Genomic DNA, 56,340 nt, shown 5'->3' with positions numbered 1-56,340 from the left:
ATGTCATGCGCGCGCGGCTCGACCGGGCGCAGCAGATGCTGGAACAGTCCGATACGTCGATGGCGACCATTGCCGACGCGCTGGGCTTTACCAGCCAGAGCCATTTCACCCGCGCCTTCCGCCAATTTGCCGGCGAAACGCCGAGCGATTTTCGCAGGCGCCGTCAGGAGACGCTTCAGTGAGTGCTATTCAGGGTTTTGAAGGACTGGTCCTGCCGGATCTGGCGTTGCGGGCGGGCGGCGATCGGCTGGCCACCGGGGCGACGATCGCCGATATCGATCCCTGCACGGCGCAGGCCTTTGCGCAGGTGCCGGTGGCCGATGGGAGCCAGGTCGATGCGATCGTGCAGGCGGCGCACCGGGCATTCCATGATCCGGCCTGGCGCGACCTGACGCCGCTGGCGCGCGAGCGGTTGCTGCATCGCTTTGCCGATGCGATCGAGGCGGACCTGCCCCGGCTGGCGGCGCTGGAAGCGCTGGACGCAGGCAAGCCGATCGGCGTGACGGAGACGGTCGATATCCCGGCCGCGATCGGCTGGCTGCGCACCTATGCCGGCTGGCCGACCAAGCTGGCGGGCCGGGCGGGCACATTGTCCGCAACGCCGGGCCGGTGGCATGTCTATTCGCGGCGCGAGCCGATCGGCGTGGTGGCGGCCATCACGCCGTGGAATTTCCCGCTGGTGCTGGCCATGTGGAAGATCGCGCCGGCGCTGGCGGCGGGATGCACCGTCGTTCTGAAGCCCGCGCCGGAAACGCCGCTGTCGGCGCTGCGGCTGGTGGAACTGGCGCGGCAGGCGGGGTTGCCCGATGGCGTGCTGAGCGTCGTGACCGGCGACGGGGCTACGGGCGCGGCGTTGGTGGAGCATCGGCTGATCGCCAAGGTCGCCTTCACCGGATCGACCGCGACGGGGCAGGGCATATTGCGGGCATCGGTGCCTGACCTCAAGCGGGTGACGCTGGAACTGGGCGGCAAGTCGCCGTCCATCATCTGCGCCGACGCCGACCTGTCGGTTGCTATTCCGCAGGCGGCGATGGGCTGCTTCTTCAATAGCGGGCAAGTCTGCTATGCCGGCACGCGCCTTTATGTGCATCGGTCGGTTTATGATGAGGTGGTCGAGGGGATTGCCGCCTTTGCCGCCGGATTGACGATTGGGCGCAGTGCCGATCGTAGCACGGCGCTCGGCCCGCTGATCAGCGCGCGCCAGCATGAGCGGGTGACCGGCTATGTCGATCGCGCGCGGGCGGCGGGGATGGAGGCGATGGCGGCCAATGTCGTGCTGCCCGGCGAAGGCTATTATTTCGCGCCGACCCTGTTGCGTAACGTGCCCCGCGATGCGGAGGCGGCGCGGGAGGAGATATTCGGCCCGGTGCTGGCCACGGCCGCGTTCGACGATCTGGACGAGGCGATCGACCTGGCCAATGACAGCCCCTATGGCCTCGCCGCCCATGTCTTCACCCGCGATCTGGCGACCGCGCACCGGACGGCGGCGCGGCTGGAGGCCGGCACGGCGTTCGTCAATTGCGTGATGCTGGCCGACCCGGCCTTCCCCTTCGGCGGCATGAAAATGTCCGGCATTGGCCGCGAAAATGGCAGCGAAGTGCTGGACGCCTATCTGGAACCCAAGACGGTGGTGGTGGCATTATGAGTGATGCAAATGTGCATGAAGGCGGGTGCCTGTGCGGACAGGTGCGATATAGCTTTACCGGCGATCCGCTGCTGGTGGCGCTGTGCCATTGCACCCATTGCCGCAAGCAGGGCGGCGCACCCTTCTCGCTGGTCTGCGCGGTGGCGGACGAGGCCTATAGCGAACAGGGCGAAACCCGCATCTATGAAGATCGCGGCGAAAGCGGCGCGGCGGTCTATCGCCATTTCTGCGCCACATGCGGATCGCCGATCCGGTCGATGGCGGCAGCGCTGCCGGGGTTGACGATCGTCAAGGCGGGCACGCTCGACACACCAGACCAATGGCCCCCGGTGCTGGAGGCCTATTGCGACAGTGCCTTGAACTGGATGCCCACCATCACCGACCAGCGTTTCGCGCGGTCCAACATCGGAGAATGAGATGAGCAATCTGGATGGCAAGACCGCTTGGGTGACGGGCGCGGGATCAGGCATTGGCCGGGCGACCGCGATCGCGCTTGCGCAGGCGGGGGCGAGCGTGGTGCTGGGCGATATCAATCCGGCGGGGCTGGCGGAAACAGCCGGGCTGTGCGGCGGTGCAAGCACGCTGTCGCTGACGCAAGACGTCACCAGCGAAGCGGCATGGGCGGATGGCGCGGCGGCGATCGACGCCCGCTTCGGCCGGCTCGATATATTGGTCAACAATGCCGGGATCATGATGGCCCAGCCGTTCGAGGACGCGCCGGTCGAGATATTGCGCCGGCAAAATCGCATCAATGTGGAGAGTGTCTATATCGGCATGCAGACCGCATTGCCGCTGATGCGCCGCACGATTGCCGATGGGGCGAAGGGCGCGTCGATCATCAATATCGCGTCGGTCTATGGCATGGTCGCGGGTGCGCAGTTCGCCGCCTACAGCGCCACCAAGGGCGCAGTGCGATCGCTGAGTCGTGCGGTCGCCTATGAACTGGCGAAGACCGGCATCCGCGTCAATTGCGTGTTGCCCGGACCAGTGCAGACCAATTTGGGCGCCGATTGGGAGCCGCCCCGCGACGAGACGGGCGCGCCGATCCCGCCGGAGGTCGCACTGGCCGCCTGGGCGCAGCTGATCCCGATGGGGCGGCTGGGCGTGGCGCAGGATATCGCCCCGCTCGTCGCCTTCCTGGCCGGCGACGATGCCGCTTTCATCACCGGCGCGGAGTTCGTTGCCGATGGTGGCTATACCGCAGCCTGAAGGAACCGATATGGACAGTATCGCCGCCATCGCTCGCGCGCCGCATCATCCCTTCACGGTCGAACCGATCGTCATCGACCCGCCCCGGCCGGGCGAGGTTTTGGTGCGGATCGCCGGGGTCGGGCTGTGCCACACCGATCTGGTCGCGCGGGACCAGTTCATCCCGATCCCGCTGCCCGCCGTGCTGGGCCATGAAGGGGCCGGCATCGTCGAGGCGGTGGGCGAAGGCGTGACCAAGGTGGTGCCGGGCGATCGGGTCGTGATCGGCTTTGCCAGTTGCGGCCATTGTGCGCGGTGCGACGAGCATCTACCCTCCTATTGCCGTGAATTTCCCATGCTCAACTATGCGGGCGCGCGGACGGACGGCAGTTCGGGGCTGCGGCAGGGCGACGCGGCGCTGTCCGGCCACTTCTTCGGCCAATCCTCCTTCGCCGGGCATGCGCTGGCGCAGGAGCGCAACGTCGTGAAGATCGAGGCGACGGACGTGCCGTTGGAACTGCTGGGGCCGCTGGCCTGCGGATTCCAGACGGGGGCGGGCGGGGTGATGCGATCGCTCGCCTGTCCGGCCGGATCGACCATCGCCATTTTCGGCGCGGGTCCGGTGGGTCTGGCGGCGGTGATGGGCGCGGTCATTCAGGGGTGCGCGACGATCATCGTGGTCGAACCGGTGGCCAGCCGTCGCGACCTGGCGCTGTCGCTAGGCGCGACCCATGTGATCGACCCGGCGGCAGAGGCGGTGCTGCCGGATGCGATCCGCGCGATCGTGGCGGACGGCGTGGAGTTCGCGTTCGAGACGAGCGGGCGGGAAGCGGTGGTGGAGGCGGCGCTGGCGTCTCTTGGCAGCCATGGCCTGCTGGGGCTGGTCGGCGTACCGCCCAAGCCGGAGAGCAGCCTGACCATCAATCTGGCCGCGCTCATCACCTACGGCCATCGCATCCATGGCATCATCGAAGGCGACAGCGACTTGGACAGCTTCATCCCGGAACTGGTGGAACTGTATCGGGCAGGGCGTTTCCCGTTCGACCGGCTGATCCGGACTTTTCCGCTGGCGCAGATCAACGAGGCGGTGGAGGCGCAGGCGCGGGGCGATTGTGTGAAGGCGGTGCTGATCCCCTGAAGCCCCTTTACCTCTGTCGAGGGCTTTACCGGCGAACGAAGGAAGCCGCGTGCGTCAGATGGCCTTCGCCACCCAGCAGGCGGGTGAAGTTGGGCAGGCCGGTATGGGCCGCGCCACCGCCGTCTACGACCAGATCATGACCGTTCACATAGCTGGCATCGTCCGACGCGAGGAAGGCGATGGCGGCGGCGATCTCGCACGGTTCGGCGGGGCGGCCGAGGGGGAGGGCGTCGCGCCATGCGGCCATGACCTGCGCATTGCCGGTGAGGCCGGTGGCGAGCGGCGTGCGCGTCAGGCCGGGGCTGACGCTGTTCACCCGCACATGGGGTGCATGGTCCAGCGCCATCGCCCGGCTGAGGTTGATGACCGCCGCCTTCGCCGCATTATAGGCGGCAAAGCCATAGTCGCCGCCCGATCCCGATACCGACGCGACATTGACGATGCAGCCGCGCGCCTGCGCCAGATGCGGCAGGGCGTGGCGGCAGGCCCACATGACGGCGTCGAGGTCGATCGTCATCACTTCGCGCCAATGATCGAAGCTGATGTCCGTGATCGATCCGAATGAGCCGATGCCGGCATTATTGACCAAAATGTCGAGGCCGCCCAGCCTTTCCGCAGCGGTCGAGATCAGCGCTTCGACTGCGTTCAGGTCCATCATGTCAACCTGCGCGGTCATCAGCGCGGTGGATGGCTGCGACGCGGCCAACTGGTTCAGCGCGTCGGCCCGGATATCGGCGGCCAGCACGGTTGCGCCCTCGTCCAGAAAGCGGCGTACGGTTGCTTCGCCAATGCCCGATGCCCCACCGGTCACGATCGCGCGTTTGCCGGTCAACTTAGCGTTGCTCATCCCGCTATCCTTCCAAAATAGAAACGGGCCGCTTCCTTTTCAGAAAGCGGCCCGTCCGATGCGCCCGGTCAGAAATTATAGCGGGCGGTGATGCCATAGGCGCGCGGCGGGGCGTGCAGCATATAGTCATAGCCGAAGGCGTCGCGCAGGTTGAGGCCGTACATGAACATCTTCTTGTTGAAGAGGTTCGTGGTCCACAGGCGGATCGCCAGCTGCTCGCTTTCCCAGCCCAGCGTCGCATTGACCCGGACATTGCCCGGCGCATGCAGGTTGACGTTCCCGGCTTCGTTGTTGAAGGGCGAGAAATATTGCTTGCTGGTGTAGATGAGGTTCGGCGAGAAGATGATGTTCCCGCTGCCCAACTGCCCCAGCGTCCAGTCCGCGCCGGCATTGATCGTGATCTTCGGCGCGTTGGGCAGGCTATTGCCGTCCAGCACCGTGCCCGATAGGGTCAGCCGGTCATAGGTCGCATCCAGCCAGGTGAAGGAGAAATTGGTCTTCAGGCTGGAGATGAAGCGGGTGTTGAATTCCAGTTCGAACCCCTTGATCGTGGAACCGGGGGCCGATCGGATGAAGCCCGTTGTGCCGATCACCTCGTTCAGCTGCTGGTTCTTATATTTGGTGAGGAAGGCGGCGGCGGTCAGGTTGGCGCGATTGTCGAACAGGCGCGCCTTGGTGCCGACTTCATAGGCTTCCACCTTTTCAGGCGGCACGAAATCGATCGGGTTGCCGGCGTAAAATTGACTGGAGAAGGAACCGGCGCGATAACCGCGGCTGTAATTGGCATAGACCATGGTGCCGCTGTCGAACGTATAGTCCACGCCGATCTTGCCGGTCAGACGGCTGCTGGAACGGCTCTTGCTTGCCTCTGGCGTAATGACGCCGGCGGGCGAGATCGAGCCGTGGGTGAAGGTGATGGATGCCGCATCCGGGTCGGCCGGATCGAAATCATAGCCGCCGAAGGAGGGTGAGGTCGCCGGGTCGGCAAACTGCGTCAGGAAGCTATAGGAGTCGTAGTGGCGGCTCCTGTCCTTGGTGTAACGCAGGCCGAGCGTGAAGCCCAGATTGTCGCCCAGCTTCTGGTTCAACTGCGCAAAGGCGGCGTAGCTTTTGCGGGTCTGCTGATAATGCTGGTAGAAATAGAGCACCTGCACCAGCCGGTATTTGTCGACATTGTCGATATGGTCCCAGCCATAATAGACGCCGGCCTGCAAATTGGTGCCGGCATTGTTGTAGGCCAGCTTCACTTCCTGATTAAACTGCTTGTAGGTGTCGCCATAATTGGTCTGAAGATGGCCGATGACGGGTGTGCCCGATCCTTCCTGCGTGAATTCCTGCTTCGACCAGTCATAGGCGGTCAAAGTCTGGAGCGAGAGGGCGTCGCTCAGCTCATAATTGAGATTGAATTGCACGCCGGCATTCTTGACGTCGTTGAAGCCAAGGTCGGGCTGGTTCGTCTCGAAGAAGCTGAGATTATCCTGCGCGCGATTATAGCCCGATGTGCCGTTGGTCAGGTGATAAGCAGCGGCCTGTGTCGGCTTGCCCTTCGATCCGGTGAATTTCAGCATCATGTCCAGCCGCTCGGTCGGGCGGGCGCGGATGATGAGGCGGCCGGCTAGGCTGTCGCGGCTGTTGGCGTCGGGTTGGCCGGGGAAGATATTCTTCACGAACCCGTCCGCCTCGACATAATTGACCGAGGCGCGGAAGCCGAGAACATCGTCGACCAGCGTGCCTTCGATCGCGGCCTGGCCCTTCACCTCGTTGAAACGGCCATAGCCCCCCTCGACATAGCCGCGCGTGCCCGATTGCAGGCTGGGCTTGACCGAGATGAAGTTGATCGCGCCGCCGGTGGTGTTGCGGCCATAAAGCGTACCCTGCGGCCCGCGAACGGCCTCGACCCGCTCCAGATCATAAAGTTGCAGGCCGTGCATGGTACGGGCGGAGAGATAATTGTCGTCGGTATAGACGCCGACCGGCGACACCTGATTGGCGCCATATTCATTGCCGACGCCGATGCCGCGCATGGTGAAATTGGGCTGCGCCTCGCCAAAGGCCGAGGTGACTTGCAGCGAAGGGACGGCGGCGCTGAGCGCGAAGGTCGAGTTGGCGCCCTGTCGCTGGAGATCGGTGGGAGTGAGCGCAGTCACGGCGACTGGCACCTTCATCAAAGATTCCGACTGGCGCTGGGCGGTGACGACGATGTCCTCCAGCCCGACATTCTGCTGCGCCTGCGCTTCCTGTGGTTCCTGCGCGAAGGCAGGCGCACTGGCCATGGTCAGCGCCAGCAGCGCGCACGATGTATGGAACATATGGTTCTTCATCATTCCCCTCCTATATTGTCTTTGTTGGGTTGACCGCCTGGGGCGGTTCTCTTGTGTTCGAAGCTTCCTCTTCCCTTATATTCCCGTCCAATTGGCTTTGGCGGCCCATTCATCGGCGCGGACGATGGACCGCGCAAAGATCACCCGATCGGCACCTGCGTCGGCTGGCCGGTCGCCGCCGTCACGCCCCCATCGGCCACCACGATCGACCCGTGCATGTAGCTGGCATCGTCCGACGCCAGGAAGGCGACGATTGACGCCATCTCCTCCGGCTGGGCCGGGCGCTGCGCCGGGATGGATTTGAACCAGTCCTCCAGCAATTGCGGAAACGCCTTGAACGCGTCGGTTGCGGGCGTTTCGACAAAGCCGGGGCAGAGCGCGTTGATGCGGATATTTTCTCGCGCATGATAGGTCGCCATGGCGCGGGTCAGGTTGATGACCGCGCCCTTTTGCGCGCAATAGCTGGGATAGGCGCCATCGCCCGCCAGGCCGGATATGGACGCGACATTGACGATGACACCGCCGCCCTGCTTGCGGAATTGCCGCACCGCGCCACGCGACAGGAAGAAGACGGAGTCGAGATTGACCGCCGTGCTGCGTCGCCATTCTTCCGTACTATGATCGGGGATCAGCGCGACGGCGGCCTTGGCGGCATTGTTGACGAGGATGTCGAGCCGCCCGAACAGGGTGATCGCCCGCGCCAGCAGCGCTTCGCAATCCGCTTCCTCGCTCACATCGGCGCGCAGGAAATGGGCGTTGGGCGTATCGAGCGCCGCAAGTGCCTCCGCCCCGCGTCCTTCATCCTGCCCGCAGAACAGGACATGCGCACCTTCATCCAGCAACCGGCGGACGATGGCGAGGCCGATGCCCGCCGATCCGCCGGTGACGATGCACGCCTTGTTATCCAGCCGCGCCATCGTCCTATTCCTTGTCCCAGCGGCTGATATCCATGCCGCTCGTGACGCCAAGCGGCGCATAGGCGCCCAATATCGCCTGTTCGAACACGCCGACTGATTTTTCCTGGCTGCCGTCCGGGTTGGTCAGGGTCAGGTGCGACAGGCGCTGCACATGGAAATTCTGCATCGCCATCGGATCGAGGTCATCGACGCTGAAATCCTCGCGCTCCACCTTCAGTGGCACGCCATGATAGCGGCCATGGAACCATTCGGGATGGAAATAGCCGATGCCCTTCATCTGCATCCGGTGGAAGGGCGTGAACTCGACCGTATAGGGACCGGTGCCATAATCGACCGTCAGCGTGCCGCTTTCCGGCCAGAGCGTGCCGGGTTGCAGCACTGTGTCCAGCGTCCCTTCCTCCGTTTCCAGAAAGGCTTCCGGCCCGGCGCCATCGGGGCAGAGAACCGAGCGCCGGTTCCAGACATGGCCGTCCGGTTCGGCGGCGATGTGGAAGAACAGGCTCTTGCTCGCGAAATTGAGCGGGGTCCATTGCCAGAAATAGCCCTGCGGCGCTTCGGGCACATTGGGCTGCGGATCGGACAGGCCGATCGGGCGGATGCCCCAGCTGCGGTCGCGCGTGCCCATGGCGTGGGGCGACAGGTCTATGCGGCGGCCGTCGATGCTGACCCAGCCGGACCAGTGACCGTTCTGGGTCAGGCGGGTATAGTCCAGGAAGCCGCGCTTGCCCACGCGCCGGGTGAAACGCGGTTCCTCGATCGGGAAGGCGCGGCCGGTGATGGTGAGGTCGGCGGCGATGCCGTCCTGCTCCTCGACCACGAAGCGCAGCGTCCAGAGCGGCTTGGGCACTTCCAGCCGCATCGGGCCGATGCTCATGTCCATCCGGTCGGTCAGGATGCGCGATCCGCGCAGATTATATTGCTTCCCCTCGACCTGGATGGAGATGCCGCAATCGGTGACGTTGAGGTGCGGATAGACCCCCATGCCGATCAGGAAGAAGAGCGACCCGTCCGGTTCGAAGCCGTTGAACCAGTAGCGGTCGTAGAAATTCCGGTCGCTGCCCGAATAGCAGATGGGTTCGGGCGTCTGGTGGATCGGGAAATCATCGGCGGCTGTGAGCATCTATTCTCTCCGTCTATTCTGTCAGAAATTGGCGAGCGCGACCCGGCGTCGCTCGGTCGAGGTGCGCAGTTCGTCCCAGATGGCGCTATTCAGCGCCTGTGCGCCCTCGTCCGTTTCGATCCGCGCTTGCAGGGCGATGAGGGCGCGGCGGCGCTGGTCGTTGATCCGTTCCAGCGTGGATATCTTCAGGTTTTCGGGTTCCTCTTCGGCGGCGTTGCGAAAGGCCGCGTCGCCGGTCAGGTCGCTGCCCTGCGCCAGCAGCGCGGCGAGCGCGGTATTTTCCTGCACCAGCCGGTCGGCCGCGCCGTCCCAGGCCTCCGCCGTCATGTCCAGCATCGCGGCGGTCATGCCGACCATATTCGCCTGAAAGCCCTTGAGGTCGGGCAGGATCGTCTCGCGCAATTTGCGCGCGACATCTTCAAGCACGGCGGGGATATCGGGCTTCATAGCTTGTCCATGAGTTCGAGGATGGCCCGGTCCTGCGCGTTGCGCAGCCACCAGGCGGCATAGGCCTGGATCACGTCGCGATTCTGGCCGGACTGCCAGACATGGGCGCAGCTGTTCCAGATCGCCTGGCCCTTGATGCAGTTGAACAATTCCCACCAATGGAGCGCGCGCGGATCGGCGGTGAGGCCGCTGGCTTCTTCCCAGATGGCCACGGCTCGATCGCGGGTGGCAAGGCCGCAATAGCGGTCATCCTTGGCGAAGCAGAAGACGCGCGCCAGGCTCCAGCCCAGATCCTCCAGAGGATCGCCCAGATGGGCCATTTCCCAATCCAGCACGGCGATCAGATTGCCGTCATCATCGTACAGGAAATTGCCGGCACGAAAGTCGCCATGCACCATCGCCAGCTTCTGCGCGGTCGGCTGCCACCGTTCCAGCGCGCGGATCGCGGCGCGGGTGATCGGTTCGGCGCCGACATCATGGCGGTCCAGCACATCGACCCAGCTGGCCAATTCCTGCGCGGCCGTATTTTCCACCGTCGCGGGGCGGGTGAAACCCATGTCCAGCCGTTCCACCGGCACGGCGGCGAGCCGGCCCATGGTCGACCACATTTGCCGCGCAATATGGGGCAGGCGGTCGGCCCAGGCAGCGTCCTGAAACTGATATTCGCTGTTATGATAGCCGCGCAGATCCTCCGCCAGGCTGATCGCGCCGTCGAAATGGGATGCGTCCGGCTCCAGCAGGATCATCTTCGGGACGGGGATGCCATGGCCATAGATCGCCTGATAGGCGGCAAATTCATGGGCGCGATCGCTCTCGACATTGCTGGCGGGCGGGTCGCGACGCAGGATCATGCCGATGCGCTGGCTCTCCCCCTGTTCGTCCACATAGGACAGGTCGAAGCGGAAGGTTTCCCGCGATGCGCCGAGTGGCAAACGGAAAAGATTCTCGACCGCAAGCTGCGTCCATTGGGGCAGCTTGTGGCCGAGATAGGTTTGGAGAAGGTCTGCACTGATCGGTTTCATGCGTCTCTCAAAAGGTCTGGAGAGAAGGTCAGGCTAGGCCGATCCTCCCATGGAGGGGATGGACGGAAATCCACCTATGCGGAGGCGACGAGCAATTTGACCTGGCTGCCATCGCCACCGGTCAGCGCGGCAAAGGCGCTGTCCAGTTCGGTGAGGCCGACCGTGCCCGTGACCATGGGGGCGAGCCGATCGGGATTGGCCGCGATCATGGCGAAGGCCTCGCCAAATTCCGCCGGCGAGTAAGCGAAGACGAAGCGCAGGGTCAGGCTCTTTTGCAGCAGGAAGGCCGGTTCGATCGGGTCGGTTTCCATGCAGTTACCGACCACGACCAGCGTAGCACCGGTGGGGCATGTCTTCGCCAGCGTCATCAGCATGCCGGGCTTACCGACACATTCGAAGACGACCGCGCGGCCGCGGCGTTTCTGATCGGCGGTGACGGCCATGGCGTCCGACATGCCGATGGGCAGGCCAAGGTCGGTCCACCATGCCGGGCCAGCGGCATCACCCGGCGACAGGATGATGTCCGCGCCCATCCGCTCCGCCATGGCGCGGCGCGCGGCATTGGGTTCGATCGCGAGAATGGGGCCAAGGCCCAGTGCCTTCAGTCGCGCGATAATGAACAGTCCCACCGGCCCGCAGCCGACCACGGCAAAGGCGCAATCGGCGTCGGCCCCACTTTCCGCGACGGCATGGACGGCGACCGACAGTGGTTCGGCCAGCGCGGCGATATCGGTCGGAACATGGTCGGGCACGGGCAGGCAGAGCGCCGCGTCCAGCAGCATCGCTTCGGCGAAGGCGCCATTATAGCGATTGGAATAGCCGATCAGCTCGATCCCCTGCGGCCCGGTGAGGAAGGGCAGGCCGACGATCCGCTGGCCCGTGGCAAAGGCACCGGCCGGCTCGATCAGTTCGCAGCAAAATTCATGGCCCATCACCACCGGCCGGGCCGGGTCCATGAAGCCGCGAAAGCCAGCGCGCTGCAACAGGTCGCACAGATGGTCGGCATGGTCGCGGGCATGGAGATCACTCCCGCACACGCCGCACACCAGCGGACGGGCGAGCAATTGCCCGGCGGCCGGCGCGGGGTCGGGCAGCGTCTCCAGCGTGAAGCGCCCGTCATTCAGCACCATGGCCTTCATATATCCTCTCCTTCTTATGTTCGGCCCCTGGACTTCGTCAGGGTGCCATGCTTGCCGGCGCGCCACTCATCGCCTGTTCCGAACAAAGTCGGGCGATTTTCCATATATGGCGGACAGGCACGGATTGTCTGGATGAACCCCGCGCCTTCGGCGCGAGTGGCGTTGTGATGGCGATCAATATCGTCTAACGAAAATATCGGTCAATATTGAGTCGTCAAGAGGCTCGTGACGAAGGAGAACGATGTGCGCGACGCCGATCCGGAGGGCGTGGTTCGAGCCTTGATCGATGCCTTCAACCAGCGTGACGGCGCGGCTGTCGCGGCGTTGCTGCATGAGGATATCGTCTGCGTCGGCGTGCCCATGCCACCGGCGCAGGGCAAGGCGGCAGCGCTGGATTTGCTGGCGCCCTTCCTCGCGGCGGAGGCGATCGACTGGCATGTGCATGCGATCGCCATCAATGGCCGGACCGTCCATACCGAACGGACCGACCGGTTCCGCTTCACGGGCGCGGACTGGACGCAGGTGCGGGCAGCCGGCATCTTTGAAGTGGCAGAGGATGGGCGCATCCGCGCCTGGCGCGATTATTTCGACATGGCCGAGTTATTGGCAGCGATTCCGGCTTCGGGGGCGGCTTCGGGGCCGCAGGATATTTGACGTTGGCGATCCGACCCTTTATGGTCGGATGAAATTGTCCGATAATATGGCGTGAGAGCCGAAGGACGATTCCACCGGAGAGCCGCACGAAGCGGCCATGCACGGGAGGCGAGAGGATGAGGCTGAGCCAGGACATTTCCGGCTTTACCGACCAGATGGTGACGGATTGCGCGCTGGGCAGCGCGTCGATCTTCTTTTACGACGACAATGTCGGCCAAGGGGCAGCGCAAGGGCAGCTGTCCTACCTCTATCATGTCGGCGTCAGCGAAGAGGCGCAGCATCGCTATCATGACGGGCGGGTGTTCAAATCGGACCCCTTCACCCGGCAATTGCTGGCGAAGAGCGACATATCCGGCGCGCATTTCATCCATTGGGGCGACGCTGCGCTCGATCGGTTCGTGGCGCGGCCCTATACCAGCTTCCTCGATCATTATGCCGTCGATGTGGTCGGCGCCTCGACCCGTCGGCTGGCGCCGGGCCTCTGCCTCATCATCGGGGCGCATCGCAAGGGGCGGCGAACCGGATCGCCCGATGTGCCCGAACCGTTGCTGGAGCAGCGGCTTCACAGCCTGTCCAACATGGTGGTCGATCGTTTTCTGTCGGACCTGATCGACTCGTCGGACGGCCGCGTGGCGCTGCGCACGACGATGGGTGGCACAGCGCCCTGCGTTAGCGGGCTGTCACCGCGAGAGGAGCAACTGGCGGCGTTGCTGTGCCGTGGCTTGCAGAACAAGGCGATCGCCTTCGAGATGGACCTGTCGGAAAACACGGTCGAAAATTACCTTCGCCGGCTTTATCGCAAGCTGGGGGTGCGCAATCGGGCAGGCCTCGTCTTCCGCATGACGCAGCGCCTCCACTGAGCGCAAGAAAGGGAGAGCAGGCCATGTTCCATGTCGATCTCAAACTGCTGCGCAGCTTCGCCGCCGTCGCCTGCGAATTGTCGGTCACGCGCGCGGCCGAGCGGCTGCACCTGACCCAGCCGACCGTGTCGGGCCAGATCAAGGAGCTGGAGCAGGCGCTCGGCTTTTCGCTGTTCCACCGCACCACCCGCCACATCGCCCTGACGCCGGAGGGAGAGCGGCTGCTACCATTGGTCCAGTCGCTGCACCAATGCGCGCAGGCCGTGCGGGAGGAAGCGGAGGGCATGCAGCATGCAATGAAGACTCGCTTCCGCCTGGGCGCAGCGATGTACAGCATGGATTTTCTCGACCGGGTCGAACTGATCGACGCTTTCGTCGCGGCGCGCTCGGACATAAGGTTGACCATCGACAATCGCCTGCAATCCGATCAGGTGCGCGACCTGCTGACCGGCAAGCTGGATGCTTCGCTCTTGCTGGGCGTACCGCTCGACAAGCCGGTGCCGGAATTTCTGGCCGACATGAACCCTGGCGAGATCGCCAATGAAGTCCAGTTTCCCGCGTCGCTGGAGCATGTCGTGCTGCGGCGGCGCCAAATCGGCCTGCTGGTGCCGGAAGAGAGCGATCTGGCCCGCTATGAGGTCATTCCCGTGAGCCAGTTGATCGGGCGCCGGATCGCGATGATCAGCGCCGAACATGGCGAGGCTTTCGTCAATCCGATCGCCAATTTCCTGCTGCAATGCGGCGCGGTGCCATCCGTATCGGCGGAGGGCAATGCCATGGCGGTGGAGCGTCATGCGCAGCGGCACGGCATTTGCGCGATAGGCATCGGCTGGTTCGCGACCCTGCCGGGCATGGTGCGCCGCCCGGTCGAGGGGATGGATTTCCACATGGACCTGTCGCTGGTTCTGGGGACGTCGCCCAACCCTGCTGCACGGCGCTTCTTCGACTTCGCCGTCCGCTGGCAGGCGGCACGCGATGCGCTGGGCACCGGGGGCGTGGCGGGTGATCATTTCGCCGACCCGCCGATCGCCAGCACAAGAATGGCGTTCGCCTGAAACGGGTCAGCCGAGCGCGAACACCGCCTTCACATGGGCGGAATCGCTATATTCCTTGACCAGTGCGATCTGCTCCCCGGCAAAGCGGAACAGGAAGACATAGCGATTGTCGTAGAGCGTCCCGTTTTTGAGCAGGCTGTGCGACGTCGCCTCCACGAACAGATGCTCGTCCTGCTCCATGACGAGGCCGGGCGTGACATGGATGCCGTCCGCCATCTGGGCGTGCAGCGTGCCGAGCAACGCATCGAATTCCGCCACGCTGATGTCGATGCCGCCATTCCACCACCAGCGCGCATCGGCGGTGAACCGGTCGAGCGGGATGCTGCCGGTCGCGATGGCGGACAATAGCGTGCGGGCAGTCTCTTCACGGCTGGATGGCATGCGGCTCTCCTTTTTTCTGCTTCGTTCAGCATGTCGGCGGTGGCCGGGTGGGGCCAATCATATCGGCGGGCACATTCATCGCGTGGCCCGATGACTGGTCCGCAAAGCCCGATTGGACCCGGTCCGGCAGGGGCTTCACCTTGCATGGCAGAGAAGAAAAACAGCAGCTTGAGGAGAGCCCATGTCGATCGCCCCGGCCGACCTGATCCGTCCCGATCCCTTGCCCCGGCCCGAACAGGTCGATGCCGACTGGCTCAACGCCCTGCTGACTGGCGATGCGAGGGTGGGGCAGGTTAAGTCCGTAACGGTCACGCCGGTCGGTGCCGGCCAGATCGGCGAGACGGCGCGCTTCACCCTGACCTATGCGCCGGGCGCGACCGGGCCGGCGACCCTGATCGGCAAATTCGCCTCGACCGATCCTGCAAGCCGGGATGTGGCGCGCGGCTGGTCGCTTTATGAGCGGGAATTGCGCTTCTATCATGAACTCGCACCGCGCGCGGGCATCGCCACGCCCCGCTATCATGGCGCGCGCATGGACGGGGAGGGCAGCTTCATCCTGCTGCTGGAGGATCTGGCCCCGGCCGCGCCCGGCGATCAGTTCAAGGGGCTGGCGCGCGAGCAGATGGGGCAGGCGATAACGGAGGCGGCGCGGCTGCATGCCGCCTTCTGGGACGCGGATGCCGATCCGGCGCTTGCCTGGCTGGATGCGGGTCATATCGCCCAGCCTTTCTATCAGCCGGAGATTTTTCGCGCGACCTGGCCCGCATTTCGCGACCGCTATGGCGCGCAACTCGAGCCCCGGCACTTGCGCGTCTGCGATGCGCTGGCGGAACGCTATGAAAGCTATGCCGCGCCGCTCTCCAGCCCCCGCTGCGTCACCCATAACGACTATCGGCCGGACAATATGTTGCTTTCGCCGGATCGGCTGACGGTGGTGGACTGGCAGTCGGTGGCGCTTGGCTGGAATGCGGTCGACATCGCCTATCTGATCGGCGGCGCCTATGGCGCGGCGGAGCGGCAGGGGGTCGAGGATGACCTGCTGCGCCATTATCATGCCGAACTCACCCGCTGCGGCATCACCGATTACAGCCTGTCCCAACTGCACGCGGATTATCGCCACTTCACCTTCGCCGGTATCAATGTCGCGGTCGGCGCCGCCATGCTGGTCAAGCGCACCGAGCGCGGCGACCGGCTCTTCCTCACCATGCTCGATCGCTTCGTATCGCATGTGATCGACCAGGATGCGCTCGGCATCCTTCGTCAGCCCGCAGGAGTATGATGATGGCCAGTCTTGCCGAACCGACCTTCGCCATGTTGATAAATGGCAGCGCTGTCGACGCTTTGCAGACAATCGCGGTCGTCAATCCCGCGACCGAGGCGGTGATCGCCCATGTGCCCGATTGCGACGAGGCCGGGCTGGATGCCGCCGTGCGCGCGGCGCGCGCGGCTTTCCCCGGCTGGCGCGACACGCCCTATCCACAGCGGCAGGCCGCGCTGCGCACGATCGGCGCGACGCTGGCGGCCCATGCCGAAGCACTGGCCGCGATCCTGACCGCCGAACAGGGCAAGCCGCTGGCGGCTTCGGTGGGGGAGATACAGGCCGCCGCCTGGTGGATCGGCGTGGTGGCGGAGCAGGAACTGCCCGTCCATGTCAGCGAAGCGCTGCCCGGCCAGCGCAGCGTCACGCGGCATGTGCCGCTGGGCGTGGTGGGAGCAATCGTGCCGTGGAATTTCCCATTACTGCTGGCGATCTGGAAGATTGGGCCGGCACTGCTGACGGGCAACACGCTGGTGCTGAAACCCTCGCCCTTCACGCCGCTGGCGACGTTGCGGCTGGGGGCGTTGCTGCGCGACCTGCTGCCGCCCGGCGTGCTCAATATCGTGACCGGCGGCGATGCGCTGGGACCGTGGATGACGCGCCATCCGGGCATCGACAAGATCAGCTTCACCGGCTCCACCGCCACGGGGCGCCGGGTGATGGAAAGCGCGTCGGCCAATCTCAAGCGGCTGACGCTGGAACTGGGCGGCAATGATGCGGCGATCATATTGGACGATGCCGATGTGGACGCGATCGCCGAGCCGCTCTTCTGGGCCTGTTTCGCCAATAGCGGGCAAGTGTGCGTCGCGGCCAAGCGCGTCTATGTCCATGATGCCGTCTATGACCGGCTGGCGGCGGCATTGGCCGACATTGCCGCGCGGATGACAATGGGGGACGGCGCGGCGAACGGCACGCAATTGGGACCGGTGCAGAACCGCGCCCAATATGATCGGGTGCGCGCGCTGATCACGGACTCGGTGGCGGCCGGCCATCGCTTTCTGGCGGGTGGCGCTGTGCCCGACGGGCGGGGCTATTTCGTGCCGGTCACGATCGTCGACAATCCGCCGGAGGAATCGCGCGTCGTGCAGGAGGAAGCATTCGGCCCCGTTGTCCCGCTGATCCGCTACACCGATCTGGACGATGCGATCGCGCGCGCCAATGATTGCGACTATGGGCTGGGCGGGTCGGTCTGGTCGAGCGACATGGACCGCGCGCAGGCGGTCGCGGTGCGGATGGAAACCGGGACGGTGTGGATCAATTCGGCGCAGGGCCTGTCGCCCTTCGCCGCCTTTGCCGGGCACAAGCAATCGGGGCTGGGCGTCGAGAACGGCCCGGATGGCCTGCTGGAATTCACGACGCCACAAAGCGTCTATCAGCCGGTAGGGGGTGCCTGATGCTGCTGCGGGACAAGGTCGCGTTCGTGACGGGCGCGGGGTCAGGCATTGGCCGCGCGGCGGCGATCCTCTTCGCGCAGGAAGGCGCGCGCGTCGGCGTGCTGGACCGCGATGCGGACAGCGCCGCCGCTACGGTAGAGGCGATTGCACAGGTGGGCGGAGCTGCGATGGCGCTGGTCGCGGATGTGACCGACGATGCTGCGATCGAGGGCGCCATCGGCGCGCTGGTCGATCGCTATGGCGCGCTCCACGGTGCGTTCAACAATGCCGGCATCGAAATGGCGAACCGCCTGCTGCCCGATCTGACAGCGGAGGAATGGGGACGGATGATGGCCATCAACCTGACCGGCGTCTTTTCCTGCATGAAATATGCGACCAAGGCGATGGCGCCGGGCGGCGGGGCGATCGTCAACAATTCGTCGGGCGACGGCATCATCGGCGCACCCTATGCGGCGGACTATGTCGCAGCCAAACATGGCGTCATCGGCCTGACCCGCGCCGCCGCCTGCGAAGCGCGCCATAACGGCGTGCGGGTCAATGCGCTGCTGCCCGGCCTGATTCTGACGCCGATGGTGGAGGAAAGGCTGATCGGCAATCCGGCGTTTGAGAAACAGATGGCGCCGATGGTCGAGCGTCATTCGATCGGCCGGTTCGGCAAGCCGGAAGATGTGGCGGAGGCGGCATGCTGGCTGCTGTCCGACCGATCCGCCTTCATCAACGGCGCGCTGCTGACGGTGGATGGCGGTTATACGGCGCGGTGATGGAGCAAGATCAATGACAGACATGCGGATCATCCGTCTGGCGGCGCAACCGACGCTCGACACGCTGGCCGTCACCCGCGCGCCGATCCCGCTACCCGGCCCTGGCGAGGTACTGTTGCGCCTGCGGGCCTCGTCGCTCAACTTCCACGATTATCTGGTGGTCGCAGGCTATATTCCGGTGGCGGAAGGGCGCGTGCCCTTATCCGACGGTGCCGGCGAAATCGCCGCGCTGGGACCGGGCGTATCCGGCTGGGCAGTCGGCGACCGGGTGATGGGTGCCTTCTTCCCGCGCTGGATCGACGGGCCGCCCGACCGCACGAACAACCGCGCGATCAGCGGCGAGACGGCGGATGGCTTTGCCGCCGACCATGTCGTCATGCCCGCCGCATCGCTGACCGCTATCCCCTCCGACTGGTCCTTTGCCGAAGCGGCGACCTTGCCCTGCGCCGGCCTCACCGCCTGGCGCTTTCTGGTGGCGGAGGGGCAAGTGCAGGCCGGGGACGGCGTGCTGCTGCCCGGATCGGGCGGCCTCTGCCTGTTCGCGCTGCAAATCGCCAAAGCGCTGGGCCTCACCATCTGGTCGACGACCTCCTCCGACGCGAAGGCGGAGCGATTGCGGGCGATGGGCGCGGACCATATCGTCAATTACCGCACCGATGCCGGCTGGGGCGACACGATCCGCACGGCTACCGGCGGGGAAGGGGTGAACCTTGTGCTGGAGATTGGCGGCCAGTCCAGCTTCGTCCAGTCCGTTCGCGCCTGCCGCATGGGTGGCAAGGTCGTGGTCGTCGGCACCACCGCCAATGGTGCGCCGGAACTGCCGTTGAGCGATGTGGTGATGCGCCATATCCGTGTCGATGGCATTGCCGTAGGCAGCGTGACGCAGTTGCGCGACCTCGTTGCCTTCCTGACCGCGCATGATATCCGTCCGGTCATCGATCGGCATTTTCCGCTGGAGCAGCTGGCCGACGCCTTCCGTTATCAGCTTTCCGGCGCGCATTTCGGCAAGATTATCCTCGACTTCTGACCCGTCGCGCAGCGTCGGCGGGCAAGAGACGGAAATCCGTCTGCCTTTTAAGATTGTCAGACGATATTGATCGACTATAAAGTCTGTACGAATCAAAAAGAACATCGAGAGGAGAGCATCATGGCTGCCGTCACAGGTCAGGGACCGGTAGACAAATGACGCTGGATTATGTGCGACTGCTGGAGGCGAACAACGCCATCCAGACCATCGGCGACGATACCTATTGGCTGTGCGTGACGCGCACGGTGCAGGAATCGAAGCTGTTTCCCGTGCCATCCTATATGCTGCTCTCCTATCTCTGTTGCTATTATCGCTACCCCGCTTTGCTGCGGAAGATCGAAGCGAAGATGAAGGCGGAGGAGATTGGCGACCGCGCGCGGGCGATGGGCGGCAAGTTCGGCAATCTGCCCGGCTGGGGCCTGCCGACCTTCTTCCTGCTGGGGCGCGAAATCCTCATCAACATGGGCCTTCAGACGGCAGCCGACGATGCCGAGGATGTCGCCTATGTCATGGACTTCTGGCGTCGCTTCAAGCTGGCGCAACAGCGCGAGGACGGCCATCTCAACGCCCGCGAATATGGCCAGCGCGTCCAGCTTCTGCCGGAACGGCGTATCCAGCGTTTTCACGCCGACCTGCATGCCTGTTCCAATGGCGACCGGCTGCATAAGGCGGCGCAGACCTTCCTCGCCACTGTCTCCCAATATGGCTTCCTCGTGTCCTGCGAAAGCCGTTGTACGCTCAACAATAGCGGCCCCTACAAACTGGCGGATAATCGCGAACTGGTGATCCGCGATTTCACCGATCTGGCGCAGGGCGACTATCCTTGGTTGGATGGCGTGGCCGACGCCATTCCCTATCCCAACCTGACCGTCACGATGGAGGCGACCGACTGCCATTTCTACCTGATGGACGATTGGGGCAGTTTTGAATCCAAGCCGGAATTCACGGCGGAAAAGCTGACCGGCGTGGGCCTTTATACGTCGGACGCGCTGACCGAAAATTATGTGCCGGTGGGCATGGAGTCGCCGGATCAGCTGGCGGACACCTTCGAGAATCTGACCGATATCTTCCGCACCGCCACGGTCGAGCTGTGGAAGAATATGGCCAACTGGTCACGCGATCAGATGATGGACGCGGGCGCTCTGGTCTATTTCAGCCTGATCAAGGATTTCGCCCATGTCGCGGGCGTCTATGACGTCGATGACTGGATGAAGATCGACGAGCGGGCCGATCGCTTCCGCCCGCTGCTGAACGATGAATTCGGGCGTGATTTTCTGGGCGAACTGGTGGGACTGGTCGATCTGCCCAGCCAGCAGCTGCACGACTATGCGATGATGATGCACAACGGCCGTCCGGCCCGCTACATCTCGCATATTCCCCATGGCGTGTTGAACGGCGACATTCCCGCCAGCACCGCACATGTCGCGCCCGGCGTCACCCATCTGACCGACAAGGTCGATCGCTATGTGACGAGCGCGGGCGCGCTGAGCCTGGCCGAGTATAATGCGCGCGCGGCGGCGTTCCGCCCGGCGCAGGTGCAGCAACCCTATCGTTTCCTGTGCGACAGCAGTGTGCGTGGCGCGCCCGACAGCGCGGACGTCGCGGCGCTCTATGCGCTGGAACAGGAACAGTCGCGCCTCCTGAAGGGCAGGGGCGCCGGGCTGACACGCGACCAGATAGAAGCCCTGCGGGAGAAAAAGGCATGAGCGGGCCAAAGACAGAGGCTGCGGCGCTGGCGGATATCGAGGCGCTGATCGCCGATTTTCAGGCGTCGGGCATGCGCGAACTGCATGTGCGGGCGGGGGAATTTGAAATCTACCTGTCGACCGATGCGTCGGCGCCCGGATTGGGCGCGCAGGCCGTTGCTGTGCGAGTGGAACCGGTCGCGCCGGCCGCGCCAGCCCCGGCGGCAACTGCTGCCCCAGCACTAACTGTTGCCCCGGCCGCCGCGCCATCCAGCCTGCCCGACAATGCCGTCATCGTCCGCGCGCCCTATCTCGGCACCTTCTACCGCGCGCCCAAGCCCGGTTCGCCGGTTTATGTCGATGTGGGGTCCGTCGTCACCGCCGACACCGAAATGTGTCTGGTAGAGGTGATGAAGCTGTTCACTGCCGTCCGTGCGGGGCTGTCCGGCACCGTCCACGCCATCCTCGCCACCGACGGCGCGATGGTAGAGGCCGACCAGCCGCTCTTCGCCGTCATTCCGGGGTAAGGACGATGGCCGTCAACCGCCTCTTCATCGCCAATCGCGGCGAAATTGCCCTCCGCATCGTCCGAGCTGCGCAAGGGCTGAACACGGAAACCGTGGTCGGCATTTCCGACGCCGACCGGGGCAGCGCCGCCGCCCAACTAGCGGACCGAGCGCTGGTCCTTGGCCCCGGCCCGGCCGCGAAATCCTATCTCGACCCGCGCCTTGTCGTCCATGCGGCGAAGGCGGCCGGCTGCGATGCGCTGCATCCGGGCTATGGCTTCCTGTCGGAGCGCAGCATCCTGCCGCGCCTGTGCGCCGAACATGGCATCGCCTTCGTCGGTCCCGAACCCGACATGATCGACGCGCTGGGCGACAAGCTGCAAGCCCGCGCCATGGCGAAGGCCGCCGGCGTGCCGCTGGTGCCGGGCAGTGAGGAAATCGCGTCGGCCGCCGACGCCCGCCGTGAAGGCGACCGCATCGGCTACCCCGTGCTGCTCAAGGCGTCGGCCGGTGGCGGCGGACGCGGCATGGTGATCGCCAATAACGCGGATGAGGTCGAGGCCGGTTTCCACAAGGCCAGCGCCGAAGCGCAAGCCGCCTTCAACGACGGCCGCCTGTTCATGGAACGCTTCGTGCCCGAAGCCCGCCATGTCGAGGTGCAACTGATGGGCGACGGCACCGGCAAGGTGGTCCATTTCGGCGAACGCGATTGTTCGGTCCAGCGCCGCTACCAGAAGCTGGTCGAGGAAGCGCCCTGCACCGCCATGCCGGATCGCGTGCGCAAGCAACTCCACGAAGCCGCCGTCGCGCTCGCCGCCAGCGTCCAGTATCGCAACGCCGGCACCGCCGAATTCCTCTACGACGTCGCCCGCGAGGAAGTCTATTTCATCGAGGTCAACGCCCGCATCCAGGTCGAGCATCCGGTATCCGAAATGATCACCGGCTTCGATCTGGTGCAGGAACAGATCCGCATTGCCGGCGGGTCGGCGCTGTCGGTGGCGCAGGACGATGTCCGCGTCACCGGCCATGCCATCGAATGTCGCATCAATGCGGAGGATGTGGGGAAGGGGTTCATCCCGGTCCCCGGCCGCATCACCGGCTGGCAGGTGCCGACCGGCGAGGGCGTCCGCCTCGACAGCCATATGTCGGAAGGGGCGATGATCCCACCCTTCTACGACAGCATGATCGGCAAGCTGATCGTCCATGGCAGCGATCGCGCCGACGCGGTGGCTAAACTCACCGATGCGCTCGACGCCTTCAAGGTGGAGGGCGTGCCCACGACCATCGACCTGCACCGCCGCATCGTGCGCCACCCAGACTTCATCGAAAACCGCATCCACACACGCTGGCTTGAGCAGACCCTGCTCGCTTCCCCGGAGTAACAGGCATGGCCCATATCACCTTCCTCGACGAAACCATGCGCGACGGGCAGCAGAGCCTGTGGGGGATGCGGATGCAGGCCGGCATGGCGCTGCCCGTCACCCCGATCATCGACCGCACTGGCTATAATATCATCAGCCTCGCCGGCTCGTCCTTGTTCGAAGTCCTCACCCGCCATTGCCAGGAAGATCCCTGGGCCGGCCTCGACCTGCTGGTCCAATCCATGCCCAATACGCCGCTGCGCGCGGGCTGCCGCTCCAACGGCTCCGTCACCTTCGGCTTCACCCCCGACGTGCTGATGGACCTGTGGGTGGATCGCCTCTGCGTCCACGGCCTGCGTAGCTTCTGGCTCTACGACGTCCTCTTCAACATCGACAAGATGCACCGGCTGGCGAAGATCGCCAAGGGCCATGGCTGTCAGGTCGCCGGCACCATGCTCTTCACCTTGTCGCCGGTCCATGACGACGCTTATTATGCCGACAAGGCGGACAAGCTCTCGGCGCTGCCCGAAGTCGACAGCCTGCTGCTCTACGACACGGGCGGCGTGCTCGATCGCGACCGCATCTCCACCCTCGTCCCCGCCATCGTCGCCAAGGCCCGCGGCAAGCCGATCGAGATGCACGCCAACAACATGCTCGGCCAGTCGGCCAAGACCTATATGGACGCGATCGAGTTCGGCGTCACCGTCCTCCACACCGCCGTCCGGCCGATGGCCAACGGCCCGTCCATCCCCTCGATCGAGATCATGACCAAGAATGTCGAGATGATGGGCCACACCCACAATATCGACACTCGGCTGCTGAAGCCCGTCGCCGACCATTTCGAACGGGTGGGCAAGGCGGCCGGCTTCCTGGTCAACCAGTTCTTCGAATATGATGTGACCGCGCTCAAGCATCAGATCCCCGGCGGGATGATGGGTACGCTGCGCGCGCAGCTGGTCCAGCAGAATATGCTCGACAAGCTGCCCGCCGTGCTGGCTGAAGTCGCGCTGGTCCGCCGCGAACTCGGCTATCCAGGCATGGCGACGCCCTTCGCCCAGCTGGTCGGCACGCTGGCCGTGCTGAACATCGTGACCGGCAAGCGCTATTCGGTCGTGCCGGACGAGGTGATCCAGTACGCGGCGGGCTTCTATGGCGATCCGGTCGCGCCGATCGACGGCGACGTGCTGGATCAGATATTGTCCAAGCCGCGCGCGAAGGAAATCCTCGCCAACCCGCCCGAACAGCCCGACCTCGCCGAACTGCGCCGCCGCCATGGCACCGGGGAAAATGACGATGAACTGATCCTGCGCGCGCTTGTGCCAGCGTCCGACATCGACCGTATGCGCAAGGCCGGCCCGGTGGCGCGCGATTATCCCACTCTATCCTCGCCCGAACTGGCGCAGGTGCAGAAGCTGGTGAAACTCGCCACCGCGCCGCTGGTGCAGATCAAATCGAGTGCGCTGGACCTGACGCTGCGGCGGTAGGGCGCGCAATCATAAACAACGCCGTTCGTCCTGAGTAGCTGCTGAGCGAAGTCGAAGCAGCGTATCGAAGGATCGGGGCCAGCGCGAGGTGCTTCGATATGGGCCTTCGACTTCGCTCAGTCCCTACTCAGCACGAACGGGTGTCCGGGAGTTAACCCATGCGAATGATCGACTATTTCGATCGCGGCCTGCGCATCGCCCATGACCGGCCCTGCATGATCGAGGGCGACCGCCAAAAGACCTACGCCGAAGTCGCGCAGCGCGTAAACGCCATCGCCGCGCTGCTGATCGCCGACGGCTTCGCCCCCGGCGCGCACGCCGCCGTGCTCAGCGGCAACGCCATGGCCGCGTTCGAGGCGGTGCTGGGCATATTGCGCGCCGACGGCGTCTGGGCGATGGCCAACAACCGCGCCAGCGTCGCCGAAAACGCCTATCTGTTCGACCTGCTCGATGTCGACACGCTCTTCGTCCATTCCGAAGTCGCCGACCGCGTCGCCGAATTTCGCGCCCAATGCCCGAACATCCGCCGCTACATCGCGCTCGACCGGGCGTTCGACGAGGCCGATTTCTTCCTCGAAGATCGCCTTGAGCCAGACGCGCCGCCTGTGCCCCAGCGCCGCGCCGGCGACCCGCAGGAGCTTGGCTTCCTCGCCAATACCGGCGGCACCACCGGCAGGTCGAAGGGAGTGATGCTGACCAACGGCAATTGGCAGGCGCTCGTCTCCAGCCTCGCCGCCTCGATGCCGATGAAGACCCCGCCGGTGAATATGGTCGCAGCCCCCATGACCCACGCCGCCGGCCCGCTCGCGCTGGCCAGCATGGCGCTGGGCGGCAGCGTCGTCATCCTGCCCAAATTCGATCCGCAGCCGGTGATCGACGCGATCGAGCAGCACCGCGTCACCTATATGTTCCTGCCGCCCACCGCGATCTACATGCTGCTGTCGCACCCCGGCGTGGCGCAAGCGGATTTCTCCAGCCTGCAATATATCAGCTATGCCGGCGCCCCCATGTCGCTCGATCGGCTGAAAGAAGCGATCGCCGTCTTCGGCCCAGTGATGAACGCCAGCTTCGGCCAGACCGAAGCGCCCATGTGCGTCACCGCCATGCCGCCGCACGAGCATCTGAACGCAGCTGGCGACCTTGCCCATCCGGGCAGTTGCGGCCGTCCGAACCTGCTCTCCATCGTCGAGATCATGGATGATGACGGCAACATCCTGCCCCCCGGTGAGCGTGGCGAGATCGTCGTGCGCGGGCCGCTGGTGATGGCGGGTTACTACAAGAACCCGCAGGCCACCGCTGAAGTCTCGACCCATGGCTGGCACCATACCGGCGACATCGGCGTGCGCGATGAAGATGGCTGGTTCTATGTGGTGGATCGCAAGAAAGACATGATCATTTCCGGCGGCTTCAACGTCTATCCGGCCGAGGTGGAAAAGGCGCTGCTGGCCCATGACGCCGTACAGGACTGCGCGGTCGTCGGCATCCCCGACGAGAAATGGGGCGAGGCGGTGATCGCCTTCGTAGAGCCGCGCCCCGGCCACAAGCCGCAGGAAGCAACGCTGATCGCCTTCGCCCGCGAAGCGCTGGGCGCGGTCAAGACGCCCAAGCGGATCGAGATCATCCGCCAGTTGCCGCGCACCAACGCCGGCAAGGTGTCGCGCGCGGAACTGCGCAAACCGTATTGGGAAGAGGCGGGGAGGAAAATCTGATGCGCGACGTCCATATCATCGGCGTCGGCATGACGCCCTTCGGCCGGCATCTCGACCGCACTCATACCGACCTTGCTCAACAGGCCGTCGGCGAAGCGCTGGCCGATGCTGGTGCGAAGGCCAGCGACCTGGGCATGGCGATCTACAGCAATGTCATTCAGGGCTTCTTCGCCGGCGAAATGTCGATCCCCGGCGAATATGCGCTGCGGCCGCTCGGCATACAGGGGGTGCGCGTGCTGCATGTCGAGGCCGCCTGCGCCAGCGCAACGATCGGCCTGCATGTCGCGGCGGACTATATCCGCGCGGGCCTGACCGATGTGGCGCTGATCGTGGGCGTGGAAAAGCTCTACAGCGCCGATCGCGCAAAACGCTTCGCCGTGTTCCAGCAGCCGCTCGATGCGATCGAGGCGCAACGCTATATCGACGGCACGAAAGGCATGCTGGCGCCCGCGCCGGATGGGCTGGACGGCCCCGGCCCCAATATCATGATGGATGCCTATGCCGCGCAGGCACGGCTTTACATGGCGACCTATGGCACGACCCAGCGCCAGATCGCGGCCGTTTCCGCCAAGAACCATGGCCATTCGCAATTCAACCCACTGTCCCAATATCGCAATGCCATGAGCATAGAGGAGGTGCTGGCCGCCCCTAATGTCAGCTGGCCGCTGACCGTGCCGATGTGTGCGCCGATCAGCGACGGTGCGGCGGCGGCGGTTCTGTGCGCCGGCGACCTGCTCGACCGCTTCCCGCAGGCGCGCGCGGTCCGCGTGCTGGCGACGGAATCGCAGAGCGGCACCGACCGCGCGCCCGATGATTATGTCCGCCATGTCACCCGCATCGTGTCGGCGCGTGCTTATGAAAAGGCTGGAATCGGCCCGCAGGACGTGCATGTCGCCGAAGTGCATGACGCCAGTTCATCGGGCGAAATCGTGCAGGTCGAAGCGCTCGGCCTCAGCGCGCCGGGGCAGGCGGGGCATGATGCCGAAGCGGGCGTGACGGCGCTGGGCGGGCGCATTCCGGTCAATGTGTCGGGCGGGCTGGTGTCGAAGGGGCATCCGCTCGGTGCCACGGGGCTGGGGCAGATCCACGAACTGGTGACGCAATTGCGCGGGTTGGCCGGCCAGCGCCAGGTCGATGGCGCGCGCGTCGCGCTCGCGGAAAATAGCGGCGGTTTTTATGGGGTTGAGGATGGGCTGAGCGCTGTGACGATCCTCGCCAGTCACTGACCTCCGTTCGCCCTGAGCGAAGTCGAAGGGCTATGCCGAGCAACGCGAGGCGGCTTCGCCTCTGCTCAGCCATGGGCTTCGACGTCGCTCAGCCCGAACGGGATTGTTTAATCGACATCGAACGCCACATCCGGCAATTCGTCCACCATCGCATGGGTCTGCGCAAACAGCGCCGCCACCGCCGCTTCTGCGGCCTCCACATTGCCGTCATTCACCGTCTGCGCGATCGCCCGATAGCCTTCCGTATGCGAATCCTGCTGCGCGCGCGTCTGATAGGGGCGGATCTGCGCACGGAACAAATCAGCACGCCGCAGGGGCGTCACGCGTGGCAATTCCCGGTTGCCTGCCACCTCGAACAGGCAGTCGTAAAAGGCCTGCCGCACCGCGATATAGCTGCGATGGTCGCCATCCTCGTCATGCCGCCGCGCCGCGTGCAGCGCCGCGTCCATCAGGCTGCGATTGGCATGGCCCGACGCCGCACCCAGCCGCGCCGCCAGCCGCACCAACTGCTCCAGCACCTCCAGCAGGTCGCGCACCTCCCGCCGGGTCAGCCGGTTGATATGCGCGCCGCGATAGCGATGGATCGCGACGATCCCGTCGCCCGACAGATGCCGCAGGGCCTCCCGCAACGACGATCGGCTGATCCCCAGTCGCAGCGTCAGTTCCGCCTCGACCAGATGCTGGCCCGGCACGAACTGACCCGTGCGGATGCCGGATCGGATGGCGTCGGCGACCTTCTCGGTCGTGCCGATCGTGGCGGGCGCGTTCATGCCCCCACCGGTTCGGTTTCGAACAGCGTGCGGAAATGCGCCAGCTGGCCATGCGCCGTCATGTCCAGCTGCATCGGCGTGATCGACACCGCATTGTCGCGCGCGGCGGCCAGATCATTACCCTCCGCCGCGCCGCCGTCCGGGAAGGCGATCTTGATCCAATAATAGGGCACATGCCGTTCATCGACGCGCGGGATCGGGCGGAAGGAGCCGGGTGGGCGCATGCCTTGGCGAGTGACCCGCACGCCGCTCACCTGATCGAGCGGACAATGCGGGAAGTTCACGTTGACGAAACTGCCCTGCGTCCATTCCAGCCCAAGCAGCTGCGGCAAGATCTGCGCCGTATAATGGCGCGCCGTGTCCCAATGCACCGGCGTCTGGTAACTCCATATCTGGCTAAGCGCGATCGACGGAATGCCCAGCATCGCGCCCTCGATCGCCGCCGATGCCGTGCCCGAATAAGTGATATCCTCCGCCAGGTTCGGCCCGCGATTAATGCCCGACAGCAGCAGGTCGGGCCGTTTGTCGCCCAGCAATTCATAGACGCCCAGCAGCGCGCAGTCGGTCGGCGTGCCCTTCACCGCGAAATGCCGTTCGTCACGCTGCTTCACCCGGATCGGGTAGGAGAGGGACAGGCTGTGCCCCGCGCCCGACCGTTCCTCATCCGGCGCCACCACCCACACATCATCGCTGAACTGGCGCACCACCTCTTCCAGCAACAGGATGCCGGGCGCGTCGATGCCATCGTCGTTGACGATCAATATGCGCGGATTGGGCTTGGCGGTCACACATTCTCTCCCGGATCGACTTGTTTGATGCCCAAGCTAGATGAGTCGAAGTTTGCCGTCAATATCGTCCTACGATTTCATCTGTCAGATGCTTGACAGCAAAGCCGCGACCCGGCACATCGAGGGGGAGAGCGCAGACTCGTGAAGAACAGGAGAGATGCATGGGGTTGCCCATCGATAGCGCGCGCAAGGGGCGCCCGCCGGCTTCGCCGCTGGTGGAGGCGACGTTGAGCCTTGTGCAGGAAAGGTTGCGCGACCGTTTCGCGCAATCGGGACAGGATTGGGACGGCTTTCGCGTCAGCGGCGCGGCCCTGACCAAGGCGGACTTGGCGGATGTGGAACGGCGGCTGCTCGCCACTGGTCATCGCTTCGACTGGTCGGCCGGTATTTCCGTCGCGGAACGGCCGGATATCTATAAATCGCGCGGTGACGGCGATCAGGTGGATGAGAGTTTCTCGCACCCCGACGCGCCGCAGGGCGAACCGGATGAAACCGGCCGTGCGCTCGCCGGCGTGGGCGACAATGTCGTGCGCCATGATGCAGACATCACCGGCATCGCCCGCTTCATCCGCACCAATGAACGGGTGCTGGATTATCTCACCAACGGCGTCCCGCCCGGCATCATCGCGGTGATCGACGATAGCGGCGGCACGCTGACCGCGCCGATCATCGAACAATTTACCGGCGTCATCTGCGCGGGCGGCACGGTGCGATCGCATCTCGGCATCCTGACGCGCGAATATAATATTCCCTGCCTGATGAACGCGAAGATTGCCGGCATCGCCGATGGCGACACGGTCACGATCGAAGCGACGGCGGCTGCCAAGACGACCGAGGATTATCAGCAGGGCGTCGACCGGGTCGGCCGAGTCTGGCGCCTCGTTCAGGAGGAGGCGACGGCATGATCAATGCCACCAAGATAGATGAGCGCGATCTGGTGTTCCACGGCGTCGCTATCAAGCGCCATGCCGGTGCCGCCGCTATTGCCGCTCTGGTTGGCCTGCCCGAACCGCGCGTATCGACCCTGCTCGCCGATGCGGTCGCGACCGGCCGGGTGGTCGATACTGGCGATGCCTTCATCCTCGCCCCGCTGACCCGCGTGGCATTGGAGGCGCGCTATGGCCTGCACTTCGCACCCCTGCGGCAGGACAAGGCGTTCGAAAACGCCTATCTCGCCTTCGAACGAGTGAACAAGACCCTGAAACAGGTCATCACCGACTGGCAGACGATCAGCATCGGCGGCAACAAGGTCGCCAACGACCATAGCGATCGCGCCCATGACGAAGCGGTGATCGACCGGCTCGGCGAGGTGCAGGAACAGGTCGAACCGATTCTGGCGGCCTTGTCCAAAGGCTGGCCGCGCATGAACTTCTACGCGCAAAAGCTGCTGGCGGCGCTCGAAGCCGCCGAAGACGGCGAGCATGAGTGGGTCAGCGATATCCGCCGCGACAGCTATCACACCATCTGGTTCGAACTGCACGAGGATCTGCTCCGCATCATGGGCCGGGTCCGGGAGGAATAAGCTGATGTCATCCAACTGGACCGTCCGTTTGGACGGCACGAGCCTGCCCGATCGCAGCCTGATCGGTGGCAAGGCCTGGTCGATCGCGCGCATGCGGGGCATGGACCTGCCCGTACCCCCGGCCTTCGTCATCACGACGGCGGCCTGCAACGCCTATCTGGCGCAGAGCGATTTCCCCGAAGGACTGGAGGCGGAGATAGAGGCGGGCCTCGCGTGGCTTAATGAAGCGACCGGCCGCAACTTCGGCGGCACGGACAAGCCGCTCCTCCTCTCGGTTCGTTCCGGCGCCGCCATATCCATGCCCGGCATGATGGATACGGTGCTGAACCTGGGCATCGACGATGCGGCGGAAGGGGCGCTCACCGCCGAATCCGGCCTGCCCGATTTCGCCCGCGACACGCATCGCCGCTTTCTCGAACTTTACGCCTCGATCGTGCTGAAAATGCCGGTCGAACTGGACCATGGCGCCGCACCCGCCGAATGGCGCGCGCAGGTCAATGTCCCCGCCACGCCAAGGGAATGTCTCACCGGCGCCGTTCGGGCCGTGTTCGACAGCTGGAACACGCGCCGCGCGAAGAAATATCGCGAACATAACAATATCCCGCACGACATGGGCACCGCCGTCACCATTCAGGCGATGGTGTTCGGCAATCTGGACGATCGCAGCGGCACCGGCGTGTTGTTCAGCCGCAATCCGCTGACCGGCGAGACTTTGCCCTATGGCGAATATCTGCCCCGCGCGCAGGGGGAGGATGTGGTGTCCGGCAAGTTCACGCCGCTCGCGCTCGACGCGATGCGCGATCTCGATCCGGCGTCTCATGCCGCGCTGCTCGACGCGACCGCCCGGCTGGAGCGGGAGCATCGCGACATGCAGGATATCGAATTTACCGTGCAGAGTGGCACTCTCTATCTGCTTCAGGCCCGATCGGCCAAGCGCGCGCCCGACGCGGCGGTGCGTGCGGCGGTGGAGATGGTCGGCGAAGGGCTGATCGACATTGATCAGGCGCTGTCCCGCGTCAGTCCCGAACAGGTGCGCGCGCTGCTGCTGCCGCGCCTGGGCACCGGCGCGCAGGATGCCGCCATCGTCGCGCAGGGGGAGGGGGCCTGCCCCGGCGTCGCCTGCGGCACGGTCGTCACCGATCCCGACGAAGCCGAACGGCGCGCCGCCGCCGGGGAGGCGGTGATCCTGGTCCGCGCGACCACCAGCCCGGACGATATCCATGGCATGATCGCGGCGAAGGCGGTGGTGACGGAACAAGGTGGCTCCACCTCCCACGCTGCCGTCGTCAGCCGTGCGCTCGGCCGCCCCTGCGTGGTCGGTGTTGGCGATGGCAAGGGGCCGCAACCCGGCGCTATCGTCACCGTCGATGGCGAAACGGGCCGCGTCTATGCCGGCGAATTGCCGGTCGAAATGCCCGATGAGGCGGGCGACAGCCGGCTCGCCCAGCTGATCGAGTGGGCGCGCGAACGCAGCCCGGTGCGCGTCCTGCGCCCTGCCGACGCAGCGGGGATCGACGGGGTGGTCGATATCGACGCGCTCTGGTCGGGCGGGGAGCCGGACGAATTGCCGGCGCTGCTCCACGGCGCGTCTGCCGCGCGAGGCGCGACCCTCGCCAATCCCGACACAGCCCGCATCGCCCGCGCGCAGGGAGTGCAGACCATTGTGACCGAGCCGGTGCTGCCCGCGCTGCTCGCCTTGCTGGGGGAAGCCGCATGACCGATATCATCACCGACACGCGCGTGCTGCTGCGCCTGTTCCGCCAGTCCGGTTATGCCGACATTCATCTGCGTTCCGGCGATTATGAACTGTTCGTCGCCACGCCCGGCGGCGGCGCCAACCCGCTCCACGCACCGGTCGCGGTAGAGGCTGCGCCTGCACCTTTATCCGCCATACCGGTGGCGGCTGCGAAGGTGGAGCAACTCGTCAGCGCCCCGCACATCGCCTCCTTCGTGTCGGCCCTGTCCGTAGGCAGCGCTGTGGCGGCGGGCGATGCAGTGGCGCGGATTGAACTACTGGGCGAACCGATCGACCTCTGCGTCGATCAGCCCGGCCTCGTCACCGAAATCCTGGCGGAACCCGGCGCCCTGATCGAATATGCCGCCCCGCTGGTGCGTTTGCTGGCGGCATAAGGCCATCATAAATTCCCCTCCCGTTCACGGGAGGGGTAGCGAGACTTAACGAGTGAAGCGAGTTTAGTCGCAGCGGGGTGGGCACTAAGCTGACCTCGCTCTTCACCGTCATCCTGGACTTGATCTGGGGCCCCGCTTTTCTTCGTGCGCTATTCCAGGCGTTGAGCGGGATGCCGGGTCAAGCCCGGCATGGCGAAAAGGGTCTTGCTGCCGCGCACCGCAATTGTAAGCTTCATCCTATGGGGGAACAGGGAAACGTCAGATCGCGCGGCCGCCTGCGCATTGCCATCCCGATCATCATATTGGTTGCGCTCGGCCTGTACAGCGCTTTCCCACACCCGACCCATGATCCCAAGAGATTGAAGGCGATCGCCGCCGAAGCGCGCCATCTGATGACCACTCGCCCGATCAGCGCGATGGAACGGGCTTCCGACGTTCCGAAGGATCAATGGCCGCCGGCTATCGCCGAACTGAAGCCCTATTCCGTCACCGTGTATCATGGATCGGTGCATATCGGCACGAAACCATATTTCGACGGCGGCTGGGGGTATGGCTTCGCGTCGGACAAGCGAAACCTTGGTATGCTGCCTGAATGCTGGTCGGATTTGGGCGAGGGCCTATTCTGGCACGGCCCCTGCTGACACGGAACTTTAATTCCTGTCCGCATCCACCATGAAGACCATCGGCTTGCCGCGCGACGTCGGTTCCCGTCCGGCCGCCAGCGCCGCGCGGATGCCGTGTGACACGATAGCATCGTTGTGCTGGAGCCGCCCGCGCTGCAAGCCCTTCAGCAACCGCTTGGGCGGCGGAAATTCCAGCACCGCCTCGCGCTGCGTATCGGTCTGCAACAGGGCGCTCGTGCTGCCCCGCAAGCCGTCGGCGTCGCTCCACCGCGGCTCCCGCCAGAGTATCACCTCGTCGACTAGGACGTTCCGGCCTGATTGTGCATGTTGAGCATCGCGCCGCCATCGCAGGCGCGGGTCGGCGAGCGAGCCTTGTCGCCCCGCCAGGCCGGTCATCGTCCGCGCGCGCCCGTTCGTCGCAACTGTCACGATCAACTACAGAGGCTGTGCCACCCATTATCCCAAACAAGGAGGATGATGATAATGGCCAATGAAAGCGCGTTCCGGATCATCGCGGCCAGCGCCGCGCTCTTCGCCTGCGCTGCCGTTATGACGCCCGCGCATGCACAGGCGGTTCTGGAAGGATCGGGCGAAAATTCCACGCTCGACTGCGCGGGCGGCAGGGCGAGCGTGACCGGTACCAACAATCAGGTGACGGTCGAAGGTGCCTGCACCCATCTGACCGTCGAAGGCTCCGGCAATGTCGTCACCGCGCAGATGGCGGCCCAATCGACGATCAAGGTGGAAGGCATCAGCAACAAGGTCAACTGGCGCACGCCCGGCAAGACTGCGCCCAAAATCAGCAGCGCAGGTGTCGGCAACAGCGTGACCCGCGCGCGATGAGATAAGCCCAACTCGTCATTGCTTCGCTGCGCTCACAATGACGATTGATGCAGCGGGATAGTATAGCAACCCGCAATCCTATCTCGCTTCCAATATAGGACTTCCTCTGATCTATCCTGCCGGATGGATCAGCCCCGCCTTCCGTACATCATCCTCCCGCGCGTCATGGCGCGTCCCTGTGGCGTCGTCGTTGCATGTCCGTCGCCTGCCACCATTCACAGGACAGGCTTCGGGGAAGCGTTGGGCGCGCATCGCGAGCGCTTCGGCCCCAAAATGCGCTTACCCTATGAACTTCGCCCTCGCATCTTCAGGCCGCCGCCATCGCCCGGCTCACCAGCAATTTGGTATAGGCCGGCAACACCGCGCCAAACGCCTTGAACCGCACGTCCGCCACCTTGCCGCTGGTGAAGAGATAGGCGCCCAGCGCGATGATCGCCGCGACCTTCGCCTGGCCCAGCACGGTGTAGCGCGCAACGTCGACCGCGGTGCGCCCCGTGCCTTTCTCCCATTCCGCGATCATGCGTTCGGCCGACCACCATCCGGGCTGCTCGAACCCGGCGTCGGCCAGCGAAGCCTCCCCCTGATCGTGGAACATCAATATATAGCCCAGGTCCAGCAAAGGCTCCGAAATCTGAGCCATTTCCCAGTCGAGCAGGGCGGTCAGCCGCCCTTCATGCCACAGGCAATTTCCGTGCTTGGGATCGCCATGCACCGGCGTCGGCGCGCCCGAAATACGCGGCGGCCGGGCGGTCAGATCTTCCAGCACGCCGATCAGATCGGGCGTCGCCTCGGCGGAACGGGCGACGTCCAGCCAATGCTGCGCCTCCTGCTGCACGGTCCGTCCGCCCGGCGGCATTTCGCCTACGGGCATATTGTGCAGGCCAATCACCGCGTCGAACCATTGGCGACAGATGCTGTCCGGCACCGCCACCGGGTCGGCCTTCACCCAGTCGGGCGTCACATATTCGAACGCCTCGCCCGGCACACATTCCATCAGGAAAAAATCGTCGCCGATCACCGACGCATCGGTGCTCAGTTCCAGCATGGCCGGCAAAGGCACCGACGGTGCATGCGCCTTCACCGCCGACAGCACCGAATGCTGCCGCGCCATGTCATAGGGAGGTAACAGCCCCTCCTCCGACGGGGGCATGCGCAAAATCTCGTTCAGCCCTTCGACCAGATAGGTTTCGTTGCTGTGGCCGGCCGACAGGGTCTTGACCCCTGTGATGCCGGCGCCACGGGGCAGAAAGGCGCGCAGCCCTTCCGCAAGACGGTCGGTGTCGCGCGCCATAGTCCGGGCCTCCCCTTAGATCAGCGAATTTTCGGCGGTCAGGCCGATGTCGGGATGCGCGCCATGGATGATCGTTTCCATGATGCCATGGCCGGTCGCATCGCCCTCCCGCACCAAAATCGGGCAGTCGCGCAACTGGCGGATGCGCTTCAAGGTGGGGATGTCCAGCGTGTCGTCGAACTTCTCGCCCTCGACCTCCAGCTTGCCCTTCCACGATCCATGTTTGCGCCCGTCAAAGCCCAGATACAGGCCCGGCCCCAGATGCACCGCCGTCGGTCCGGCGACTTCCACTTCGACCGTATGGCTGCCGCCTTGCAGCATGTCGAAATGCACCTTGCCGCCCAGCAGGCGCCGTGTCCTGTCGTCATAGGTCAGCTCGGGGCGGACGCGCGCGACCTTTTCCTGCCGCCCGTCGGGATGGTTGCGATAGCCCGAGGAATAGAAAATGCGGCCCTGCTTCGCCATGAAGTAGAAGTGATAGGCATGCTTCTCGCCATTGGGCGCGGTCAGCATGAACGGGCTCCAGATCAGCACGAACTCGCCTTCGCCGAACTTCACGTCGCCAAAGTCGGAGGAGGGGCGAACGTCGGCATTATGCGCGCCCACGTCCAGCCGCTGGCCCCAGCTATGGTCCCGATATTCGGTCCATTCCTCCGGATTGATCTCGATCCGCTCGCCGTCGATCTCGACCCAGCCCGACGGCACGCCGATCTGGTGATAACGCACGACGTCGGACCCGATGCGGAACCCGTCCTTTTCGCGCTGCTTGTGCCGATCCTCGAAGAAGGGCGGCATTTCCGATGTGAAGGTGACGTCGAAGGCGATCGGCTGCGCGTCGGTCTTTGCCAGCGCGTAGCGGACCTTGTGCAGCGGCTCGATAATCTCATAGGTCAGCGGGCCGACGCTGGTTTCGGTGGGATCGTCGCGCAGTTCGCGGCTGGCGCGCACGGTCCACTGCTCCACCCCGCGCGCGACGGCGGCCCAGCCGTCCATCACGCCGCGATTATGATACCGGCCCAGGCCGAAGTCGATCGACAGGCTGCCATCCTTGCGCACCAGCGCGGTCCAGATCTTTTCCGTCCAGCCAAGGTCCGCCGTGGCGGTGGACGAGAATGTGTCGACGATCTGGTGATTGAGCAGTTCGTCCAGCCCGATCAGCTGGCCGATATCGTCCATTTCATGACGCACGAAGTTCCGCATCGCATTCTCCCGGATTTTGTGTTTTCAGGCGTCGATCAGGCTGCTGATTTGCAGCACCGGATCGACATTGGTGTAGCGGGGAGTATCCCCCATCAGCGCCGCGCCACAGATGCCCATGGCGCGATCGAAACTGTCCCGATCATCGAAGAAGAGTTCGCTGAGTGCCCAATAGGGCGGCGGCGCACCGTCCAGTGCGGCGGTGCCGAGCGTGATGCGCAAGCCCCGCAGGCCGAGTGGCTCCAGTAGGTCGCGCGCAAAAGGGGCATGGCGGCCGACATAGTCGTCGCCATCGAAATGGCTGCCCGGCAGGTTCGGATAGATGGCCGAAACGCGCAGCATGAAACTCTCCTGACCGATGCCCCGATTCGTTCGGGGTCGGGTTGGAGGCTAAATGTGTCTGACGATTTCGTCCAGCCAAAACATCGGTTAATCGACGCGGCGCCAGCTGGCGGGCGGGCAGGAGGCTCGGATTTCTGCGGCTCAGCCCATGGTCGGGAATATATCTTCCGGCAATTCCGTCATCGTCTTGCGCGTACCGTCGAAATGTTTCTTCACCGCCAGATCGGCCTTTTTCGGGTCGCCGGCGATGATGGCTTTGGCGATCGGCCCATAGCCTGACGCATGACGCTTGCGCTGCGTGTCGGACTGAACCGTTTCGATCTGCGCGCGGAACAGGTCGGTGCGGGACAGGGGGATGACGCGCGCCAGTTCGCGATTGCCGCCAAGGTCGATCATCGCATCGTAAAAGCCGCGCCGCGACTCCAGATAATGGGCGCGGTTGCCGGATCGCGCTGCGCGATCCAGGTCGGCGATCGCCGCCTCTATCTTGCTACGCGCTTCAGCCGTGGTGCAATTTTCCGCCGCCAGTCGTGCCGCCAGCCGCGCCAGCGGCTCCAGCGTGTCGAGCAGTTGCAGCGACGCGGTCCGGTCGAGCAGGCCGATATAGGCGCCGCGATAGCGGTTCAGCGTGACGATGCCGGCGGCGGCCAGATGCTTGAGCGATTCGCGCAGCGACCCCCGGCTGATGCCCAGCCGGCGTGTCAGGTCCGGTTCCAGCAGATGTTGCCCCGGCACGAACACGCCGGTGCGGATGCCCTGGGTGATGGCTTCGGCCACCTTGTCGGTCGCGCTCTCATTCTCCGTCACGGGAAGGCTGTCATTGGCGGTTGGCGCCTGTTTTGTCGCGGCTTTGGTCATCATCGGTCCATCAAGTTTGTCGTCCGGCAATACCGTCCTACGGGCGCCGCGTCCATATGGTGGCGCAAAGGGTCGAACTTCATGGTTTGGCGTTTTTCTCCGATAAAATCGTCGAACGATATTGACGAACAAGGTCTGATGTGAAAACACAAGCCATCCGGAGTGACTGGGCCTCCGGCGGCGACCTGCACAGCAGGCACATATCTGGAGAGGAAGACCCATGCGACTGATGTCCCCATCAGCCTTGCTGCTCGGCTGTTCGTTCACGGCCCTTGCGGCGGCCAACCCTGTACAGGCTCAGGACAGCGGTGCGCCGCAATCCGCCGGAAACTATGCCGATATCATCGTGACCGCCAACAAGCGTGAGCAGAATATCAACGATGTCGGCCTCAGCATCACGGCACTGTCCTCCGACGCGCTCGTCAACAAGGGCGTGGCCAGTTCGCAGGATCTGGCCCGCGTAGTGCCGGCGCTGACCGTGGCGGCGGCGGCGGATGGCACGCCGGTCTACACCTTGCGCGGCGTCGGCTTCAATTCCTCCAACCTCGGCGCGCAGCCGACGGTCAGCATCTATCTGGATCAGGCAGCCTTGCCCTACGGCCCGATGACGCAGGGGCCGATATTCGACCTGGAGCGCGTCGAAGTGCTGAAGGGGCCGCAGGGTACCCTGTTCGGCCAGAACAGTACCGGCGGCGCTATCAACTATATTGCCAACAAGCCGACGAAGGACTTCGCTGCTGGCGCGACAGGCACGTTCGGCCGGTTCAACACATTTCAGGGTGAAGCCTTCGTCAGCGGTCCCCTGAGTTCCACCCTGTCGGCGCGCCTTGCCGTGGCCGGCACCCGGTCGAGCGACTGGCAGGAAAATTACACGCGCAGCGACAGTATCGGTGCCCAGCGCAAGGTCGCCGGCCGCCTGCTGCTCGACTGGCAACCGAGCGATCGCCTGACGGTGTCGCTCAACCTCAACGGCTGGATCGACAAGTCCGACAATCAGATCCCGCAATTCTTCGCCGCCTCGCCGCGCGTCGCGACGCAGGCCAGCCCGTTGCTCTTCACCCAGCCCAGCCCGCGCCGTAATGCGCGTCAGGCCGACTGGGATGCGGGTCGCGATTTCGATCGCGACAACAAGATGGGGCAGGCGATCCTGCGCATCGACTATGAAGTCGCGGACAAGGTCACGCTCACATCCCTGTCCAACTATGGCTATGCCAAGATCCATAGCGTGTTCGACAATGACGGCACGGACCTGGGCCTCAGCTACGTCACGACCAGCGGCCATGTGGAGGCGTTCAATCAGGAATTCCGTCTGGCGGGCCAGTTTGGCGGGGCACTGGTGACGGTCGGCGGCAATTACAGCACCGACAACAGCTATGAAAGCTCGCTACAGGATTTCGGCGGCATATTGTCCAGCACCACCAATGTCGGTGCGACGCCGGAAAATCCCGATGGCGTCGGCGACATATTGTTCAACGACAATCGCGGGCGACAGACCAACAAGAGCTGGGCCGCGTTCGGCAATGTCGAATATGCCGTAACCGATCAGATCACCCTGATCGGCGGCATCCGCTATACCTCGCTCAAGCACAGCAATCAGGCCTGTAGCGCGGATGCCGGCGATGGCAGTTTTTCGGCTGTCATCAATGGCCTGTTCGGTGGGCCGCTGACCGTGCCGGGCGGCTGCATCACGCTGGACAACGCCACCTTTACCGCGCCTTTCCCGGTCCAGCGGTTCAAGGAGGATAATGTCAGCTGGCGCGCAGGCGTGAATTTCAAGCCCAGCCGCGACACGCTCCTCTACGCGCTCGTCAGTCGCGGTTACAAGGCGGGCAATTATCCCGTCATCAACGCCACGGCCCGCTCGCAATTCGCTCCGGTGAAGCAGGAACAGCTGACATCCTATGAAATCGGCACGAAGCTGAGCCTGTTCGACCGCATGGTCCAGTTCAACCTGGCCGGCTATTATTACGACTATCGCGACAAGCAGCTGCTGACGAACACGACCGACCCGGTGTTCGGCCTGCTGCCCGTGCTGGCCAACGTACCTAAATCGACTGTCAAGGGCTTCGACCTCGACACCGTCATCAAGCCGACGGACGGGCTGACGCTGCGCGGCGCGCTGTCCTATGCGGACTCGGAAATCAAGAATTTCGCGGGTTTCGATGCGTTCAACACGCCGACCGACCTGTCGGGCAAATCCTTCAACTTCTCGCCCAAATGGACCAGCACGGCCGATATCGAATATCGCCTGCCCATTCAGGGCGGCGGGACCGACCTGATCATCGGCGCCGACATGACCTATAGCAGCGCCACTTATGCCGATCTGGCGCAAACGCCATCCCTGCGCATTGATGCCTATACTTTGTTCGGTGCGCGGGTTGGGGTCGGGTCGCGGGACGGCCGCTGGTCGGCGACGCTGTGGGGCCGCAACATCACCAACAAATATTATTGGTACAATGTGCAGGTCGGCTACGACACGATCTGGCGGCTGACCGGCATGCCGGCCACTTATGGCGTCACCGCCAGCTTCAAGATGTGAACCTATCAAAAGGCCCGCCATGGCAAGTCCATGGCGGGCCTTTTAGCAAGATCATGAACGCGACCTGCAAAAGCGGGCGCAAATTTTGGGAGAAGGACAATGGGCATGATCCAGAAAAGCAGCATGGCATATTGCATCGGCGCATCGCTGATTGCGCTGGTCGCCGGGACTGGCACGGCGAGCGCGCAGGCCGCCGATCCGCAGGCCGGTGGCGGCGGCAACAACTATGCCGACATCATCGTCACCGCCAACAAGCGCGAACAGTCGCTGTCGGACGTAGGCATCTCCATCACGGCGGAAACCGGCGACACGCTGCTCCAGCGCGGCATCAATTCGCCGACCGACCTGGGCAAGATCGTGCCGGGCTTGACCGTCCAGCCATCGCCCTTCAACACGCCGGTCTACACGCTGCGCGGCGTCGGCTTCTACGAAACGACCCTGTCCGCCGCGCCGACCGTGGCCGTCTATACCGACGAAGTCGCGCTGCCGTTCAGCGCACCGACCCGTGGCGCGGCCTTCGATATCGAGCGTGTCGAAGTGCTTAAAGGGCCGCAGGGCACGCTGTTCGGCCAGAACACGACCGGCGGCGCGATCAATTATATCGTCGCCAAGCCGACCGATGACTTCAAGGCGGGGGCGACCGCCAGCTTCGGCCGTTTTTCCACCTATGACGTGCAGGGCTATGTCTCCGGCCCGATGAGCAATACGCTCAAGGCCCGCGTCGCCGTGCGCACCATACAGGGCGGCGAATGGCAGAAGAGCTTCACCCGATCCGACGAGCTAGGCAAGCAGGACATGCTTCAGGGCCGCGTGCTGCTCGACTGGCAGCCCAGCGACAAGGTGAAATTCCTGCTCAACGTCAATGGCTGGCGCGACAAGGGCGATACGCAGGCGGCGCAGATCGTATCCGACAATTGCGCCGGATCGGTCGAGGGCACCTGCGGTAGCCCGGACGCCACCAATTTCAAAAATTACCCACGCAGCCCGCGCACGCCGCGCGCCGCCGATTGGGGCTATGGCATTTTCGGCCGTCGCCCGGCCCGCGACGACAGTTTCTGGCAGGCCAGCCTGCGCGCCGATTTCGAGCTGAACGACAATCTGACCTTCACCTCCATCTCTGCTTACTCCCATTACAAGACGGACTCGGTGCAGGATTTCGACGGCACCACCTATGCCTCGGTCGACACCAACACGACCGGCTATATCAAGGATGTTGCGCAGGAATTGCGCCTCACCGGCGAGTTTGACAGCCTGACCTTCATCGTCGGCGGCAATTACAACAAGTCGAAAACCTACGATCGGCTCTTCTACAATTTCTCCGAAGGCCCCTCGTCCAACCCGCTCTGGATGATCCCCGGCGCGCCGCGCGGCATATTGACCTTCAACTATTCGCGGCAGGACGTGAAGAATCTCGCGGCCTTCGCCAATGCGGAATATAAGGTCACGCCCAACATCACCCTGATCGGCGGCATCCGCTATACCGACAGCAAGCGCAGCTTCGAAGGTTGCACCAACGATTTCGGCGGCGATACCGCGACCTGGTGGAATGCGATCTTCGGAACCAATGTTCAGCCGGGCGGCTGTTTGACCTTCACGCCCAACTTCCCGGACATCTTCGATCCGGCCGCGTTCGACAATCTGAACGAGGATAATGTCAGCTGGAACGTCGGCGCCAATTACAAGACGGATGGCGGCACGCTCTTCTACACCCGCATCGCGCGCGGCTATAAATCGGGCAGCTTCCCGACCGCGTCGGTGGCCAGCTATTCGGGCTATGTCCCGGTTAAGCAGGAATCCGTCACCGCCTATGAAGTGGGTATCAAGGGGCCGCTGGCCGATCGCCGCATCGAATATGCGCTGGCCGGCTTCTATTATGATTATAAGGACAAGCAACTGCGCGGCCGCAAGCCCGATCCGGTCTTCGGCACGCTCGATGGTCTGGTGCAAATCCCCAAGAGCCGCATCTGGGGCGTGGAAGCCTCGATCGTCGGCCGGCCGGTCGATGGCCTGCGCATCAGCCTGGGCGGCACCTATATCAACACCAAGATCACCGAGTTTACCGGCTATGACGCCTTTGGCGACCTGCGCAATTTCTCGGGTCAGAAATTCCCCTATGCGCCCAAGCTGACGGCCGTGGCGGACGCAGAATATCAGGCGCCGATCAGCAGTTCGGCGGAGGGCTATATCGGCATATCCCTGACGCATAACAGCAAGACGACGACGGCGCTGGCCAACACCACCACCGCCTTCGTCGATGCCGATCCGCGCTTCGATATGAAGGCCTATACGCTGGTCGACCTGCGGGCTGGTTTCGAATTTCCGGACAGCAATGTGCGGGCCGGCATCTACATCCGCAACGTCGGCAACACCTATTACTGGACCAATGTGCAGGACAATCTGGCGTCGATCTCGCGCTTTGCCGGCATGCCGCGCACCTATGGCGTGCAGGTCAGCTGGCACATGTAATCCTATCCTCCCCTGGGACGGCGTGCCACGGCGCGCCGTCCGCCTTGAGGAATGGATGGTTGAACGTCGAACGCAATCGTTCTACGATTGTGGCAAGATTCCCGGCCTGAACGGGAAGGAAAAAGGAGAGGTCCATGACCGCCCGGACGCTACCATTTGAAGCGGATTTCGTGCGAGAGGAAGCCGCGCCGTCTCTCGCGCCGCTGGTCGATCGCATCCCGCTGATCCCGGAACGCAAGACGCTGCACGGCCGGCTGACGGCGCGGCGGCTCTATCGCTTCTATGCGATGCTGGGCCTTGTCTTCCTGATCGGCGTGGCGCCGGTGTTGCTGGGAATGAGCGCGCAGTGGAAGGCGTTCGGCTTCGCCCTCATCTTCCCCGGCGCGGGCTTCCTTTATGCCGGCGATGGCGTCGGCATCCTCGGCGCGGCGCTCTCCGTGGCGGCCTTTGCCATCATCATGTTCATCTGGTGGGCGCGCGGCGTGATCCTCGGCCCGCCTGCGGTGATGGTCGGCACGGCCCTGCTCTCCGCCGCCTGGATCGAGGGGCGCAGCGGCGTATCATGGATGGAATGGGCCATTCCCGCCGCGGTGCTGGCGCTGCATGGCTGGCTGGCGCTCGGTCGCCGCAAGGGCTTTGCTGCCGCCAAGGTGCGCGGTGCGGAACTCAACACGATCCTCGCGAAGACTCAGCCGGTCATGCGCGACGCACCCATTACCGCCGAACCGGAAATGCCGCCATCGCAGGTCGCCGAATTCCGTCGAATGATGGACCTCGCGCTCCAGCCGGTCGACAGTTGGAACGGCTTTTCGACCGAGGATACATGGCAGGACGGCGCGCTGCGCTATCAGATCTGCACCATGTCCTGGAATCTGGCGCTCGGCCAATATACCCGCCTGCCGGCCTTTCATGGCTATCTCAACACCGCGCAGGAAAATCTGATCCGCAAGCATATCGACCGCAAGACCTGGAATTACTGGTATTGGGAAAGCCTGTGGGGCAATTTCAAGATCGAGAAGAACCCGGTCACGATCGACAATATCATGTTGTCCGGCTTCCTGGGCGTTTCGCTTGGCCTGTTTGAAACGGCGAGCGGTACGTCGCCCTTCACCGCGCCGGGATCGCTCACCTTCCGCTGGGATGAAAAGACCGCCTTTCCCTACAGTCATGAATCCATGCTGGAAGAGGTGGTCAAGAATTTCAAACGCTATGATCTGGGTTGGTTCCCCTGTGAGCCACGCTGGATCTATTCCATGTGCAACCTTGTCGGCCGCACCTCGCTGGCGCTGCATGATGCGCGGCACGGCACCGACATGCTGGCCCGCGTCGGCGACCGGTTCGACCGGACGATGGAAGAGGAAATGATGATGGCCGATGGTCGCATCAAGGTCTGCACATCCTCTCCCTTTGGCTTTCAGGTGCCCAGCCTCTCCGGCCTGTTTGGCGAGACATGGGGCGTGCGCTTCATGACTCCCTATGATCCGGCCGGTGCAGAGCGGCTTTGGGAAGTGATGAAGCAGGATTTCATCAGCGTGAAGCTTGACGGATCGCTCGATTTCCGCCTGCTGCCCTTGGGTTGGGATACGCGCAAGCCGGCCGATTTCTCCCGCTGGCCCGAACTCAACCCACTGATGGTGACGCTCTGGGCGGCGCAGGAAATGGGCGACGAGCGCATTGTCGAAGCCACGATGAAGGCGATCGACCAGCGATCGGGCGAGGGCGTCGCCGCCTCGCAAAGCTGGGGCGGGCGCAACACGATCCGCGACATGGTGAACCGGGGCCTGCCCGAAGCCTGGGCCAAGGGGCCGATCCTGGCCGACGCCGTCTATCCCGATGTGATCGTCGGCCGGGCGGTGACGGACGGCACGGCGCTGGAACTGGTGCTGCATCCCGGCGCGGGAGAGCGGCGCAGCGACATCGGCCTTGGCCGGCTGGTGCCGGGGCGCGGCTATCGCGTGATCGAAACGGACGAGCGCTTCACCGCCGGCTTGGATGGCAAGGCGCGGCTAACCGTCGCTCTGGCCGGTCGCACGCCGCTGACGATCGTGCCGGTGGCCTGACATGGCCTGCTGCCTCATCGCCGCCTTTCTGGTCGCGCAGGCGATGGCGATGCTGCGGCGCTGGGCCGTTTTCTGGGGCCTGATGCCCGTGCCGGAAGGGGAGGTGGCCGACACCATCTTCACCCGCATCGCCGCATTCCTGCGCCGCCCGCGCGTGCGAATCTCGGTTGGGGCGCTGCTGCTGGTGGAGCTGGCCGGCGTGGGCATCTGGCTCTATCGCGACCATGGCACCCATATCGCGCAACTGGCCGATATCGGATGGTCGCGACTGCATGGTCAGCATGTCGTCTATGCCGCCATGTGCGGCATGAACGGGGAACAGAGCGTGCGGCTGGTGATCGACGCGGAAGGCACGCGCCATCGCACAGTCAGCGGATAGGCGAGGGGAGTGATGGGGGAATTTGCAGGCAAGACCGCCATCGTCACCGGCGGCTCCAGAGGCATCGGTCTGACCGTCGCGACCCTGCTGGTGGAGCGCGGCGCGCGGGTGGTGCTGGTAGGGCGGGATGAGGTTACGCTGGCTTCGGCAGCGGAGGCTCTGGGAGAGGCCGCCGCCATGATCGCCGGAGACATAGCGCAGGCCGACACGGCATCCCGCGCCGTCGCCAGGGCGATCGACCATGGCGGCGGCCTCGACATCCTCGCCAACATTGCGGGCATTTTCCCGACCGCCCGGATCGAGGAGACGAGCGACGCACTTTATGCCGACACGATCGCCGCGAACCTCACCGGCACCATGACCTTCTGCCGCGCCGCCTTCCCCATCCTGCGCGATCGGTGCGGGGCCATCGTCAACATGTCCTCCACCGCCGCCCGCTTCCCGACGCCGGGCCTGTCCATCTACGCCGCCGCCAAGGCGGGGGTAGAGGCCTTCACCCGCGCGCTGGGGGCGGAAGGCGCGCCGCATATCCGCGTCAACGCGGTATCGGCCGGCCCCACCCGCACCGAAACCGTCGATGCGCTGATGGCGTCCGACACGACCGGCGCGGTTCGGGCCGTCACCAGCGCCCTGCCGCTCGGCCGCCTCGCCGAACCGCGCGAAATTGCCGAAGCCGTCCTCTTCCTCGCGTCGCCCCGCGCCAGCTTCATCACTGGCCAGATACTCCACGCCAATGGCGGCGGGCTGATGGCCTGAACGATCATGCGTCCGGCCAGTAGCGTGCCCGCACGATCCGCTTGAGCAGCTTGCCATTGGGGTGGCGCGGCAGGTTGGGATCAAAGTCGATCTGGCGAGGTAGCTTGATCCGCCCGATCCGTCCGGCCAGATGGGCCAGCAATTCCTCGGCCAGTGCCGGGCCGGCTTCGTCCCATCGGGCCGGTTCCACCACCGCCACGACGCGCTCGCCCATTTCCGGGTCCGGCGCGCCGATGATCGCAACGTCGGCCACCTTGGGATGGATGATCAGCGCATCCTCTATCTCCTGCGGATAGATGTTCACCCCGCCCGATATGATCATGAAGCTCTGCCGGTCGGTCAGATAGAGGAAGCCTTCCTCATCCACCCAGCCGACATCGCCCAGCGTCGTCCAGCCATGGCGATTGCGGCTCTGCGCGGTCTTGTCCGGATCATTATGATATTCGAACGGCGCCCCATCGGCGAAATAGATGGTGCCGATCTCGCGCGGCGGCAGCCATTCGCCATCCTCGTCGCAAATCCGCACCTTGCCCCAGATGGCGCGCCCGACCGATCCGGGATGGGTCAGCCATTCGGCAGGACCGATGCTGGTCAGGCCGTTGGCTTCGGTCCCGGCATAGAATTCGTGGAGGATCGGTCCCCACCAGTCGAGGATCGCCTGCTTGACCTCGACCGGGCAGGGCGCGGCCGCATGAAAGGCTGTCACGAGCGAGGACAGATCATACCGCCGCCGCACCGCTTCGGGCAGTTTCAATATCCGCACGAAATGGGTGGGCACGAACTGCGCATGGGTCACGGAAAAGCGCTCGATCAGCGCCAGCGTCGCTTCGGCATCGAATTTCTCCATCACGATCACCGTGCCGCCCAGCTTCTGGATCGACATGCACCAGCGAAGCGGCGCGGCATGATAGAGCGGGGCGGGGGACAGGAAGATGCTGTCCGCATCCATGCCATAGCTGGTCCGGCCATAGTCGGTCAGCGCGTTGCTCTGGTCCAGCGACCCGTCCGGCAAGGGTGGCTTTATTCCCTTGGGCCGCCCGGTCGTGCCGGAGGAATAGAGCATGTCGTTCCCCGGCGTCTCATCCGCGATTGGTGTGTCCGGCATCGCCGCCCGTTCCGACAGGAAATCGCGCGTGCCCGGTGCGAAGACGATCAGGCCGTCCGTCGGCAGGTCGGCCGGCACAGGCTGCGACGCAATCAGCACCTGCGAACCGGAATCGCTCAGGATGAAGGCGATTTCGGGCGTCGCCAGCCGCGTCGACAGACAGGTATAATAAAGCCCCGCCCGCTGCGCCGCCCACACGATCTCGAAAAAGGCCGGCCCATTGTCCAGCAGCAACGCGATGCCGTCGCCGCGCCGCAGCCCCAGCGCGCGGAACAGATGCGCACCCTGATTGGAGCGCGCCTCCAGTTGCGCATAACTGACGGCGTCTCCGGTTCCGGCCATGATATAGGCCGGCTTGTCCGGCGTGGTGCGGGCATGAATGGATGGGTGCATCCCTATACGCTCCCGCCTGCATGAATGATGGGCATCGACCGCTCTCCCCGGCTATGTTTCTTGGCCCGTCAAGCTAGGCAGCCCATCCCCGCCGTCCAATCGCGATTGCCCGCCCATCCATAGCGGCGGGCAATGAATGGGGTGGATGCGGCCAAGTTGATCGACGCCGTCGATAAATAGGCCGCCATCGCCGATTGGACCGTCTCTCATCCCGCTCCCAGGATTGCGGGCAAAGAGAGGAGACACGCCTGTGACGGACGCATTGCCAGAGGATATTGACGACATCATCGTCGATCCGCGCACCTATGGGGACGAACATAGCTATCATCGGGCCTTCGCGGCGCTGCGACAGCATGACCCGGTCCATTGGGCGGAGCCGCGCGACTATCGGCCTTTCTGGGCGGTGACGCGCCATGCCGACATCATGGCGGTCGAACTGAACGCGAAGAATTTCCTGAACGACCCGCGCCAGTTTCTGGTGACGACGGCGGATGAGGAGATGCTGCTTGCCCAGTCGGGCAGCAGCAATTTCGCCCGCAACCTCGTCGCCATGGATGATCCGGACCATCGTGCCTATCGCGCGCTGACCTCCGCCTGGTTCGGGGCCAGGAGCGTGCGCGCGCTGGAGGAGGAAATCACGGCCCTCGCGCGCGAAACCGTCGATCGCATGATCGAGAAGGGCGACAGTTGCGACTTCGCCAAGGAAATCGCCGCCTGGTATCCGCTGCGCACGATCATGATCGTGCTGGGCGTGCCGCGCGAGGATGAGCCGCTGATGCTCGCACTGTCGCAGAAGGTGTTCGGCGGCACGGACAGCGACACGGGCGGCGGGGACGGGATGGCGTCGATGGTGGAGGCGTTCGAGGCCTTCAACCGCTATTTCAACGCCATCACCCTGGATCGCCGCACCAATCCGCGCAACGACGTCGCGACCATCCTCGCCAACGCGACGATCGACGGCCAGCCGATTGGCGAGAAGGAGCGCAACGCTTATTATCTGATCGTGGCGGCGGCGGGCCATGACACGACCAGCTCGGCCATATCCGGCGGACTACTGGCGCTGATCCAGAACCCGGAGGAGATGACCCGGCTGCGCGCCAACCCGGATCTGATCGGCAATGCGGTGGAGGAGTTCATCCGCTGGACCACGCCGGTGAAGCATTTCTTCCGCACGGCGTTGGGCGATTGCGAGGTGGGCGGCAAGGCGATCCGCGCCGGCGATTCCCTGATGATGTGCTACCCGTCGGGCAATCGCGATGAGGCGGTGTTCGACACGCCCTTCGCCTTTCGCGTGGAGCGGCCCGACGCGCGCAAGCATATCGCCTTCGGCTATGGCCCGCATCTATGCCTGGGCAATATGCTGGCGAAGTTGGAAATCCGGATATTGTTCACCGAATTGCTCGCCCGCATCGACGATATCGAACTGGCCGGCGACCCCGCCTGGGTGGAGGCGAATTTCGTGTCGGGCCTCAAGCGGCTACCGATCCGTTATACGGTCCGGACCTGACATGGTTCGGCGCCCCGTTCGCCGGGGCGCCGGCATTCACCGGCCCAGCCAGTGGGGCGCGCGCTTCTCCGCAAAGGCCTTCGGCCCCTCGATGAAATCCTCCGATGCCAGCAGCGCTTTCATCGTCGGATAGTCCCATTCGCTTTCCATACCATCCTGTACGGAAAGGGTCAGGCCGCGATGCGTCGCTTCCTTGGTTGCGCGGATGGACATGGGGCTGCACGCCAATATCTCGCCTGCCCAGCGGCGCGCCGCCTCCAGCACATCGCCGTCCGTCACCTCCGTCACGAAGCCCAGCGCATAGCCTTCCTGCGCACTCACGCGGCGGCCGGTCAGTAACATGCCCATGGCGCGCTGCAAGCCGATGATGCGCGGCAATCGCTGCATCCCGCCGGCAAGCGCGGCGATACCGACCCTTGGTTCGGGCAGCGCGAACAGCGCGTTCTGCGATGCGACCACGATGTCGCACGCCAGCACGATCTCGAAACCGCCCCCCATCGCCACGCCATTGACGGCGGCGATGACCGGCTTGTTGAGGTCGAACCGACTGGCCAGACCGCCAAAGCCGGCCGGTGGGGTCGCAAAGCCGCCGCCCGATGCCTGCTGCTTCAGGTCATGCCCGGCGCAAAAGGCCTTTGCCCCCGCGCCGGTGATGATCGCGACCCACTGGCTGTCATCGGTCGCATAGTCGTTGAACACATCCTGCAATTCCAGCTGCGCCGCTGCATTGAGCGCATTATGCGCTTCGGGACGATTGATCGTCACGATCGTCAGCGGGCCTTCCCGCACCACATCGACATATTGGTAAGTCATGCGGCTACCTTTCCGGGCTGGCGTTGCAGGAATCCGGCCAGACGACCAGCAATGATCCGCTCTGCGTCGCCGACGATCTGCGCCAGCAAATCCTGACAGGTCGGGATATCGTGGATCAGCCCCTGAACCTGCCCGGCCCAGACCAGCCCCGCGTCCAGATTGCCCGTCTCCAGCGCCTCGCGCCCCTTGGCCCCGGATACGAAGGGACGGATATCCTCGAACACCGCCTCGGGCTGCTGGCTGATGGCGACCACCTGATCCGACACGCTGTTCTTCGCGACGCGGCCGGTATTGTGGAACCGGCGGAAGATCAGGTTGGTCGCGCGCTCGTCATTGGCGACGATGAACTGCTTGATCGCATCATGGATCGGCGCTTCGACCGTCGCGCAGAAGCGGGTGCCCATATTGATCCCCTCGGCCCCCAGCGCCAGCGCCGCCGCAAGGCCTCGTCCGTCGCCAAAACCGCCGCTCGCCAGCATCGGCACCGTCACCTTGTCCGCCGCAGCGGGGATCAGGATCAGGCCGGGAATATCATCCTCGCCCGGATGACCGGCGCATTCGAACCCGTCGATCGAAATGACATCTACGCCCATCCGCTCCGCCGACAGCGCATGGCGCACGGCGGTGCATTTGTGCAGCACGGTGATGCCATGGCCCTTGAAATCCTCGACATGCTCCTGCGGCTTGTGCCCGGCCGTCTCGACGATCCGCACACCGCTGTCGATGATCGCCTTGCGATACTCGGCATAGGGCGGCGGGGTCACCGACGGCAATATGGTCAGGTTCACGCCGAACGGCTTGTCCGTCATGGACCGGCAGCGGTCGATTTCCCGGCGCAGATCGTCAGGATTCGGCTGGGTCAGCGCGGTCAATATGCCAAGCCCCCCGGCATTGGAGACGGCAGCGGCCAGTTCCGCCCTGCCGACCCACATCATGCCGCCCTGCACGATCGGATGCTCGATCCCCAGCAATTCGGTAATGCGTGTGCTGATCGCCATTACAGCGCCTCCACGATGGTCACATTGGCGATGCCGCCGCCCTCGCACACGGTTTGCAGGCCATAGCGCTGGCCGCGCGCGCGCAATTCATGCACCAGCGTCGCCATCAGCTTCGTGCCGGTCGCGCCCAGCGGATGGCCCAGCGCGATCGCGCCGCCATTGACGTTCAGCTTCTCCGGATCGGCGCCCAATGCCTGAAGCCAGGCCATCGGCACTGGCGCGAAGGCTTCGTTCACTTCATACAGATCGATGTCGCCGATCGTCAGGCCCGCCCGCTCCAGCGCCTTGCGTGTCGCAAAGATCGGTTCTTCCAGCATGATGACCGGGTCGCCGGCCGTCACCGTCATATTCACGATCCGCGCGATGGGGGTGAGGTTATGTGCCTTCAACGCCCGTTCGTTGACGACCAATATGCCCGACGCGCCGTCGCAAATCTGGCTGGCATTGGCGGCCGACACCACGCCGCCGTCCTTCAGCAGCTTGACCGATCCGATCCCCTCCAGCGTGGCGTCGGCGCGGATGCCTTCGTCCGTGACATGCAGGCCGTTTTCGGTTTTCAGCGGCACGATCTGCGAGGCGAAGCGCTTCGCCTGCGTCGCGGCGGCGGCGCGCTGGTGGCTTTGCAGCGCATAGCGATCCAGCGCGTCCCGATCGAAGCCATATTTGGCCGCGATCATCTCGGCGCCCTCGAACTGGCTGAACGTCTCGACGCCGAACCGCTGCTTGATCCGGTCGCTGAACGGCCCCACGCCCACGCCATCGCGCTGATGATAGCTGATGTTGGAGAACATCGGCACGCGCGTCATGCTTTCGGCGCCGGCGGCGATGACCACATCCTGCGTGCCGGACATCACCGCCTGCGCCGCAAATTGCAGCGCCTGTTGCGACGATCCGCACTGGCGGTCGATGGTGACCGCGGGCACGCTCTGCGGCAGGCGGGACGCGAGCACGGTATTGCGGGCAAAGGCGAAACCCTGCTCGCCCGCCTGCGTCACGCAGCCCAGGATCACATCCTCGATCGCGGCCGGATCGATTCCGCTGCGGTCGACCAGCGCGTTTAGCACTTCGCCGCCCATGTCGGCCGGGTGCCAGTCCGCCAGCGCGCCATTGCGGCGTCCGCCGGCGGTTCTGACGGCTTCAACGATATAGGCGTCGGTCATGTCATGCGTCTCCTGAAAAGTCTGGCTTGCGGCGGCCAAGGAAGGCGGCGACGCCCTCGCGACATTCGTTGCTGCCGCCTGCCGCGGCGATGCTGCGCGTCTCGCGCTCCAGTTGCGATTCCAGCGGACTGCTGGCGCTTTCCAGCAACAGCGCCCGGGCGCCCGCGATCGCGCCGGTCGGTCCATCGGCCAGCATTCGCGCGGTCTTCGCCACCTCTGCGGCGAAATCCTCGTCGGCTACGGTTCGCGTCACCAAGCCGATCGCGGCGGCTTCGTCAGCCGTGACCTTGCGATTGGTCAGGATGATCTCCTGCGCCCGGCGCAGCCCGACATGGCGCGGCAACAGCCAGGACATGCCGCCATCTGGGGTCAGGCCCACGCTGCCATAGGCGGCGATGAAATGCGCCGATTGCGTGGCGATGACGACATCGCCCGATATGGCCAGGCTCAGGCCTGCGCCCGCCGCCGGACCGTTCACCGCCACCAGCAGCGGCTTGTTCATCCGCAGCAACCGCGTCACCGCCATATGGAGCATGCCCGCCAGCCGGCTTAGAAAGGCCGAAACCTGATCGCCCGCTGCATCAAAGGCGGATATGTCACCACCACCGCAAAACAGCTTGCCGTTGCCAGTCAGCACGACGCAACGAATGGCCGGGTCGGCATCACAAAGGATCGCGGCGTCCAGCAGCGCATCGATCAGTGGTTGGTTGACGGTATTACCGGCGGCCGGGCGGTTCAGCGTCAGCGTGGCGATGGGACCGTCGATCGCGACGGTGACAGGGGCGTCACTCATGCGCATTTCTCCATGGATTGGCGGGCAAGTGCGGAAAGGCGGGGCAGGGCCTTGGCCCGTTCGCGCGCATGGGCGGATGCTGCCGTGCCGCGGATCACGCGTCCCTTGATGCCGTGGAAGATCGCCGCCAGCCGGAAATAGTTGAAGGCGATGTAGAAATCCCAGTTGGGGATACCGCTCCGCCCGGTTCGCGCGCAATAGGCCGCGACATAGTCCGCCTCGCTCGGAATATTCAGTGCGGCAATATCCACGCCGCCCAGCCCCGCCACGATATCGGGCGGCATCTGGTACATCATCGCATGATAGGCGAAATCGGCCAGCGGATGGCCCAGCGTCGACAATTCCCAGTCCAGCACCGCCAGCACGCGCGGCTCCGTTGGGTGGAAGATCATATTGTCGCAGCGGAAGTCGCCATGGACGATGCTGCTTTCCTCACCCGCCGGGATATTCTCCGGCAGCCAGGCGATCAGCGCATCCATGTCCGGATCGCGCCCGGCATCCTGATCCTCCAGATATTGGCGGGACCAGCGACCGATCTGCCGTGCGAAATAATTGCCCGGCTTGCCATAATCTTCCAGCCCGATCGCCGCATAATCGATGCCATGCAGTTGCGCGATCGCCGCATTCATCGCGTCGAAATAGGCCGGTCGCTCCGCGTTGGAGACAGTCGGGAATGTCGCGTCCCAAAAGATGCGCCCTTCGACCATGTCCATGACATAGAACCAGCTGCCGATGACGCTGTCGTCGGTGCAGAGGCCAAAGACCCGCGCCACCGGAAAGTCGACGCTGCCCAGCGCGCTCAGCACACGCGCCTCGCGATCGACCGCATGTGCGCCCTTCAACGTGTCGCCCGGCGGCTTGCGGCGCAGCACATAGCTGCGGCCCGGCGTCACCAGCTTGTAGGTCGGGTTGGACTGTCCGCCCTTGAACTGTTCGACGGTCAGCGGCCCCCGATAGCCCTCGACATGATCCGCCATCCACCGCGCCAGTGCGGCCTCATCGAAACGATAGGCATCCCGCACCGCCGTGGTGCCGGCATTGGCATCGTCACCCAGCGCGCTCATACGGCCGTCTCCTGCGCCTTTTTCCAGTCGCGCTTGATCTTCTTGGCCAGGCTCCATTTATGGACCTCGGTCGGACCGTCATAGATGCGAAACGCGCGGATTTCGCGGAACACCTGCTCGACGATCGTGTCGCTGGTCACGCCCATGCCGCCCATCACCTGAACGCATCGGTCGGCGATGCGCATCAGCGCTTCGGACACTGCAACCTTGGCCATGGAGCTTTCCGCCGTCCCCAGCGATCCGCCATCCAGCACATCTGCGCACCAGTCGATCATCAGTTCGGCCTGCTTCAGGTCGATCAGATTCTCGGCCAGCATGAAGCCGACGCCTTCATGGTCGATCAACGGCTTGCCAAAGGCCATGCGGCGATTGGCATAGTCGGTCGCAATCTCGTTGGCGCGGATGCAGGCGCCCAGCCAGCGCATGCAGTGCGAAAGCCGCGCCGGGCTGAGCCGCACCTGCGCATATTGGAAGCCTTCGCCCGAATTTCCGAGCATCTGGTCGGCGGGCACGCGCAGATTGTCGATGGTCAGGACGGCATGACCGCCCGGCATCGAACTGTCGATCGTATTGGGAATATGGTCGATACGGATTGCGGGGTCGGGCAGGTCGACCAGGAACATGCAGGCGCCGTCTGCGGACTTCGCCATGACGATGCCGATCCCGGCTCCCTGCGCCCCGGTGATGAAGGCCTTGCGCCCGTTGATGACCCAGTGATTGCCATCCTGCAGGCAGGTCGTCTGCATCATCGACGGGTCGGACCCGGCACCACCCTCCAGTGCCGGCTCGGTCATGAAGAAGGCCGATCGCGTGCGCCCTTCCACCAGCGGTTTCAGGAAGCGCTCCTTGATCTCCGCGCTGCCGACCTTGCCCAGCAGATATATATTGCCCTCATCGGGCGCGGCCGTGTTGCAGGCCAGTGGGCCGAGCGGCGACAGGCCGGTCTTCGCCAGCACGATCGCAGTTTCCCGCTGGTTGAGGTGGCTGCCGTCGCTCAGGATATGCGGCGTCAGCACGCCGGCTGTGCGCGCCTTCTCCTTCAATTCGTCGATCAGTGCCTCGCTGGGGCAATCATGATGGTCCCTGCGCGGGTCATGCTCATAGGGGACGACGACATCACGGACGAAGGCTTCGACCTTCGCGGCGATAGCGGCCGTGCGCTCCGGACCCGCCCCATTTTGGGCGCCGCTCATCGCGGTGCCATCCGGATCGCGCCGTCCAGGCGGATGACTTCACCGTTCAGCATCGGGTTGGCGACGATCTGCTCGACCATCAGCGCAAATTCGTCCGGCTGGCCAAGGCGCGTGGGGAAGGGCACCTGTTTGCCCAGCGAATCCTGCGCTTCCTGCGGCAATGTGGCGAGCAAAGGCGTCAGGAAGATGCCCGGCGCAATCGTCATGACGCGAATGCCATAGCGCGCAAATTCGCGCGCGATGGGCAGGGTCATGCCGACGATACCGCCCTTGGAGGCGCTATAGGCGGCCTGCCCGATCTGTCCGTCAAAGGCCGCGACGCTGGCGGTGTTGATGATGACGCCCCGTTCCTCGACCCCCACCGTATCTGCATTGATGATGCGCGCGGCGAATTTGGACAGGACGTTGAAGCTGCCGATCAGATTGACGGTCAGGATTTTCGAGAAGTCTGCCAGCGGGATCGCCTTACCGTCACGACCGATGACCTTGGCCGGCGGGCCGATGCCGGCGCAGTTGGCAAGAATACGGGCCTTGCCATTCAACGCTTCCGCTTCTTCGATCGCCTGCTCGATCGCCGCTTCGTCCGTGACATTCACCTGCGTGAAGCGTGCGCCGATCGCCTTGGCATGGGCCTCGCCCAGTTCCGCGTTCAGGTCGAAGATCGTTACTTTCGCGCCGGCTTTCGCCAGTCGTGCCGCCGTGGCACCGCCCAGGCCCGAAGCCCCGCCGGTCACGATCGCGCCCACTCCGTTGATGTCCATCGGCAATCCTCTTCTCACTTCAGTCGAATCAAGAAACTTGTTCGATCAATGTGCACTCATGAGTGTATTGTGCTTCTGTGGGTTTCCTGTCAATGCTCTGCCCATGCAGAATTCCCCCTTCAGAAATGCGGCGCAGCGTGAGGCGGACAGGGCGGCAAAGCGCGACGCCGTGCTGCGCGCAGCCGTGCGGATGTTCAACGAGCGGGGGTTTTTCCAGACCTCGCTGGACGATGTCGCTGCCAGCCTCGGTATCTCGAAGCGCACCATCTACCATTATCTGGCGAACAAGGATCAGGTGCTGCTGGAATGCATCACCATCGGTCTGGAGCAATTGCTGGAGGCCGCCGATGAGGCGCGGGCGGAGCCGGGCAGCGGCCGCGACCGGCTGGTGAAATTCCTGCGCCGCTATGTTGAAATCAACATGGACGATTTCGGCATCTGCGTGTCGCGCACCGGGGAGGAGGCGCTCTCGCGCGAAAGCCTGCCGCGCTATCGGGCGCTCAAGAAGAAGATCGACGTTGCCATGCGCCAGATATTGACCGAGGCGGTGGAGGATGGCTCGATCGGCCCGATCGACGTAAAGATGACGGCCTTCACCTTGGCTGGTGCGCTCAACTGGCCGGGGCGCTGGTACGATGCTAAGGGCGCGCTGACGCCGACGGAGATATCCGCGGCGATGGTAAAAGTGCTGATGGGCGGACTGGACCCAAGGCCCAACTGACAGTGGAAAGGCCGGCGATCGTAAGCGCCGGCCCTCTGTTTCTTACGCTGCGCTCTTCGCCGA

General features: G+C 64.4%; 55 protein-coding genes (2 of these 55 running past the window's edge). 31 read left to right on the top strand and 24 right to left on the bottom strand.

Translation table 11 applies throughout. The features are described from left to right. The 5 genes in view from RQH62_RS07840 to RQH62_RS07820 are tightly spaced (at most 10 nt apart) and all read left to right on the top strand, a layout consistent with a single transcriptional unit that may run on beyond the window. Nucleotides 1–182: the end of an AraC family transcriptional regulator gene (locus tag RQH62_RS07840; RefSeq protein WP_311268213.1), read on the top strand. It extends 703 nt beyond the left edge of the window; 182 of the gene's 885 nt are visible here — the last part of the coding sequence; its start codon lies off the left edge, out of view; its stop codon occupies nucleotides 180–182. Continuing rightward, on the top strand, nucleotides 179–1,645 hold the full coding sequence (locus RQH62_RS07835) for an aldehyde dehydrogenase family protein (protein WP_311268212.1): 1,467 nt from the start codon (nucleotides 179–181) through the stop codon (nucleotides 1,643–1,645). The genes RQH62_RS07840 and RQH62_RS07835 overlap by 4 nt, the downstream gene beginning before the upstream one ends. Then, a complete protein-coding gene (locus RQH62_RS07830; protein ID WP_311268211.1) occupies nucleotides 1,642–2,061 on the top strand; it encodes a GFA family protein in 420 nt (139 codons plus the stop codon). The genes RQH62_RS07835 and RQH62_RS07830 overlap by 4 nt, the downstream gene beginning before the upstream one ends. Nucleotide 2,062: 1 nt before the next feature. Then, nucleotides 2,063–2,854 (top strand): SDR family oxidoreductase, encoded by a 792-nt coding sequence (locus tag RQH62_RS07825; RefSeq protein WP_311268210.1) that lies wholly within the window; start codon nucleotides 2,063–2,065, stop codon nucleotides 2,852–2,854. A 10-nt stretch (nucleotides 2,855–2,864) separates the two neighbouring features. Beyond that, complete coding sequence (locus tag RQH62_RS07820) at nucleotides 2,865–3,971, top strand: NAD(P)-dependent alcohol dehydrogenase (protein WP_311268209.1); 1,107 nt, start codon at nucleotides 2,865–2,867, stop codon at nucleotides 3,969–3,971. A gap of 25 nt (nucleotides 3,972–3,996) precedes the next feature. Here the strand turns inward: RQH62_RS07820 and RQH62_RS07815 are convergent, their stop codons facing one another. The 7 genes from RQH62_RS07815 to RQH62_RS07785 all read right to left on the bottom strand — a co-directional run bounded on the left by RQH62_RS07815 (nucleotide 3,997) and on the right by RQH62_RS07785 (nucleotide 11,784). After that, a complete protein-coding gene (locus RQH62_RS07815) occupies nucleotides 3,997–4,818 on the bottom strand; it encodes an SDR family oxidoreductase (RefSeq protein ID WP_311268208.1) in 822 nt (273 codons plus the stop codon). Between the two features lie 68 nt (nucleotides 4,819–4,886). Further along, nucleotides 4,887–7,142, bottom strand: coding sequence for a TonB-dependent receptor (locus RQH62_RS07810; protein ID WP_311268207.1), 2,256 nt, complete (start codon nucleotides 7,140–7,142; stop codon nucleotides 4,887–4,889). Nucleotides 7,143–7,279: 137 nt separating this feature from the next. Further along, nucleotides 7,280–8,056, bottom strand: a complete 777-nt coding sequence (locus RQH62_RS07805) for an SDR family oxidoreductase (protein ID WP_311268206.1) — start codon at nucleotides 8,054–8,056, stop codon at nucleotides 7,280–7,282. Between the two features lie 4 nt (nucleotides 8,057–8,060). Continuing rightward, the gene (locus tag RQH62_RS07800; protein WP_311268205.1) at nucleotides 8,061–9,176 is read right to left on the bottom strand and encodes a hypothetical protein; all 1,116 of its coding nucleotides are present in this window, start codon (nucleotides 9,174–9,176) and stop codon (nucleotides 8,061–8,063) included. Nucleotides 9,177–9,197: 21 nt separating this feature from the next. Then, the gene (locus RQH62_RS07795) at nucleotides 9,198–9,623 is read right to left on the bottom strand and encodes a hypothetical protein (RefSeq protein WP_311268204.1); all 426 of its coding nucleotides are present in this window, start codon (nucleotides 9,621–9,623) and stop codon (nucleotides 9,198–9,200) included. Next, nucleotides 9,620–10,645, bottom strand: coding sequence for a phosphotransferase family protein (locus RQH62_RS07790; protein WP_311268203.1), 1,026 nt, complete (start codon nucleotides 10,643–10,645; stop codon nucleotides 9,620–9,622). The genes RQH62_RS07795 and RQH62_RS07790 overlap by 4 nt, the downstream gene beginning before the upstream one ends. 74 nt (nucleotides 10,646–10,719) lie before the next feature. Beyond that, the gene (locus RQH62_RS07785) at nucleotides 10,720–11,784 is read right to left on the bottom strand and encodes a zinc-binding dehydrogenase (protein ID WP_311268202.1); all 1,065 of its coding nucleotides are present in this window, start codon (nucleotides 11,782–11,784) and stop codon (nucleotides 10,720–10,722) included. 243 nt (nucleotides 11,785–12,027) lie between these two features. Between RQH62_RS07785 and RQH62_RS07780 the strand changes: the two genes are divergently transcribed. The 3 genes from RQH62_RS07780 to RQH62_RS07770 all read left to right on the top strand — a co-directional run bounded on the left by RQH62_RS07780 (nucleotide 12,028) and on the right by RQH62_RS07770 (nucleotide 14,353). Beyond that, nucleotides 12,028–12,438 carry a limonene-1,2-epoxide hydrolase family protein gene (locus RQH62_RS07780; RefSeq protein ID WP_311268201.1) on the top strand — a complete coding sequence of 137 codons (411 nt, stop codon included), beginning with the start codon at nucleotides 12,028–12,030 and terminating at the stop codon, nucleotides 12,436–12,438. A 116-nt stretch (nucleotides 12,439–12,554) separates the two neighbouring features. Then, the gene (locus tag RQH62_RS07775) at nucleotides 12,555–13,298 is read left to right on the top strand and encodes a helix-turn-helix transcriptional regulator (RefSeq protein ID WP_311268200.1); all 744 of its coding nucleotides are present in this window, start codon (nucleotides 12,555–12,557) and stop codon (nucleotides 13,296–13,298) included. A gap of 23 nt (nucleotides 13,299–13,321) precedes the next feature. Then, a complete protein-coding gene (locus RQH62_RS07770; RefSeq protein WP_311268199.1) occupies nucleotides 13,322–14,353 on the top strand; it encodes a LysR family transcriptional regulator in 1,032 nt (343 codons plus the stop codon). Between the two features lie 6 nt (nucleotides 14,354–14,359). Here RQH62_RS07770 and RQH62_RS07765 read toward each other — a convergent pair whose 3' ends face one another. After that, nucleotides 14,360–14,734 carry a hypothetical protein gene (locus tag RQH62_RS07765; RefSeq protein ID WP_311268198.1) on the bottom strand — a complete coding sequence of 125 codons (375 nt, stop codon included), beginning with the start codon at nucleotides 14,732–14,734 and terminating at the stop codon, nucleotides 14,360–14,362. 181 nt (nucleotides 14,735–14,915) lie between these two features. Between RQH62_RS07765 and RQH62_RS07760 the strand changes: the two genes are divergently transcribed. From RQH62_RS07760 to RQH62_RS07715, 10 genes are all read left to right on the top strand, one after another. Beyond that, nucleotides 14,916–16,013, top strand: a complete 1,098-nt coding sequence (locus tag RQH62_RS07760) for a phosphotransferase (RefSeq protein ID WP_311268197.1) — start codon at nucleotides 14,916–14,918, stop codon at nucleotides 16,011–16,013. Between the two features lie 2 nt (nucleotides 16,014–16,015). Next, entirely contained in the window at nucleotides 16,016–17,446 is a 1,431-nt protein-coding gene (locus RQH62_RS07755; protein WP_311268196.1) for an aldehyde dehydrogenase family protein, read from the top strand. Next, nucleotides 17,446–18,207, top strand: a complete 762-nt coding sequence (locus RQH62_RS07750) for an SDR family oxidoreductase (protein ID WP_311268195.1) — start codon at nucleotides 17,446–17,448, stop codon at nucleotides 18,205–18,207. Before RQH62_RS07755 ends, RQH62_RS07750 begins: the two co-directional genes overlap by 1 nt. Before the next feature lie 13 nt (nucleotides 18,208–18,220). Beyond that, complete coding sequence (locus tag RQH62_RS07745) at nucleotides 18,221–19,234, top strand: NAD(P)-dependent alcohol dehydrogenase (RefSeq protein WP_311268194.1); 1,014 nt, start codon at nucleotides 18,221–18,223, stop codon at nucleotides 19,232–19,234. A gap of 155 nt (nucleotides 19,235–19,389) precedes the next feature. Further along, on the top strand, nucleotides 19,390–20,940 hold the full coding sequence (locus RQH62_RS07740) for a hypothetical protein (RefSeq protein ID WP_311268193.1): 1,551 nt from the start codon (nucleotides 19,390–19,392) through the stop codon (nucleotides 20,938–20,940). Further along, a complete protein-coding gene (locus tag RQH62_RS07735; protein ID WP_311268192.1) occupies nucleotides 20,937–21,446 on the top strand; it encodes a biotin/lipoyl-containing protein in 510 nt (169 codons plus the stop codon). Before RQH62_RS07740 ends, RQH62_RS07735 begins: the two co-directional genes overlap by 4 nt. 5 nt (nucleotides 21,447–21,451) lie before the next feature. Continuing rightward, complete coding sequence (locus tag RQH62_RS07730; RefSeq protein ID WP_311268191.1) at nucleotides 21,452–22,807, top strand: acetyl-CoA carboxylase biotin carboxylase subunit; 1,356 nt, start codon at nucleotides 21,452–21,454, stop codon at nucleotides 22,805–22,807. Between the two features lie 5 nt (nucleotides 22,808–22,812). Continuing rightward, complete coding sequence (locus RQH62_RS07725; protein WP_311268190.1) at nucleotides 22,813–24,270, top strand: pyruvate carboxylase; 1,458 nt, start codon at nucleotides 22,813–22,815, stop codon at nucleotides 24,268–24,270. A gap of 158 nt (nucleotides 24,271–24,428) precedes the next feature. Then, nucleotides 24,429–25,979, top strand: coding sequence for an AMP-binding protein (locus RQH62_RS07720; protein ID WP_311268189.1), 1,551 nt, complete (start codon nucleotides 24,429–24,431; stop codon nucleotides 25,977–25,979). Further along, nucleotides 25,979–27,205, top strand: coding sequence for a thiolase family protein (locus RQH62_RS07715; RefSeq protein ID WP_311268188.1), 1,227 nt, complete (start codon nucleotides 25,979–25,981; stop codon nucleotides 27,203–27,205). The genes RQH62_RS07720 and RQH62_RS07715 overlap by 1 nt, the downstream gene beginning before the upstream one ends. Before the next feature lie 107 nt (nucleotides 27,206–27,312). On the opposite strand, the gene RQH62_RS07710 is transcribed toward RQH62_RS07715, so the two are convergent. After that, a complete protein-coding gene (locus RQH62_RS07710; protein WP_311268187.1) occupies nucleotides 27,313–27,975 on the bottom strand; it encodes a GntR family transcriptional regulator in 663 nt (220 codons plus the stop codon). After that, nucleotides 27,972–28,763: a 5'/3'-nucleotidase SurE gene (gene surE / locus RQH62_RS07705; protein ID WP_311268186.1), complete on the bottom strand. Its 792-nt coding sequence runs from the start codon at nucleotides 28,761–28,763 to the stop codon at nucleotides 27,972–27,974. Before surE ends, RQH62_RS07710 begins: the two co-directional genes overlap by 4 nt. Before the next feature lie 161 nt (nucleotides 28,764–28,924). Here surE and RQH62_RS07700 point away from each other — a divergent pair, with 161 nt between their 5' ends. The 5 genes from RQH62_RS07700 (at nucleotide 28,925) to RQH62_RS07680 (ending at nucleotide 33,056) form a co-directional block, all read left to right on the top strand. Continuing rightward, nucleotides 28,925–29,668 (top strand): PEP-utilizing enzyme, encoded by a 744-nt coding sequence (locus RQH62_RS07700; RefSeq protein WP_311268185.1) that lies wholly within the window; start codon nucleotides 28,925–28,927, stop codon nucleotides 29,666–29,668. Continuing rightward, nucleotides 29,665–30,285 (top strand): hypothetical protein, encoded by a 621-nt coding sequence (locus tag RQH62_RS07695; protein ID WP_311268184.1) that lies wholly within the window; start codon nucleotides 29,665–29,667, stop codon nucleotides 30,283–30,285. Before RQH62_RS07700 ends, RQH62_RS07695 begins: the two co-directional genes overlap by 4 nt. A gap of 4 nt (nucleotides 30,286–30,289) precedes the next feature. Further along, entirely contained in the window at nucleotides 30,290–32,002 is a 1,713-nt protein-coding gene (locus tag RQH62_RS07690; RefSeq protein ID WP_311268183.1) for a pyruvate, phosphate dikinase, read from the top strand. Beyond that, nucleotides 31,999–32,415, top strand: coding sequence for a hypothetical protein (locus RQH62_RS07685; RefSeq protein ID WP_311268182.1), 417 nt, complete (start codon nucleotides 31,999–32,001; stop codon nucleotides 32,413–32,415). The genes RQH62_RS07690 and RQH62_RS07685 overlap by 4 nt, the downstream gene beginning before the upstream one ends. Before the next feature lie 239 nt (nucleotides 32,416–32,654). Then, on the top strand, nucleotides 32,655–33,056 hold the full coding sequence (locus RQH62_RS07680; protein ID WP_311268181.1) for a hypothetical protein: 402 nt from the start codon (nucleotides 32,655–32,657) through the stop codon (nucleotides 33,054–33,056). A gap of 9 nt (nucleotides 33,057–33,065) precedes the next feature. Here RQH62_RS07680 and RQH62_RS07675 read toward each other — a convergent pair whose 3' ends face one another. Continuing rightward, a complete protein-coding gene (locus RQH62_RS07675) occupies nucleotides 33,066–33,467 on the bottom strand; it encodes a hypothetical protein (protein WP_311268180.1) in 402 nt (133 codons plus the stop codon). Between the two features lie 54 nt (nucleotides 33,468–33,521). On the opposite strand from RQH62_RS07675, the gene RQH62_RS07670 reads away from it, so the two are divergent. Next, complete coding sequence (locus RQH62_RS07670) at nucleotides 33,522–33,881, top strand: DUF3060 domain-containing protein (RefSeq protein ID WP_311268179.1); 360 nt, start codon at nucleotides 33,522–33,524, stop codon at nucleotides 33,879–33,881. 307 nt (nucleotides 33,882–34,188) lie between these two features. Here RQH62_RS07670 and RQH62_RS07665 read toward each other — a convergent pair whose 3' ends face one another. From RQH62_RS07665 to RQH62_RS07650, 4 genes are all read right to left on the bottom strand, one after another. Then, nucleotides 34,189–35,172, bottom strand: a complete 984-nt coding sequence (locus RQH62_RS07665) for a phosphotransferase family protein (RefSeq protein ID WP_311268178.1) — start codon at nucleotides 35,170–35,172, stop codon at nucleotides 34,189–34,191. Between the two features lie 15 nt (nucleotides 35,173–35,187). After that, nucleotides 35,188–36,372, bottom strand: a complete 1,185-nt coding sequence (locus RQH62_RS07660) for a hypothetical protein (protein ID WP_311268177.1) — start codon at nucleotides 36,370–36,372, stop codon at nucleotides 35,188–35,190. Between the two features lie 24 nt (nucleotides 36,373–36,396). Then, the gene (locus RQH62_RS07655) at nucleotides 36,397–36,711 is read right to left on the bottom strand and encodes an EthD family reductase (protein WP_311268176.1); all 315 of its coding nucleotides are present in this window, start codon (nucleotides 36,709–36,711) and stop codon (nucleotides 36,397–36,399) included. Nucleotides 36,712–36,852: 141 nt separating this feature from the next. Then, on the bottom strand, nucleotides 36,853–37,572 hold the full coding sequence (locus RQH62_RS07650; protein WP_311268175.1) for a GntR family transcriptional regulator: 720 nt from the start codon (nucleotides 37,570–37,572) through the stop codon (nucleotides 36,853–36,855). Between the two features lie 217 nt (nucleotides 37,573–37,789). Between RQH62_RS07650 and RQH62_RS07645 the strand changes: the two genes are divergently transcribed. From RQH62_RS07645 to RQH62_RS07625, 5 genes are all read left to right on the top strand, one after another. Further along, on the top strand, nucleotides 37,790–40,108 hold the full coding sequence (locus RQH62_RS07645) for a TonB-dependent receptor domain-containing protein (protein WP_311268174.1): 2,319 nt from the start codon (nucleotides 37,790–37,792) through the stop codon (nucleotides 40,106–40,108). Nucleotides 40,109–40,213: 105 nt separating this feature from the next. After that, the gene (locus tag RQH62_RS07640) at nucleotides 40,214–42,574 is read left to right on the top strand and encodes a TonB-dependent receptor domain-containing protein (RefSeq protein ID WP_311268173.1); all 2,361 of its coding nucleotides are present in this window, start codon (nucleotides 40,214–40,216) and stop codon (nucleotides 42,572–42,574) included. A 134-nt stretch (nucleotides 42,575–42,708) separates the two neighbouring features. Further along, nucleotides 42,709–44,634, top strand: coding sequence for a hypothetical protein (locus RQH62_RS07635; RefSeq protein WP_311268172.1), 1,926 nt, complete (start codon nucleotides 42,709–42,711; stop codon nucleotides 44,632–44,634). Between the two features lies 1 nt (nucleotide 44,635). Then, nucleotides 44,636–45,013, top strand: coding sequence for a hypothetical protein (locus RQH62_RS07630; RefSeq protein ID WP_311268171.1), 378 nt, complete (start codon nucleotides 44,636–44,638; stop codon nucleotides 45,011–45,013). 12 nt (nucleotides 45,014–45,025) lie between these two features. Continuing rightward, complete coding sequence (locus RQH62_RS07625; protein WP_311268170.1) at nucleotides 45,026–45,769, top strand: SDR family NAD(P)-dependent oxidoreductase; 744 nt, start codon at nucleotides 45,026–45,028, stop codon at nucleotides 45,767–45,769. A gap of 4 nt (nucleotides 45,770–45,773) precedes the next feature. Here the strand turns inward: RQH62_RS07625 and RQH62_RS07620 are convergent, their stop codons facing one another. Continuing rightward, nucleotides 45,774–47,267 carry an acyl-CoA synthetase gene (locus tag RQH62_RS07620; protein ID WP_311268169.1) on the bottom strand — a complete coding sequence of 498 codons (1,494 nt, stop codon included), beginning with the start codon at nucleotides 47,265–47,267 and terminating at the stop codon, nucleotides 45,774–45,776. A gap of 250 nt (nucleotides 47,268–47,517) precedes the next feature. On the opposite strand from RQH62_RS07620, the gene RQH62_RS07615 reads away from it, so the two are divergent. Next, complete coding sequence (locus RQH62_RS07615; RefSeq protein WP_311268168.1) at nucleotides 47,518–48,774, top strand: cytochrome P450; 1,257 nt, start codon at nucleotides 47,518–47,520, stop codon at nucleotides 48,772–48,774. Between the two features lie 36 nt (nucleotides 48,775–48,810). On the opposite strand, the gene RQH62_RS07610 is transcribed toward RQH62_RS07615, so the two are convergent. From RQH62_RS07610 to RQH62_RS07580, 7 genes are read right to left on the bottom strand one after another with little or no spacing between them, the layout of a single operon-like run. Further along, nucleotides 48,811–49,587 (bottom strand): enoyl-CoA hydratase-related protein, encoded by a 777-nt coding sequence (locus RQH62_RS07610; RefSeq protein WP_311268167.1) that lies wholly within the window; start codon nucleotides 49,585–49,587, stop codon nucleotides 48,811–48,813. After that, complete coding sequence (locus RQH62_RS07605) at nucleotides 49,584–50,585, bottom strand: nitronate monooxygenase family protein (RefSeq protein ID WP_311268166.1); 1,002 nt, start codon at nucleotides 50,583–50,585, stop codon at nucleotides 49,584–49,586. Before RQH62_RS07605 ends, RQH62_RS07610 begins: the two co-directional genes overlap by 4 nt. After that, on the bottom strand, nucleotides 50,585–51,745 hold the full coding sequence (locus RQH62_RS07600) for an acetyl-CoA C-acetyltransferase (protein ID WP_311268165.1): 1,161 nt from the start codon (nucleotides 51,743–51,745) through the stop codon (nucleotides 50,585–50,587). The genes RQH62_RS07605 and RQH62_RS07600 overlap by 1 nt, the downstream gene beginning before the upstream one ends. 1 nt (nucleotide 51,746) lies before the next feature. After that, nucleotides 51,747–52,538: an enoyl-CoA hydratase-related protein gene (locus RQH62_RS07595; protein ID WP_311268164.1), complete on the bottom strand. Its 792-nt coding sequence runs from the start codon at nucleotides 52,536–52,538 to the stop codon at nucleotides 51,747–51,749. Next, nucleotides 52,535–53,602, bottom strand: coding sequence for a phosphotransferase (locus tag RQH62_RS07590; protein ID WP_311268163.1), 1,068 nt, complete (start codon nucleotides 53,600–53,602; stop codon nucleotides 52,535–52,537). Before RQH62_RS07590 ends, RQH62_RS07595 begins: the two co-directional genes overlap by 4 nt. Further along, nucleotides 53,599–54,795 (bottom strand): acyl-CoA dehydrogenase family protein, encoded by a 1,197-nt coding sequence (locus tag RQH62_RS07585; protein ID WP_311268162.1) that lies wholly within the window; start codon nucleotides 54,793–54,795, stop codon nucleotides 53,599–53,601. Before RQH62_RS07585 ends, RQH62_RS07590 begins: the two co-directional genes overlap by 4 nt. Then, nucleotides 54,792–55,556: an SDR family NAD(P)-dependent oxidoreductase gene (locus RQH62_RS07580; RefSeq protein ID WP_311268161.1), complete on the bottom strand. Its 765-nt coding sequence runs from the start codon at nucleotides 55,554–55,556 to the stop codon at nucleotides 54,792–54,794. Before RQH62_RS07580 ends, RQH62_RS07585 begins: the two co-directional genes overlap by 4 nt. Nucleotides 55,557–55,659: 103 nt before the next feature. Here RQH62_RS07580 and RQH62_RS07575 point away from each other — a divergent pair, with 103 nt between their 5' ends. After that, entirely contained in the window at nucleotides 55,660–56,277 is a 618-nt protein-coding gene (locus tag RQH62_RS07575) for a TetR/AcrR family transcriptional regulator (protein ID WP_311268160.1), read from the top strand. 42 nt (nucleotides 56,278–56,319) lie between these two features. Here RQH62_RS07575 and RQH62_RS07570 read toward each other — a convergent pair whose 3' ends face one another. Then, nucleotides 56,320–56,340 carry the 3' end of an LLM class flavin-dependent oxidoreductase gene (locus tag RQH62_RS07570; protein ID WP_311268159.1) on the bottom strand. The gene runs 1,317 nt beyond the window's last position, so the window shows 21 of its 1,338 coding nt (coding positions 1,318–1,338); its start codon lies beyond the right edge, outside the window — the gene reads right to left on this strand; its stop codon occupies nucleotides 56,320–56,322.

Origin of the sequence: Sphingobium sp. WCS2017Hpa-17 (assembly GCF_031843765.1) — a bacterium.
Lineage (GTDB): Bacteria > Pseudomonadota > Alphaproteobacteria > Sphingomonadales > Sphingomonadaceae > Sphingobium.
This window is presented reverse-complemented; position numbering and strand designations above follow the sequence as displayed.

Coding starts and splice junctions, on each gene's coding strand:
- RQH62_RS07830 (WP_311268211.1), top strand. CDS start 1,642: ATGAGTGATGCAAATGTGCATGAAGGCGGGTGCCTGTGCGGACAGGTG.
- RQH62_RS07825 (WP_311268210.1), top strand. CDS start 2,063: ATGAGCAATCTGGATGGCAAGACCGCTTGGGTGACGGGCGCGGGATCA.
- RQH62_RS07820 (WP_311268209.1), top strand. CDS start 2,865: ATGGACAGTATCGCCGCCATCGCTCGCGCGCCGCATCATCCCTTCACG.
- RQH62_RS07815 (WP_311268208.1), bottom strand. CDS start 4,818: ATGAGCAACGCTAAGTTGACCGGCAAACGCGCGATCGTGACCGGTGGG.
- RQH62_RS07810 (WP_311268207.1), bottom strand. CDS start 7,142: ATGATGAAGAACCATATGTTCCATACATCGTGCGCGCTGCTGGCGCTG.
- RQH62_RS07805 (WP_311268206.1), bottom strand. CDS start 8,056: ATGGCGCGGCTGGATAACAAGGCGTGCATCGTCACCGGCGGATCGGCG.
- RQH62_RS07800 (WP_311268205.1), bottom strand. CDS start 9,176: ATGCTCACAGCCGCCGATGATTTCCCGATCCACCAGACGCCCGAACCC.
- RQH62_RS07795 (WP_311268204.1), bottom strand. CDS start 9,623: ATGAAGCCCGATATCCCCGCCGTGCTTGAAGATGTCGCGCGCAAATTG.
- RQH62_RS07790 (WP_311268203.1), bottom strand. CDS start 10,645: ATGAAACCGATCAGTGCAGACCTTCTCCAAACCTATCTCGGCCACAAG.
- RQH62_RS07785 (WP_311268202.1), bottom strand. CDS start 11,784: ATGAAGGCCATGGTGCTGAATGACGGGCGCTTCACGCTGGAGACGCTG.
- RQH62_RS07775 (WP_311268200.1), top strand. CDS start 12,555: ATGAGGCTGAGCCAGGACATTTCCGGCTTTACCGACCAGATGGTGACG.
- RQH62_RS07770 (WP_311268199.1), top strand. CDS start 13,322: ATGTTCCATGTCGATCTCAAACTGCTGCGCAGCTTCGCCGCCGTCGCC.
- RQH62_RS07765 (WP_311268198.1), bottom strand. CDS start 14,734: ATGCCATCCAGCCGTGAAGAGACTGCCCGCACGCTATTGTCCGCCATC.
- RQH62_RS07760 (WP_311268197.1), top strand. CDS start 14,916: ATGTCGATCGCCCCGGCCGACCTGATCCGTCCCGATCCCTTGCCCCGG.
- RQH62_RS07755 (WP_311268196.1), top strand. CDS start 16,016: ATGGCCAGTCTTGCCGAACCGACCTTCGCCATGTTGATAAATGGCAGC.
- RQH62_RS07750 (WP_311268195.1), top strand. CDS start 17,446: ATGCTGCTGCGGGACAAGGTCGCGTTCGTGACGGGCGCGGGGTCAGGC.
- RQH62_RS07745 (WP_311268194.1), top strand. CDS start 18,221: ATGACAGACATGCGGATCATCCGTCTGGCGGCGCAACCGACGCTCGAC.
- RQH62_RS07740 (WP_311268193.1), top strand. CDS start 19,390: ATGACGCTGGATTATGTGCGACTGCTGGAGGCGAACAACGCCATCCAG.
- RQH62_RS07735 (WP_311268192.1), top strand. CDS start 20,937: ATGAGCGGGCCAAAGACAGAGGCTGCGGCGCTGGCGGATATCGAGGCG.
- RQH62_RS07730 (WP_311268191.1), top strand. CDS start 21,452: ATGGCCGTCAACCGCCTCTTCATCGCCAATCGCGGCGAAATTGCCCTC.
- RQH62_RS07725 (WP_311268190.1), top strand. CDS start 22,813: ATGGCCCATATCACCTTCCTCGACGAAACCATGCGCGACGGGCAGCAG.
- RQH62_RS07720 (WP_311268189.1), top strand. CDS start 24,429: ATGCGAATGATCGACTATTTCGATCGCGGCCTGCGCATCGCCCATGAC.
- RQH62_RS07715 (WP_311268188.1), top strand. CDS start 25,979: ATGCGCGACGTCCATATCATCGGCGTCGGCATGACGCCCTTCGGCCGG.
- RQH62_RS07710 (WP_311268187.1), bottom strand. CDS start 27,975: ATGAACGCGCCCGCCACGATCGGCACGACCGAGAAGGTCGCCGACGCC.
- RQH62_RS07700 (WP_311268185.1), top strand. CDS start 28,925: ATGGGGTTGCCCATCGATAGCGCGCGCAAGGGGCGCCCGCCGGCTTCG.
- RQH62_RS07695 (WP_311268184.1), top strand. CDS start 29,665: ATGATCAATGCCACCAAGATAGATGAGCGCGATCTGGTGTTCCACGGC.
- RQH62_RS07690 (WP_311268183.1), top strand. CDS start 30,290: ATGTCATCCAACTGGACCGTCCGTTTGGACGGCACGAGCCTGCCCGAT.
- RQH62_RS07685 (WP_311268182.1), top strand. CDS start 31,999: ATGACCGATATCATCACCGACACGCGCGTGCTGCTGCGCCTGTTCCGC.
- RQH62_RS07680 (WP_311268181.1), top strand. CDS start 32,655: ATGGGGGAACAGGGAAACGTCAGATCGCGCGGCCGCCTGCGCATTGCC.
- RQH62_RS07670 (WP_311268179.1), top strand. CDS start 33,522: ATGGCCAATGAAAGCGCGTTCCGGATCATCGCGGCCAGCGCCGCGCTC.
- RQH62_RS07665 (WP_311268178.1), bottom strand. CDS start 35,172: ATGGCGCGCGACACCGACCGTCTTGCGGAAGGGCTGCGCGCCTTTCTG.
- RQH62_RS07660 (WP_311268177.1), bottom strand. CDS start 36,372: ATGCGGAACTTCGTGCGTCATGAAATGGACGATATCGGCCAGCTGATC.
- RQH62_RS07655 (WP_311268176.1), bottom strand. CDS start 36,711: ATGCTGCGCGTTTCGGCCATCTATCCGAACCTGCCGGGCAGCCATTTC.
- RQH62_RS07650 (WP_311268175.1), bottom strand. CDS start 37,572: ATGATGACCAAAGCCGCGACAAAACAGGCGCCAACCGCCAATGACAGC.
- RQH62_RS07645 (WP_311268174.1), top strand. CDS start 37,790: ATGCGACTGATGTCCCCATCAGCCTTGCTGCTCGGCTGTTCGTTCACG.
- RQH62_RS07640 (WP_311268173.1), top strand. CDS start 40,214: ATGATCCAGAAAAGCAGCATGGCATATTGCATCGGCGCATCGCTGATT.
- RQH62_RS07635 (WP_311268172.1), top strand. CDS start 42,709: ATGACCGCCCGGACGCTACCATTTGAAGCGGATTTCGTGCGAGAGGAA.
- RQH62_RS07630 (WP_311268171.1), top strand. CDS start 44,636: ATGGCCTGCTGCCTCATCGCCGCCTTTCTGGTCGCGCAGGCGATGGCG.
- RQH62_RS07625 (WP_311268170.1), top strand. CDS start 45,026: ATGGGGGAATTTGCAGGCAAGACCGCCATCGTCACCGGCGGCTCCAGA.
- RQH62_RS07620 (WP_311268169.1), bottom strand. CDS start 47,267: ATGCACCCATCCATTCATGCCCGCACCACGCCGGACAAGCCGGCCTAT.
- RQH62_RS07610 (WP_311268167.1), bottom strand. CDS start 49,587: ATGACTTACCAATATGTCGATGTGGTGCGGGAAGGCCCGCTGACGATC.
- RQH62_RS07605 (WP_311268166.1), bottom strand. CDS start 50,585: ATGGCGATCAGCACACGCATTACCGAATTGCTGGGGATCGAGCATCCG.
- RQH62_RS07600 (WP_311268165.1), bottom strand. CDS start 51,745: ATGACCGACGCCTATATCGTTGAAGCCGTCAGAACCGCCGGCGGACGC.
- RQH62_RS07595 (WP_311268164.1), bottom strand. CDS start 52,538: ATGAGTGACGCCCCTGTCACCGTCGCGATCGACGGTCCCATCGCCACG.
- RQH62_RS07590 (WP_311268163.1), bottom strand. CDS start 53,602: ATGAGCGCGCTGGGTGACGATGCCAATGCCGGCACCACGGCGGTGCGG.
- RQH62_RS07585 (WP_311268162.1), bottom strand. CDS start 54,795: ATGAGCGGCGCCCAAAATGGGGCGGGTCCGGAGCGCACGGCCGCTATC.
- RQH62_RS07580 (WP_311268161.1), bottom strand. CDS start 55,556: ATGGACATCAACGGAGTGGGCGCGATCGTGACCGGCGGGGCTTCGGGC.
- RQH62_RS07575 (WP_311268160.1), top strand. CDS start 55,660: ATGCAGAATTCCCCCTTCAGAAATGCGGCGCAGCGTGAGGCGGACAGG.